At 60.6% G+C, this 53,374-nt stretch carries 47 protein-coding genes (1 of these 47 cut by a window edge); 23 read left to right on the forward strand and 24 right to left on the reverse strand.

The genetic code is table 11. The annotated features are described in order from the left end of the window. Positions 1 to 183 carry the 5' portion of a pyridoxal phosphate-dependent aminotransferase gene (locus O4H62_RS23490; protein ID WP_269391360.1) on the reverse strand. The gene continues 996 nt to the left of window position 1, outside the view, so only the first 183 of its 1,179 coding nucleotides appear in the window; its start codon is at positions 181 to 183; its stop codon lies beyond the left edge, outside the window. Between the two features lie 83 nt (positions 184 to 266). Here O4H62_RS23490 and O4H62_RS23495 point away from each other — a divergent pair, with 83 nt between their 5' ends. The 3 genes from O4H62_RS23495 to O4H62_RS23505 all read left to right on the forward strand — a co-directional run bounded on the left by O4H62_RS23495 (position 267) and on the right by O4H62_RS23505 (position 1,738). Further along, positions 267 to 947, forward strand: coding sequence for a GNAT family N-acetyltransferase (locus tag O4H62_RS23495; protein ID WP_269391310.1), 681 nt, complete (start codon positions 267 to 269; stop codon positions 945 to 947). Further along, positions 944 to 1,396, forward strand: a complete 453-nt coding sequence (locus O4H62_RS23500; RefSeq protein WP_269391312.1) for a GNAT family N-acetyltransferase — start codon at positions 944 to 946, stop codon at positions 1,394 to 1,396. Before O4H62_RS23495 ends, O4H62_RS23500 begins: the two co-directional genes overlap by 4 nt. 117 nt (positions 1,397 to 1,513) lie before the next feature. After that, positions 1,514 to 1,738, forward strand: coding sequence for a hypothetical protein (locus tag O4H62_RS23505; protein ID WP_269391313.1), 225 nt, complete (start codon positions 1,514 to 1,516; stop codon positions 1,736 to 1,738). A 24-nt stretch (positions 1,739 to 1,762) separates the two neighbouring features. Here the strand turns inward: O4H62_RS23505 and O4H62_RS23510 are convergent, their stop codons facing one another. The 3 genes from O4H62_RS23510 to O4H62_RS23520 form a co-directional block, all read right to left on the reverse strand. Further along, the gene (locus O4H62_RS23510; RefSeq protein WP_269391315.1) at positions 1,763 to 2,800 is read right to left on the reverse strand and encodes a nickel/cobalt transporter; all 1,038 of its coding nucleotides are present in this window, start codon (positions 2,798 to 2,800) and stop codon (positions 1,763 to 1,765) included. Then, positions 2,797 to 3,456 carry a DUF1007 family protein gene (locus tag O4H62_RS23515; RefSeq protein WP_430538509.1) on the reverse strand — a complete coding sequence of 220 codons (660 nt, stop codon included), beginning with the start codon at positions 3,454 to 3,456 and terminating at the stop codon, positions 2,797 to 2,799. The genes O4H62_RS23510 and O4H62_RS23515 overlap by 4 nt, the downstream gene beginning before the upstream one ends. A 116-nt stretch (positions 3,457 to 3,572) precedes the next feature. After that, positions 3,573 to 4,466: a LysR family transcriptional regulator gene (locus O4H62_RS23520; protein WP_269391316.1), complete on the reverse strand. Its 894-nt coding sequence runs from the start codon at positions 4,464 to 4,466 to the stop codon at positions 3,573 to 3,575. Between the two features lie 544 nt (positions 4,467 to 5,010). Between O4H62_RS23520 and odc2 the strand changes: the two genes are divergently transcribed. Beyond that, entirely contained in the window at positions 5,011 to 6,144 is a 1,134-nt protein-coding gene (odc2, locus tag O4H62_RS23525) for an ornithine/lysine decarboxylase (protein ID WP_269391317.1), read from the forward strand. Positions 6,145 to 6,244: 100 nt separating this feature from the next. Further along, positions 6,245 to 6,823 carry a GNAT family N-acetyltransferase gene (locus O4H62_RS23530; RefSeq protein WP_269391318.1) on the forward strand — a complete coding sequence of 193 codons (579 nt, stop codon included), beginning with the start codon at positions 6,245 to 6,247 and terminating at the stop codon, positions 6,821 to 6,823. A 12-nt stretch (positions 6,824 to 6,835) separates the two neighbouring features. Here the strand turns inward: O4H62_RS23530 and O4H62_RS23535 are convergent, their stop codons facing one another. The 3 genes from O4H62_RS23535 to O4H62_RS23545 all read right to left on the reverse strand — a co-directional run bounded on the left by O4H62_RS23535 (position 6,836) and on the right by O4H62_RS23545 (position 9,311). Further along, a complete protein-coding gene (locus O4H62_RS23535) occupies positions 6,836 to 7,078 on the reverse strand; it encodes a hypothetical protein (protein WP_269391319.1) in 243 nt (80 codons plus the stop codon). A 124-nt stretch (positions 7,079 to 7,202) separates the two neighbouring features. Then, positions 7,203 to 8,819, reverse strand: coding sequence for a GMC family oxidoreductase (locus O4H62_RS23540; RefSeq protein WP_269391320.1), 1,617 nt, complete (start codon positions 8,817 to 8,819; stop codon positions 7,203 to 7,205). A 48-nt stretch (positions 8,820 to 8,867) separates the two neighbouring features. Then, positions 8,868 to 9,311 carry a sugar dehydrogenase complex small subunit gene (locus O4H62_RS23545; RefSeq protein ID WP_269391321.1) on the reverse strand — a complete coding sequence of 148 codons (444 nt, stop codon included), beginning with the start codon at positions 9,309 to 9,311 and terminating at the stop codon, positions 8,868 to 8,870. Between the two features lie 297 nt (positions 9,312 to 9,608). Here O4H62_RS23545 and O4H62_RS23550 point away from each other — a divergent pair, with 297 nt between their 5' ends. Continuing rightward, on the forward strand, positions 9,609 to 10,055 hold the full coding sequence (locus tag O4H62_RS23550; RefSeq protein WP_269391322.1) for a glyoxalase superfamily protein: 447 nt from the start codon (positions 9,609 to 9,611) through the stop codon (positions 10,053 to 10,055). Positions 10,056 to 10,062: 7 nt separating this feature from the next. Here the strand turns inward: O4H62_RS23550 and O4H62_RS23555 are convergent, their stop codons facing one another. From O4H62_RS23555 to O4H62_RS23570, 4 genes are all read right to left on the reverse strand, one after another. After that, positions 10,063 to 11,052 (reverse strand): WD40 repeat domain-containing protein, encoded by a 990-nt coding sequence (locus tag O4H62_RS23555; protein WP_269391323.1) that lies wholly within the window; start codon positions 11,050 to 11,052, stop codon positions 10,063 to 10,065. A gap of 13 nt (positions 11,053 to 11,065) precedes the next feature. Further along, on the reverse strand, positions 11,066 to 12,154 hold the full coding sequence (locus O4H62_RS23560) for a CobW family GTP-binding protein (protein WP_269391324.1): 1,089 nt from the start codon (positions 12,152 to 12,154) through the stop codon (positions 11,066 to 11,068). Between the two features lie 63 nt (positions 12,155 to 12,217). Continuing rightward, complete coding sequence (locus O4H62_RS23565; RefSeq protein WP_269391325.1) at positions 12,218 to 13,183, reverse strand: NAD(P)/FAD-dependent oxidoreductase; 966 nt, start codon at positions 13,181 to 13,183, stop codon at positions 12,218 to 12,220. A 122-nt stretch (positions 13,184 to 13,305) separates the two neighbouring features. Beyond that, positions 13,306 to 14,076 carry a creatininase family protein gene (locus O4H62_RS23570; RefSeq protein WP_269391362.1) on the reverse strand — a complete coding sequence of 257 codons (771 nt, stop codon included), beginning with the start codon at positions 14,074 to 14,076 and terminating at the stop codon, positions 13,306 to 13,308. Between the two features lie 52 nt (positions 14,077 to 14,128). Between O4H62_RS23570 and O4H62_RS23575 the strand changes: the two genes are divergently transcribed. The 3 genes from O4H62_RS23575 to O4H62_RS23585 all read left to right on the forward strand — a co-directional run bounded on the left by O4H62_RS23575 (position 14,129) and on the right by O4H62_RS23585 (position 16,781). Next, entirely contained in the window at positions 14,129 to 14,701 is a 573-nt protein-coding gene (locus tag O4H62_RS23575; protein ID WP_269391326.1) for a MarR family winged helix-turn-helix transcriptional regulator, read from the forward strand. 80 nt (positions 14,702 to 14,781) lie between these two features. Continuing rightward, entirely contained in the window at positions 14,782 to 15,810 is a 1,029-nt protein-coding gene (locus O4H62_RS23580; RefSeq protein WP_269391327.1) for a LacI family DNA-binding transcriptional regulator, read from the forward strand. Beyond that, complete coding sequence (locus O4H62_RS23585; protein WP_269391328.1) at positions 15,807 to 16,781, forward strand: 2-hydroxyacid dehydrogenase; 975 nt, start codon at positions 15,807 to 15,809, stop codon at positions 16,779 to 16,781. The genes O4H62_RS23580 and O4H62_RS23585 overlap by 4 nt, the downstream gene beginning before the upstream one ends. Before the next feature lie 106 nt (positions 16,782 to 16,887). Here O4H62_RS23585 and O4H62_RS23590 read toward each other — a convergent pair whose 3' ends face one another. Beyond that, positions 16,888 to 17,652, reverse strand: coding sequence for a gamma-glutamyl-gamma-aminobutyrate hydrolase family protein (locus tag O4H62_RS23590; RefSeq protein ID WP_269391329.1), 765 nt, complete (start codon positions 17,650 to 17,652; stop codon positions 16,888 to 16,890). Between the two features lie 298 nt (positions 17,653 to 17,950). Here O4H62_RS23590 and O4H62_RS23595 point away from each other — a divergent pair, with 298 nt between their 5' ends. Next, a complete protein-coding gene (locus O4H62_RS23595; RefSeq protein ID WP_269391330.1) occupies positions 17,951 to 19,057 on the forward strand; it encodes a TRAP transporter substrate-binding protein in 1,107 nt (368 codons plus the stop codon). A gap of 429 nt (positions 19,058 to 19,486) precedes the next feature. Here O4H62_RS23595 and O4H62_RS23600 read toward each other — a convergent pair whose 3' ends face one another. Both O4H62_RS23600 and O4H62_RS23605 read right to left on the reverse strand, forming a co-directional pair. Further along, entirely contained in the window at positions 19,487 to 21,313 is a 1,827-nt protein-coding gene (locus O4H62_RS23600) for a TRAP transporter large permease (protein WP_269391331.1), read from the reverse strand. After that, entirely contained in the window at positions 21,306 to 21,890 is a 585-nt protein-coding gene (locus tag O4H62_RS23605; protein WP_269391332.1) for a TRAP transporter small permease subunit, read from the reverse strand. The genes O4H62_RS23600 and O4H62_RS23605 overlap by 8 nt, the downstream gene beginning before the upstream one ends. A 231-nt stretch (positions 21,891 to 22,121) precedes the next feature. Here O4H62_RS23605 and O4H62_RS23610 point away from each other — a divergent pair, with 231 nt between their 5' ends. The 8 genes from O4H62_RS23610 to O4H62_RS23645 all read left to right on the forward strand — a co-directional run bounded on the left by O4H62_RS23610 (position 22,122) and on the right by O4H62_RS23645 (position 33,461). Continuing rightward, the gene (locus tag O4H62_RS23610; RefSeq protein WP_331284484.1) at positions 22,122 to 22,892 is read left to right on the forward strand and encodes an SDR family NAD(P)-dependent oxidoreductase; all 771 of its coding nucleotides are present in this window, start codon (positions 22,122 to 22,124) and stop codon (positions 22,890 to 22,892) included. A 213-nt stretch (positions 22,893 to 23,105) separates the two neighbouring features. Then, positions 23,106 to 26,588, forward strand: a complete 3,483-nt coding sequence (locus O4H62_RS23615) for an indolepyruvate ferredoxin oxidoreductase family protein (protein WP_269391334.1) — start codon at positions 23,106 to 23,108, stop codon at positions 26,586 to 26,588. 158 nt (positions 26,589 to 26,746) lie between these two features. Further along, on the forward strand, positions 26,747 to 29,074 hold the full coding sequence (locus tag O4H62_RS23620; RefSeq protein WP_269391335.1) for a putative bifunctional diguanylate cyclase/phosphodiesterase: 2,328 nt from the start codon (positions 26,747 to 26,749) through the stop codon (positions 29,072 to 29,074). A 220-nt stretch (positions 29,075 to 29,294) separates the two neighbouring features. Further along, positions 29,295 to 30,029, forward strand: a complete 735-nt coding sequence (locus O4H62_RS23625) for an N-acyl amino acid synthase FeeM domain-containing protein (protein ID WP_269391336.1) — start codon at positions 29,295 to 29,297, stop codon at positions 30,027 to 30,029. Positions 30,030 to 30,176: 147 nt separating this feature from the next. Then, on the forward strand, positions 30,177 to 30,401 hold the full coding sequence (locus O4H62_RS23630; RefSeq protein WP_269391337.1) for an aa3-type cytochrome c oxidase subunit IV: 225 nt from the start codon (positions 30,177 to 30,179) through the stop codon (positions 30,399 to 30,401). Between the two features lie 81 nt (positions 30,402 to 30,482). Beyond that, positions 30,483 to 31,634, forward strand: coding sequence for a Re/Si-specific NAD(P)(+) transhydrogenase subunit alpha (locus O4H62_RS23635; protein WP_269391338.1), 1,152 nt, complete (start codon positions 30,483 to 30,485; stop codon positions 31,632 to 31,634). Then, a complete protein-coding gene (locus O4H62_RS23640) occupies positions 31,634 to 32,053 on the forward strand; it encodes an NAD(P) transhydrogenase subunit alpha (protein WP_007198918.1) in 420 nt (139 codons plus the stop codon). The genes O4H62_RS23635 and O4H62_RS23640 overlap by 1 nt, the downstream gene beginning before the upstream one ends. A 10-nt stretch (positions 32,054 to 32,063) precedes the next feature. Further along, positions 32,064 to 33,461, forward strand: a complete 1,398-nt coding sequence (locus O4H62_RS23645; protein ID WP_269391339.1) for an NAD(P)(+) transhydrogenase (Re/Si-specific) subunit beta — start codon at positions 32,064 to 32,066, stop codon at positions 33,459 to 33,461. A 72-nt stretch (positions 33,462 to 33,533) separates the two neighbouring features. On the opposite strand, the gene O4H62_RS23650 is transcribed toward O4H62_RS23645, so the two are convergent. The 3 genes from O4H62_RS23650 to rpsU all read right to left on the reverse strand — a co-directional run bounded on the left by O4H62_RS23650 (position 33,534) and on the right by rpsU (position 35,453). After that, complete coding sequence (locus O4H62_RS23650) at positions 33,534 to 34,034, reverse strand: DUF992 domain-containing protein (RefSeq protein WP_269391340.1); 501 nt, start codon at positions 34,032 to 34,034, stop codon at positions 33,534 to 33,536. A gap of 206 nt (positions 34,035 to 34,240) precedes the next feature. Next, a complete protein-coding gene (locus O4H62_RS23655; protein WP_269391341.1) occupies positions 34,241 to 35,095 on the reverse strand; it encodes a tetratricopeptide repeat protein in 855 nt (284 codons plus the stop codon). Between the two features lie 121 nt (positions 35,096 to 35,216). Beyond that, positions 35,217 to 35,453: a 30S ribosomal protein S21 gene (rpsU, locus tag O4H62_RS23660; protein ID WP_269391342.1), complete on the reverse strand. Its 237-nt coding sequence runs from the start codon at positions 35,451 to 35,453 to the stop codon at positions 35,217 to 35,219. Positions 35,454 to 35,789: 336 nt separating this feature from the next. Between rpsU and O4H62_RS23665 the strand changes: the two genes are divergently transcribed. The 5 genes from O4H62_RS23665 to O4H62_RS23685 are packed head-to-tail and all read left to right on the forward strand — an operon-like array spanning position 35,790 to position 41,288. Next, positions 35,790 to 37,043 carry a sarcosine oxidase subunit beta gene (locus O4H62_RS23665; protein ID WP_269391343.1) on the forward strand — a complete coding sequence of 418 codons (1,254 nt, stop codon included), beginning with the start codon at positions 35,790 to 35,792 and terminating at the stop codon, positions 37,041 to 37,043. A 10-nt stretch (positions 37,044 to 37,053) separates the two neighbouring features. Continuing rightward, on the forward strand, positions 37,054 to 37,410 hold the full coding sequence (locus tag O4H62_RS23670; RefSeq protein ID WP_269391344.1) for a cupin domain-containing protein: 357 nt from the start codon (positions 37,054 to 37,056) through the stop codon (positions 37,408 to 37,410). A gap of 14 nt (positions 37,411 to 37,424) precedes the next feature. Continuing rightward, positions 37,425 to 37,748, forward strand: a complete 324-nt coding sequence (locus O4H62_RS23675; RefSeq protein WP_269391345.1) for a sarcosine oxidase subunit delta — start codon at positions 37,425 to 37,427, stop codon at positions 37,746 to 37,748. After that, complete coding sequence (locus O4H62_RS23680; protein ID WP_269391346.1) at positions 37,745 to 40,741, forward strand: sarcosine oxidase subunit alpha; 2,997 nt, start codon at positions 37,745 to 37,747, stop codon at positions 40,739 to 40,741. Before O4H62_RS23675 ends, O4H62_RS23680 begins: the two co-directional genes overlap by 4 nt. Beyond that, the gene (locus O4H62_RS23685; protein ID WP_269391347.1) at positions 40,734 to 41,288 is read left to right on the forward strand and encodes a sarcosine oxidase subunit gamma; all 555 of its coding nucleotides are present in this window, start codon (positions 40,734 to 40,736) and stop codon (positions 41,286 to 41,288) included. Before O4H62_RS23680 ends, O4H62_RS23685 begins: the two co-directional genes overlap by 8 nt. 52 nt (positions 41,289 to 41,340) lie before the next feature. On the opposite strand, the gene O4H62_RS23690 is transcribed toward O4H62_RS23685, so the two are convergent. The 7 genes from O4H62_RS23690 to O4H62_RS23720 all read right to left on the reverse strand — a co-directional run bounded on the left by O4H62_RS23690 (position 41,341) and on the right by O4H62_RS23720 (position 52,964). Continuing rightward, the gene (locus tag O4H62_RS23690; RefSeq protein WP_430538512.1) at positions 41,341 to 41,814 is read right to left on the reverse strand and encodes a MaoC family dehydratase; all 474 of its coding nucleotides are present in this window, start codon (positions 41,812 to 41,814) and stop codon (positions 41,341 to 41,343) included. Positions 41,815 to 41,937: 123 nt separating this feature from the next. Further along, complete coding sequence (gene glgX / locus O4H62_RS23695) at positions 41,938 to 43,917, reverse strand: glycogen debranching protein GlgX (protein ID WP_269391349.1); 1,980 nt, start codon at positions 43,915 to 43,917, stop codon at positions 41,938 to 41,940. Further along, positions 43,917 to 45,545, reverse strand: coding sequence for an alpha-D-glucose phosphate-specific phosphoglucomutase (locus O4H62_RS23700; protein ID WP_269391350.1), 1,629 nt, complete (start codon positions 45,543 to 45,545; stop codon positions 43,917 to 43,919). Before O4H62_RS23700 ends, glgX begins: the two co-directional genes overlap by 1 nt. Continuing rightward, on the reverse strand, positions 45,542 to 46,990 hold the full coding sequence (glgA, locus tag O4H62_RS23705; protein WP_269391351.1) for a glycogen synthase GlgA: 1,449 nt from the start codon (positions 46,988 to 46,990) through the stop codon (positions 45,542 to 45,544). The genes O4H62_RS23700 and glgA overlap by 4 nt, the downstream gene beginning before the upstream one ends. Continuing rightward, complete coding sequence (gene glgC, locus O4H62_RS23710) at positions 46,987 to 48,258, reverse strand: glucose-1-phosphate adenylyltransferase (RefSeq protein ID WP_269391352.1); 1,272 nt, start codon at positions 48,256 to 48,258, stop codon at positions 46,987 to 46,989. Before glgC ends, glgA begins: the two co-directional genes overlap by 4 nt. A 30-nt stretch (positions 48,259 to 48,288) precedes the next feature. After that, positions 48,289 to 50,496 carry a 1,4-alpha-glucan branching protein GlgB gene (gene glgB, locus O4H62_RS23715; protein ID WP_269391353.1) on the reverse strand — a complete coding sequence of 736 codons (2,208 nt, stop codon included), beginning with the start codon at positions 50,494 to 50,496 and terminating at the stop codon, positions 48,289 to 48,291. Continuing rightward, entirely contained in the window at positions 50,493 to 52,964 is a 2,472-nt protein-coding gene (locus O4H62_RS23720) for a glycogen/starch/alpha-glucan phosphorylase (RefSeq protein WP_269391354.1), read from the reverse strand. Before O4H62_RS23720 ends, glgB begins: the two co-directional genes overlap by 4 nt. Positions 52,965 to 53,374: the final 410 nt, after the last annotated feature.

A 53,374-nucleotide genomic window follows, 5' to 3' on the forward strand; every position in this document is an offset into this window, starting at 1 on the left:
ATGGCCGTCGCGCAAGGCCTTGACCGCGGCCTCGACAATATGGGCCGGTGTCTTGAAGTCCGGCTGGCCGATGCCGAGATTGATGATGTCCCGTCCCTGGTTGGCAAGTTCGGTGGCGCGCGCGAGAACGGCGAAGGCATTCTCCTCGCCGATGCGGTCAAAGGCTGCAACTGGATGGATCATCGAGATTTTCCTGCCGAAGGTGGTTGTCTTGTCCAGTGAACTCATGTCCTATCCCGGCGCGAATTTCAATTCAGGTGACATCAATGCGTGATTTGAGCAAATGGACGGCGCGGCAGGCGCCGACGGGTTTTTCTTCGACCGGGCGGTACGTGATGATCGAGCCGTACCGGCGGGATGTGCATGAAACGGCCCTGTGGCAGGCCCTGGGCGGGGCCTCCGTCAGCGACCTGATCCGCTACTTTCCGAACGGGCCCTATGCGCATTCATCCGAACTTTGCGACTGGCTGGATCGTTCCGGGCGGGAATCGGGCTGGGTCACCTGCATCTTCCGCAGCCGCCGCACCGGAGATGTTGTCGGCATGGCATCGCTGATGCGGCCGGATCCGGCAAACGGTGTGGTGGAAGTCGGCTCGGTGGCGCATGGCGCCGCGATGGCGAGGACGCCGATGTCGACCGAGGCGCATTACCTGATGGCGCGGCACGTGTTCGAGGATCTCGACTACCGCCGCTACGAGTGGAAATGCCACAATGAGAACGGGCCTTCCAAGGTCACCGCCGTACGCTTCGGCTTCCAGTTCGAGGGGGTTTTCCGCCAGCACATCGTCTCGAAGGGTGGTAATCGCGACACGGCCTGGTTCTCGATGATCGATGGCGAGTGGCCGAGCCTCAAGCAGGCTTTCGAAGCGTGGCTTGATCCGTCCAACTTCGGGCCGGATGGCCGACAGAAAATGCGCCTTGAGGATATGAGAGAAGCGCAAGCATGATTGAGTTGCAGCGGGCCTCGGCATTCGACCGGCAGCGTATCGAGGAATTCCAGCGGGCTGCCTATGCACGAACAGAGGCCATAGTCGGTGCGCGGGCGATCCCGCTTGAATGGGACTATGGCCAGGTTCTGGAAGAATGCGAAGTGTGGCTGGATGAAAGCGGCGGTTCGCTCAGGGGCGTGCTCATTCTTCGCATTCGTCAGGACGATGTGTTTCTTGAGTCGATTGCCACCGCGCCAGAAGCGTCTGGTTCGGGACGTGCACGTCTGCTTATGGATGCAACCTTCGAGCGGGCGCGTGAACTCCGCTTGAATCGTGTCGGACTGATTACCAACAGCCTCAACCCGGCGCTTGCGTGGTACAAGCGGATGGGATTCATGGTTGACCTTGAAGAAGTGCAACCAAAGCGCAGTGTCATTCACATGTCGATGCCGGTTCCGGATGCCTGAAACAGGCTGTTGCAGAAAACTGACGGCGCTGGATTGTCACAGGTTGAGCGCAGGTGTTGCAGTGATTGCGAAAAAGCCTATCTGGGGAATGATCGCAGAATTTGGAGGTACAGGCCTGTGAGCGAACCAACGACATCGAACCGCTCTTCAGCCATCGCAGCGGCGGTGATTCTCCTGGGTACCGGGCTTGTTTTCTATTACATGCCGGCGATGATGATGTCGCTGTCGGAAATATCGCCGTGGCTGTCCTATGCGGTGGGGATTTTCTTCGTGCTGGCCTTCTTTGCTGTCTTCTGGCTGCGCGGCAGACGTCAGCGCAGGGATGAGAACAATCCCGATTAGGAAGTTCAGGCCCGAGTAGGACGTTCAGGCTTGCAGCGAAGCCGCAAGCAACAGCAATCCAAGCGCTAAGACGGTGGCCGCGCCAAGGATCTCGATGGTCGTGCCTACCGCACCTCCCATCGAGGCGCCAGCCAGACGCACCGCAGCACCCTTGGCCATGACCGCCAGAGTCGCCAGTGCCGAAACCGTGATCGCAGTGCCCAATGCCATGGCGAAGGCAGAGACAATGCCGGCTATCCAGAGGCCGTTCAGCATCGAGAAGGTGAGCACGATGAGAGCCCCGGAACAGGGTCTCAGCCCGACCGCCACCACCGCGCTCCAGGCTTCGCGCACGCTGAAATCACGGCCCGAAATCAGTTTCGGATCGGGCACGTGAGCATGGCCGCATGAGGCGCAGACTTCTCCGTGAGCGTGCTCATGGTGGTCGTGCCCGTGATGATCATGATGGTGATGATGATCGTGACCTGTTTCGTGGTGGTGCCCGCCATGAGTATGGACATGGGCGACGCTCAATGCGGGGCTGGTCCGCAAGGAGAGCAGCTTCCGGCTGAGAAGCCAGAGGCCGAAAGCGGCAATCAGCGCATAGCTGGCAATCTCCATGAAATGCGTGGCCTCGGTCATGGAAACGGAGAGACCGCGCAGCAGGTAGTAGGCGACGCCGACCACGGTTACGGCGGTGAGAGCCTGCAGCATGGACGACAGCAGCGCGAGCACCACACCGCGCTTCAGCGCCACTTCATTGGCGATCATGTAGGATGAGATCACCGCCTTGCCGTGGCCCGGTCCGGCCGCATGGAAGACGCCATAGAGAAAGGAGAGACTGACCAGCCCCCACATTTGCCAGGGATCCGAACGCATGGCCTTCAGCGCACCGGTCAGGGACCGGTAGAAAGCCTGCTGCTGCTGATTGACCCACTGCAGGATGGAACCGCCAAAACCGGTTGGCGTTATCGCCGGCTCGGCCGATCCGATGCCCAAGGAGGATTGGGCGTGCGCCGCGCCTGCCAGCAGGGCAAGCGCGATCGCCGTGGTCAGAACCAAACGCGCGGAACCTGATTTCATTTGCAATCGAGCTCCAGCCGTGTGGCAAGCAGTTTTGACAAATCGCTGCTCTGGGTGGTTTCAAAGAAGGCTTCGGTGAGCGAGGCCTGATTCTGGGCAATGATTTCGTCCGGATCAGGGCGCACAACCTTGCTGGCGCATTGGCCGGTCGACCCGCCTGTCACCATCATGTCCTCATCATTGATGAAATCCAGCGCCGCATACATGGTCGGATCGAACACGCCGACGGCAATCTTGCCGCTCAACTGCAGTTCCTTCGCGGGGACAACGGCGAAGAACATCAGCAACTGCCCGTCCTGGTAATCGACCTTGATTGCTTCGGGCAACGCGATGGCTGCATCCTTCCCGTCGACGGAGACATTGATATAGTAATCGAACTCGGCGAGGGACTGGGTGACCATGTCGCTGATGCTTGCGAGTTCGCCGGCGTCGAGCTTGAGATCGGCGTTTTCGTCAAAATCAAGAATCACGCTTGCGGAAAAGACCTCGTCGAACCGCCAGACGTTGCGCAGTTCGGTGACGCGGCCGTCAGCCGAAGTGTCAATTTCCAGGCGGGCTTCGGCGAACACATGGGGATGAGCCGATGCGGGGCCGGACAAAAACAAGCCTGCAACCGCCGCCATAGCCGGTAATCGCCACATCGTAAGACTGTTCATGGTTTCCCGACCTGTCCGTGGTTCTGTGGTGTTGGTTCAGTCCTCGTCGCATTGAATATGGTCGAAATTTCGGCACGCACCAGACCCCCGCGACAATTGGAATCACCGGGCTTAAATCACTGGGCGTTCTTGAACCACTGGGTCAGATAATCGACGAAGGCGCGAACCTTGGCCGGCAGATAGCGGCGATGTGGGTAGATGGCGTAGATTCCGCGGTCGTTCGATCGATAATCCTCGAGAATGGGCACCAGCGTGCCGCTTGGCTGGCGTTCCCGGAAAATGAAGTCCGGCAGGACAGCAACCCCGAGTCCGGCTTCGGCGGCGCGCATGGCCGTGAGCGGGCTGTTGACCTCAAGGCGTCCGTGAACGGTCACCGGGATGGTGGAGCCGTCAGGGGCGTCAAAACGCCAGTTGTTGAGGAACCTGCCATTGGTGTCGATGATACAGGGAATGCCGGAGAGCTGTGAGGGGTGGGTGATTGGGCCATATTTCTCGATAAACTCGGGCGACGCACACGGAATCAGCGAAAACGCCGACAGCTTGCGGGCGATCAGTCCCGAATCCTCGAGCTTGGTGATGCGGATCGCCACATCATAGCCTTCCTCGACAAGATCGACAAAACGGTCGTCGGAGATGACTTCGAGCGTGATGTCGGGGTGTGCCGCGGCAAAATCGATCAGCGACCGTCCAATAGCCGCGTCGGCGAAGGTACGCGGGGCCGAAACACGGATCCGGCCCTTGAGGTCGGTTGCACCTTCGCGCACCAGATCGGCGAGATTGTCGATTTCCTTGAGGATGTCGGAGGCGGTGCGATAGTAGGTGTGTCCGGCCTCGGTCAGCGAAAATTGCCGGGTTGTGCGGTTGAGCAGCAAAGCCCCCAGATCGTCTTCCAGTTCGCGGACATATTTCGACAATAGCGCCTTGGAGCGTCCGACCTTTCGCGCCGCGGCTGAAAATCCCTCCGCCTCGACCACATCGATGAAAGCGCGGATCCGTGTCAATGTGTCCATATGCTGCTGGTCCTTGCGGTTCGCGCCGGCCTGTTCACTAAAACCGTCATCATTGTTTGAACGATAGGGCATATTCGTTCAGCAAACATGTTTTTCAAGGGCAGCGTGAGAAAACACTTGATTGCGACAGTTGAAAACCATACATGCGTGTTGCCCAAAGTCGCACGTGCCTGTGGGTGTCCGCCGACCCTCGTTATGGTGAGGAATCGGTAAGGTACCTGGAACTAACCCCTCCAGTCGTTTCTCCGGCCATCCGGAAGAGCGAGGACATCTTGAAGCAACGACGGTGCGGGCCTTTCTGGTGTCTGCCGGCTTTCCAACAGCCGGGGTTACTGAAGAGGCACACCTTCATTGCCGGAAGTGCGGTCGGGTTCTCCCTCCAATCCAAGGCAGACAAGAGCGAACCAACGCCCTGACCGGCGTGGTTTACCGACGCATCAAGCGTACACTCAGTGCTCCGGTTCCTCCAAAGGCCGGGTCTGCAAGTGGCCGTACGATGCTCTGTCTAGATATGGCCCGAAAAGGGCCGGGAACGGAGCACCCGATGACGACTGCACGCATTCTCGATTTCATTCGCACCCGACGTCCTGACGGCCCCTGCCTGGTGGTCGACCTCGATGTGGTGCGCGACAATTTCCAGTCATTCCGCAAGGCATTGCCGGACAGCGCGATCTTCTATGCGGTGAAAGCCAACCCCGCGCCGGAAATCCTGCGCTTGCTTGCCAACCTGGGTTCTAACTTCGATTGCGCTTCCGTGGCCGAAATCGAAATGGCGCTCAAGGCCGGTGCAACCGCCAACCGGGTTTCCTATGGCAACACCATCAAGAAAGAACGCGACATTGCGCGTGCCCATGCACTTGGCGTTTCGATGTTTGCCGTCGACAGCCACGAGGAAGTCGAAAAGATCGCTCGCGCCGCCCCCGGCGCACGGGTGTTCTGCCGGGTCCTGACCGACGGAGAAGGCGCCGAGTGGCCGCTTTCGCGCAAGTTCGGCTGCGTTCCGCAGATGGCTGTCGATGTGCTCGTCTATGCCCACCAGCTCGGCCTGGTCTCCCACGGCGTCTCGTTCCATGTCGGCTCGCAGATGACCAAGCTCGATGCCTGGGATTCAGCGCTCGGCGACGCAAAGCGCGTGTTCGACAAGCTGGCGCAGCAGGGCATCTTCCTCAAGATGGTCAACATGGGCGGCGGCTTCCCGACCCGTTACCTCAAGGACATTCCGACCGCACAGGCCTACGGACAGTCGATCTTTGCCTCGCTGCGCAAGCATTTCGGCAACCAGCTGCCCGAAACCATCATCGAGCCGGGTCGCGGCATGGTCGGCAATGCCGGCGCCATCAAGGCGGAAGTGGTGCTGGTGTCGCGCAAGTCCGACGAGGATGACGTGCGCTGGGTGTTTCTCGACATCGGCAAGTTCGGCGGGCTGGCTGAAACGATGGATGAAGCCATCCGCTATTCGATCGTGACTGCGCGCGATGGCGACGCGATGGAGCCCTGCGTGCTCGCCGGCCCGACCTGCGATTCCGCCGACGTGCTCTACGAGAAGACCCCCTATCCGATGCCGGTTTCGCTGACCATCGGTGACGAGGTGTTGATCGAAGGCACCGGTGCGTACACCACGACCTATTCGGCGGTTGCCTTCAACGGCTTCGAACCTCTCCGATCCTACGTGATCTGAACGGATTTTTCCGTTCAGATCAGCCCTTCCGCGTGCATGCAGTGCTTGCGGAGGGGCAACTGTGTCCCGTTTTCATGGTGCCGTGGCCGAGGATCCGCCGATGACATCCGATCTCATGATTTTCAGTGAAACAAGCTTTGTCATCGAGGATGAAGCTGAAGGCGATGTTCTGGCGCGTGAAGCCCTGCTTGATCGCGCGATGGGTCCGGGCCGGCGGCGGAAGAGTTCCGAGAAACTCCGCCGCGGCAGGCTGCCTTCGGCCGAGCTCGCATTTGTCGCGCGCAACGGGCCCAGGCAGGTCATCGGCAGTGTGCGGCTTTGGGATGTTGCGGCAGGTGGCAAATCATTGCTCCTCCTCGGCCCGCTCGCTGTCGACGCCTCGATCGAGGGGAAGGGTGTCGGCTCCGCGCTGATGCGGCATGCCATCACCCGGGCGAAAGTACAGGGCCATGGCGCCATCATTCTGGTGGGCGATGCGCCTTACTACCGGCGGTTCGGATTTACAGCCGAAACGACCGGCGCGCTGATCATGCCGGGTCCGGTCGAACGAGATCGTTTTCTGGGCCTCGAACTCAAGTCGGGCTATCTCGACCTGCCGGCAGGTTTGCTCGAGGCTTCGGGCCAGCGACTTTCGCGCCGGGTCGCCCGGGACAAAGCCGCACAGCTGCAGGCTGCCTGACAGAACCGCGCGTCAGTATCCCTCGGGAGGCTTGTCACGGGCTATGGTGATATTGCCCTTGCGGCACTTGTAGACACGTTGCGGCGCATTGCTTTCTGTGCCGTAGCGCTCGAATGCCGTGGTGCAATCCGGCGCTTCAGCGTTCCCGCTATCCTTGAAATCGACCGCCGAGCTGGTTTGCTGAACAGCGCCCGGCAGGTCCTTGAAGTTGAGATCCTGGGCGGTGCCCTGGCTGCAAAGCGATCCAAGGAACAAGGCTGCCGATATCAATCGGAGATGGGCGATGGCCTCGCTCCCTTCAGCTGTTCTGTCGAAGCAGAATAGGGGAACCCCGCGAAAATGGCCACTCAGTCTCCGGTCCCGCCTGAACGCCCTCCTGCTACTTGGCCGAGGCGGCGATTGCGTTGACGGACCGCAGCGCCAGTGCGGCGATCGTCAGCGTCGGGTTCGCCGTCGCTGAGGTCGGAAAGGTGCCTGATCCAAGCAGGAACAGGTTCGGATGGTCGAAACTGCGCTGGTCGGAATCGACGACGGCACTCGAAGCGTCGGCGCCCATCCTGACTGTGCCGATGATATGGCCTGCCCCCTGGATGTCGGGAGAGTGCCGGACGTTCTTTGCGCCCAAGGCCTGGAAGACCTCGTCATGGGCTTTTTCGGCAGCCTCGAGACCCTTGCGGGTGTAGTCGTCGAAGTCGTAGTGGATCCGCGGCAGGGGAACGCCGTTGGCGTCTTTCTTTTCCGGGTCGAGAGTTACGCGGTTTTCGGCACTTGGCGACTGTTCCACCAGTGAGGCCAGCCGGATCTGCCGTGAGGCGGCGTCCTTGAGAGCCGCGTCCAGTTCCTCGCCGCGCAAACCCTGAGCGGCAAGATCCGCGGCGGTGCTGGTCGGTGCGCCTGTCGGCCAGCTGTGCCCGTCATTGCCGATCTCGATGCGGAATGCGCCGCGTTCCCTGCGGAAATCGCCATCGCGGAGATTTTCAATTCCCGAGGTCGAGAGCGGGCCACGATATGGAAACACGGGCTCGGCCGCTTCGGCCCAACTGAGCCGCGTGGGGTGATCCATGAGGTTGCGCCCAACCTGATCGGAGCTGTTGGCAACGCCGTTGGGGGCATTTTCCTGGGCCGAGTTCAGTAACAGCCGGGGCGTTTCAACAGCATGTGCGGCGACGATCACGATCTTGCCGGAAGCAGTTCCGGTGCTGCCATCGGCGCGCCGGAAATCGACGGATGCGATCTTTCCGTCATTGCCGACATTCAGCCGGGTAGCGGTGGTTTCCGAATGAATCTGGGCGCCGGCGTTTTCGGCCTGGGCGACATGAACCGTTGCGTCGTACTTGGCCTGGATCGGGCATATCGGGATGCAGGAATTGTTGCCGCAACATTCAGGCCGGTCCTCGCGGTAGACCGAGTTGCGCCCCTGGGGCGTGGACCGCACATGGTAGCGTGTCCCCTCCAGTGCGGAGGCAAAGTGCTTGTCGAGATAGGTCATTGGAATGTTCGGCATCGGGAAGTCGCCGGATCGAGGTGAGCCGAGGTCTTCATCTGAGTTGCCGGCCACGCCGATCTCGTTCTCTGCGGCCAGATAGAACGGCTCAAGATCGTCGTAACCGATCGGCCAGTCCACTGCATGACCGTAGAGCGTTTTCATCTTGAAGTCTGAAGGAAGGTTGCGCAGGGTCGTCCCCAGCCAATGCCAGGTGGTTCCGCCCACGACCTTGATATAGGTTGACTTGAACAGCTCGGGCCCTTGCTGCTGGTAGAAGTCCTCGATCCGGTGAGTGAGGGGGTGCGGGGCTTCCGGATCGTTCGGATAGGGCGATTCGGGAACCTTGATCTTCGCGTTCCAGAACTTCTCCACAGCATCGTAGCGCTCGATGCGCTTTCCGGACTCGAGGAAGGCTACGCTCAGGCCCTTGGCCGCGAGTTTTGCGCCAGCAATGGCTCCCGCCACGCCGGTTCCGATAATCAATACGTCTGCAGTGATGTCATTGGCCATAAAACTGGCTCCCGGTGGTCAAAATAACTTGCGGTGAAGATGTGTTGGTCAACCCGCCGGAGGTTCGGCCCAGTAACCCATCTCTCCGCCGCAGTAGCCCATCGGCTTGGTGAAACTCATCGCCTGCCACATCAGTGCATCCGTGTAGGTCAGGACTTCGCCGCTGTCGGGGTCGGGTGAGACACCGCTGTACCAGGCCGCCACTACCGCGTTGGCAAGCTCCTGATTGTCAGCTCCATCCGCAAGTGCGGAGAGCTCGTCCGCCTTGCCGGTTGCCTTGAAGGCTTCAAGCATGGCGGTTGCGATGTCACTGGAAAGGTCGTCGTGTCGTGTCAATTGTTTTGAGAGGGCAAGAAAATTCTCGGGATCGAGTTCCGCAGCGGAAGCGCTGCCGGGCCATTGCGCAAAGGCGGCCAGGGCGACGGCGGACCCACCGAGGAGAACATGGCGCCGGGTTGACGAAAACTGGCTGGGAATCGTGTCTCGGGGCATGTTTTCTCCTTGCGTTTTCAGTTTGCCAACGCACGGAGACCTGAATGGTTCCCAATCAGGCGGGAAGTCTCCGAAAGATTCTATTCGGGGCCTTGGGCCCCCGCTGTTTCGCTGTCGATTGACATTGTGCGCCGGGATCCCTATCTGGGCGTCTTCGGGTCTGGAGCCCCGGCCGTCCGCAGGCGTGAGCCATGGTGAAGTCTCCAGCTTTCGAGCAGTCACCTTTCTTGATGACATGCCAGACGGTGGAATGCGGACACCCCCAACTGTAAGGCATGTCATGACAGGAGAACTGCCATGCGTGATTCCACGCCACTGCCAAATCTTGGTACATTGAAGGATCAGGCGCGCCGCCTGAGAACACGCCTTGAAGCCAATGGAGACACCATTGGTCATTCCAAGGCACTGGAGCTGATCGCCGCACAATACGGGTTCAACGACTGGAACACGCTGCATGCGGCGCTGGGCAACCGCCCCGGGCCGGAAAGTCTTGTTCCGGGCGCCCGGGTCACCGGCGCCTATCTCGGGCAGCCATTTTCAGCGCGCGTGGTCGGCATTCAGGCGATCACCTCGGCTCCGGGAAATTTCCGGGTGTCGCTGGATCTGGATGAAGCCGTCGACGTGGTCACATTCGACAGCTTCTCGGCTTTCCGGAAGCGGGTCAACGGCGTCATCGGCAAGGATGGCGTCAGCCATGCCCGCACATCCAACGGCCGTCCGCAGCTGGAACTGTCCTGGTCCTGACCGGGGGTTAACCCGCAATGTCGACAACGCCACAATCGCCTGCTTGCGATCCAAACGCGAGCAGGCGGCCTGGCCGGTTCCAGGCCATGGCCGTGACCGGCCCCTTGCCGGGCCGACGCAGCAGGGCTTCCTTGCTGTCGGCAATGCGGACGGCAAGCACCATGCCGTCGCCGAACCCGATGGCGACAAGATCTTCCGCCGGGTGGCATGCAACGCATGTCACCATGGTGTCGGCGCGCTGGCCGAGTTCCAGCGGGGCCTTGCCCATCGGTCCGTCCTTGCCGGAGAAAGGCCAGACGATCGCCGAGGATGCTCCCGACGAGGCGAGCCATTTGCCCTTGTTCGACCAGGACAGGGACTTGATCTTGGCCGGATAGCCGGTCATGCGCATGTGACGCTGTTCACCGCCGGGCTTGCCGTCGAGTTTCCATCCATGCAGCGCGTTTTCCTGCATGGCGGTGACCAGAAACCGCCCGTCGGGGCTGAAAGTCACCTGGTTGTGGGCGCCCTTCCACTCGAAATCGAGAGCCGGGGCGCTGCCCTGGACGAAGACGAGCGAGACGCCGTTGTAGCGCGCCATTGCCAGGCGCAGCCCCTTGGGCGCAAAGGCAAGCCCCTCGATGGTGCGGGCTTCCTCGAAGCTCCGCTCAGTTCCGTCAGAAAGAAGCACCGTTGCCGTCCGCCCGTCGGCAAAGGCCACCGCGCCCTGTGGTCCCGCGGCCACGGCACTCACCCATTTGCGGGCCGGCGCGCGAAGTGTGGTCTCTGTTCCATCGGCATCGAGCCGCATAACCTTGCCGTCCTCGCCGCCGGTCACCAGGCTCTTGCCGTCCCAGCTGACCGCAGTGGCAAGCAGACCGTCGTGCAGGTCGTGGTGTTGGGTTCCATGGTCGAGACGGACCACCTGTCCTGAGGCCAGCGCAAAAACCGGAACATCGTCCAGAAACGCAGCGGCAAGGCAATGGTCGTCGAGATCTATCGGCGCGACAGTCGGCATGACAGGGCGTCCCTCAGGCTTGGCAGGCGAGGAAGGTTCGCTCGAGCTTCTCGCGATCAAGATCCCGGCCGATGAAGACGATGCGGCTTTCGCGCTTTTCGCCCTCCTTCCATGGCCGCTGATGGTCACCCTCGACAATCATGTGCACGCCCTGGATGACATAGCGGTCATCGTCTCCTTCGAACGCGATGATTCCCTTGAGCCTGAGAATGTTGGGGCCTTCCAGCTGGGTGATCTTTTCGATCCAGGGAAAAAACCGCTGCGGATTGACAGGTCCTGCGCGCAACGAAACCGACTGGATCGTCAGATCGTGGATGTCGGAGGGAGCCGCGTGGTCATGGTGATCATGGCCGTGACCGTGATGGTCATGGGCATGATCGTGATGATGATGGTCGTGATCGCAATCCGGGCCGCAGGCATGGTCGGGGTGGTCATGATCGAGGAAATGCGGATCGTTCTCAAGCGCGCGGCTGAGGTCGAACGCCCCCCGGTCAAGCACGGCGTCAAGCGCTACCGCGGCTCGTTCGGTGCGGTGAATCCGGGCCGATGGATTGATTGCCCGCACGGTGCGTTCCACCGCCTCGAGCTCTTCGGGGCTCACCAGATCGGTCTTGTTCAGGATCACAACGTCGGCAAAGGCGATCTGGTCCTCGGCTTCGCGGCTGTCCTTGAGTCTTGCCGGCAGATGCCTTGCGTCCACGAGCGCGACGACGGCATCGAGCCGGGTCTTGGCGCGGACATCATCATCCATGAAGAAAGTCTGGGCGACAGGCACCGGGTCGGCCAATCCGGTTGTCTCGACGATGATGGCGTCAAACCGGCCGGGGCGGCGCATCAGCCCTTCGACGACGCGGATCAGGTCGCCGCGCACGGTGCAGCAGACGCAGCCATTGTTCATCTCGTAGATTTCCTCGTCGGATTCGACGATCAGGTCATTGTCGATGCCGATTTCGCCGAATTCGTTGACGATCACCGCGTAGCGCTTGCCATGGGGTTCGGAAAGGATGCGGTTGAGCAGGGTGGTCTTTCCGGCACCGAGATAGCCGGTCAGGACGGTCACGGGGATGGGGGCCACGGGGCTGGATACTGGCGCTTCGCTCATCGGATCTCTCAGTCAGGAAGGAGTGTTGGACCCCATATAGGCGTTTCGCACGGCTTATGCCACTCACAAGGACATGATGTGCCGGGCCAGAGCCTCTCCGGATTGATGTGCCGCCTCGGCGCGGCCGTCGATGCACCAGTCTCCACAGGCAAACAAGGTGTTCTCGGGGTTGCCGAGAAAGGGCTGATCCAACGGCGTTTCCACCAGGGCATAGAGCCAGCGATGAACCGCGAAGTGCGCCGGATCGGGCAGGCTTCCGCCAAGTCTGGTCTGCTCGCGCATGGCGTTGATCATTGCGGACTTAACTGCTTCGTGTTCGCCTTCCACATGTTCACGGCTCCATTGCGGTGCTGCATGAAGGATAAAGGTTTCGCCGGTTCTTGCGGGTTTTGAGCTGTTGCGCGCAATCAGCGACAGCACGTCGGCTTGCTGGCCGCGGATCAGGTCCGGAATTCCCGCCAGACGGGTGTCGAATGCCAGCATGGCGGACCAGCAAGGGGCCATGGCGACCTTTTTCAATCGCACGAAAGCGGGATCAAGCGGAGTGAGCAGTTCCAGGGCCTGCGGCGCGGGGATCGCCGCGACAAGTCTCGACGTCAAATAGTCCGGCCCGGGTTCCGAGCGGTAATCGGTGTGGACCAGGAACTTTTGGCCCTGCTTCACAATCCCGGTCACCCTGGTGTCGTATTGAATGCCGAGATCACGGGCCATGGCCTGGCCAATTTCGGACATTCCTGGCTTGCCTACCCACCAGGGCCGGGCGCTGTCCTTCCCATCCGGGTTCCAGGGAGCCAGTTTTCCGTTTTGCGAAAGATCGTTGAGCAATGCCGTGAATCCAGCGGTGCGGCTGGTCAGGTACTGAGCCCCGTGATCGAAACCGCCGAAATCGCTGCGGCGGGTTGAGAGGCGGCCGCCCGGAGACTTGGATTTTTCGAGGAGCAGGACCTTGTTGCCCAGGGTGGAAAGCTCCCGTGCCAGCGTCAGTCCCGCCAAGCCGGCGCCAATCACAAGGATGTCGGTTTCGATCATGCTCAATGCTCCGTACTTTCCGAGCCGTAAAGCGGCGTTATCCGGCAACCAGAGAGCGCCTGCGCAATTCAAACCATGGGCGAGGCCGTCTCGGCAATCGAACAGCCTGCACCTCAGCAGCCTTAGTTGAACTCGTCAACGTCGAACGCGGCCATGTCGGCGAGCAATTCCGCCAGCCCGTTCACTGCATGCGCAAGCAATGCCTCACCTTTCTGCGCGGTTGCCCTGCTGGCCTTGCCTGCCGCGCCTTGCGGATTGAGATCGGACATCTTCCACCCGAACGCGTGCGGGCCATAGGCGCGCAAATGCTTGAAACGTCTGGCGTAGTCCGCCTGACGGGATGGGAAATCCTGAACAGCGTCGAGGCGCACGATATCAGGGCGGATGGCCAGCATCACCGAGGTCTCGATGTCGCCGGCATGGATGTCGTAGGCCTTGTCTTCGGGGGCGACGATGTGGGCCGGAATGCCAAACCGGGTCCAGCTTGTCGCGACCACCAGCATGTTGAACCGGACCCGCGCCTCGGTGGCGACAATGGTCAGCAGCGGGGAGTTGCCGCCATGCGCATTGAGCAGCATCAGCCGCCGAACGCCGCGCGCAGCGCAGTCCCCGGCAATACCGGTCCAGCGGTTGACCGCTTCATCAAAGCCAAGCGTTCGCGTACCTGACACATCCATGTGCTCGATAGAATAGCCGATTGATTCGACCGGCAGGAGTTCGGGCTTGATTGCGGCGGGGGCTGCGTCGCAAAGCCGCTCGGCCACCTGTTGAGCAATCATTGAATCGGTCTCGAACGGCAGGTGCGGACCATGCTGCTCATGAGCACCCAGAGGGAGTATCGCAATCGGTACGGGTTGTGGGGGCATAGGGTGGTTATTCCGATCAGGCATCATTAGTGTCTGAACCGTAGGGTGATGGAAACAAGGCCGCAAGAAGGAGCTGTCCATGTCCGCCAAAAAGAAGAACAGGAGCCAGAAGCCGAAAAAGGGCGACCACGCCGAAGCGCTGTCGATGATCACCCAGGTGGCGCGCAATGCACGGACCGCGCTATCCCGTCACCTGCTGGATCTGGGGCTCTATGCCGGACAGGATGGCGTCATGCTGGCGCTCGATGCCAGGGACGGCCAGACTCCAGGCGCCATCGCCGTTTCGCTCGGAGTGAAGGCGCCGACAATCACCAAGACCATAGGCCGCCTTGCCGCTCAGGGCTTTCTGCGGCGTGAAGGCTCGCCCGACGACGGCCGGATGATGCTGGTGTTTCTGACCGAAGCGGGGTGGGATCAGATCAAGTCAATTAGGAAATCCCAGCGAAAGACCGAGAAGGCGGCCTTCGCCGGCCTCAAGAAGAAGGAAGTTGCGGAACTTCTCAGGCTTCTTACGGCTGTGGATGCGAATATCTCGGATACGCTGCGACCGGCCGCCGTTTCGGCTTCCGACTCCGCCGAGGCCGCCGATGCAGAGGTGCCATTGACCGAAGAGCCGTCGGCTGACGGAAATGCAGGAGAGGACGCTGCCTGATTGCCAGTCCGGTTTAAACCTTTTAGATTTGTTTAATTGTTTGAATCGGAGCGGTGTGCTCCGTCAAGGGGAACCGGAATTTGGCGCAGAAGATCAAGCTTTCAACGATTGCAGAGGCCCTTGGGCTTTCGACCGCGACCGTTTCTCTCGCATTGCGCGACAGTCCACTGGTTGCGGATGTGACGCGAGACCGCATCAAGGAAAAGGCCATCGAGCTCGGTTATATCTACAACCGGCGCGCGGCCTCGCTCAGAACGTCGCGGTCGGGCATCATCGGGGTGGTCGTGCATGACATCATGAACCCGTTCTATGCCGAAATTCTCAAGGCCATCGAGACGGAACTCGATAGAAGCCGGCAGACCTTCATTCTCTCCAACCACTATGATTCGGTCGACAAGCAGCGCAACTTCATCGAGACGCTGCTGCAGCTGGGCGGGGACGGCGTGATCATGTCGCCGGCGATCGGTACGCCAGCGTCCGATATCAGGCTGGCCGAGGACAACGGCATGCCGGCGATCCTGATTGCCCGCTCGGTGCCGGAAATTGATGTGCCCACCTTCCGCGGCGACGATGCTTACGGAACCGCGCTTGCGACCAATCATCTGATCAGCCTCGGGCACACCCGCATCGCCATGATCGGCGGTACGGATCACACCTCGACTGGCCGTGACCGCTATGCGGGATACGCCAATGCGTTGAAAAAGGCCGGCATCGAGGTGGATTCGCAACTGCGGATACCCGGGCCGCGAACCAAGCAGAGCGGCTTTGAAGCGGCGGTGAATTTTCTCGCCAATCCCTTGAAGCCGACTGCAGCGGTCTGCTGGAACGATCTGGTCGCCATCGGGTTGATGAACGGCATTGCACGTGCGGGGCTTGTGCCCGGAAAGGATATCTCTGTGACTGGTTATGACGATCTCGAGGAAGCGGCCATCGCCACGCCGGCGCTGACCACTGTCTGGAATGGACAATCGGAAGTGGGCCGTTTTGCTGCGCGGGCTCTGCTCGACAAGCTCAACGGGTCAAGCGAGGCCGACGGACTTCACCTGATAAAACCGGAAATGCGGATCCGGCAATCCACCTCGCCACTCAATCCAGGAGCAGGCCGATGAACACTTCACGTCCAACCGTTCTTCTTGCCGGCAAGGTCCATCCCCGGGTCAGGCAGCGGGTCGAGGCCGAATTCGAAGCCATTTCGATCGACGCCGCGAACCCTGCGCTTCTGGACGAGGATGCCCGCGCACGGATCCGCGGCCTGGCGGCCGCAACGGCGATTTCAGCGGATTTCATCGATTCATTGCCGAACCTGGAAGTGATTGCAAATTTTGGTGTGGGCTACGACGCCGTTGACGCGGCTCATGCAGCAACACGCCAGGTGATGGTGACGAACACACCCGATGTGCTTTCGGAGGAAGTCGCGGATACCACCGTCGGATTGCTGCTCAACACAGTGCGCGAACTTCCGAAAGCCGAGGCTTACCTTCGTGCCGGCAAATGGGAAAGCAACGGAGCTTACCCGCTGACATCCCTGAGCCTGAGGGGCCGGACTGTGGGTATCTTCGGGCTGGGACGGATCGGTCTTGCGATCGCACGGCGGCTGGAAGCATTCGGTTTGCCGATCCACTATCACACGCGGAACAAGCGGCAGGATGTGGCCTATCCCTGGCACCCGCGCCTTATCGATCTGGCATCCGCGGTCGACACGCTGGTCGTGATTGTCCCGGGCGGTGCGGCGACCGAAGGAGTGGTGAACGCCGAGGTTCTGGATGCGCTCGGCCCGCAGGGCGTGCTGATCAGCGTCGGGCGCGGTTCCACGATTGACGAACCGGCGCTGATCGCGGCGCTAACGGACCGCAGGATCGCCGCGGCCGGGCTTGATGTGTTTGCCCATGAGCCGCATGTACCGCAGGCGCTGATGGACCTGCCGAACGCCTGCCTGCTGCCGCATGTGGCATCGGCCTCCGTGTCCACGCGCAACGCGATGGCGGATCTGGTCGTGGACAACCTGGAAGCCTGGCTGGCTGGCCGGCCGGCGCTTACTGCGGTTCCCGAATGCGCTGGTTTTGACCGGGACGCGTCCTGACGGGCCGGTTGCAGGCGCTCGGGTATGAATTGACCATAGAGGCTTGTCGTTACTTCATCCGGCTTCCACTTCAGAAATGTTGTGGAAGCCGGTGAAGCATCTTGCCTCACTCGGCGGCTGCCGCCGGAAGAGCGTGGCGGGCACGGACCGCATCGCCGAAGGCCGCGAAAATCTTGTCGGAGATCTCGTCGCTGCCGACCCAGTATTCAGGGTGCCACTGCACGCCAATGGCAAAGCCGGGTGCGCCGATAACGCTGACAGCCTCGATGGTTCCGTCTTCGGCCACCGCTTCCACCGCCAGCCGGGGCGCCAGTTCCGAAATGGCCTGGCGGTGAAGCGAATTCACTTTCACCTCACCATGCCCGACGATGGATGCGAGACAACTTCCTTCCCTGACCTGGATTGTATGGCGGATGGCAAACGCCACGTCCCTGTCTTCGGTTTGGGGCTTGCGATGGTCCATCCGCCCCGGAAGCTCCTGGATCTCGGTTGCAAGCGAGCCGCCGAGCGCGACGTTGAGCTCCTGGATACCGCGGCAGATGGCCAACAACGGGATGCCGCGTTCAATGGCCCGGCGGATGAGCGGCAGGCTGAGCTGGTCACGAGCGGGATCAAAAGGGCCGTGATGTTCGGTCTCCTCTTCTCCATAGTTGGATGGATGGACATTTGACCGTGACCCGCTGATCAGCACACCGTCGACGCGGTCCAGCACCATGTCGACATCCGTTCCTTCCGTCAGTGCGGGCACAACAAGCGGCAGGACATTCGATCCTTTCACCGCAGCCATGATGTACTGGTCAGGGGCTGCGTGCCAAGTGTATCCTTCGAATTCGCGGATATCTGCCGGTATTGCGACTAGTCCACTGTGCATCGCCCAATTCCCTTGATTTTCCCAGCCGCATTCCCGCGACGCCAAGTCAGCGGTTTTTGCGGTTCGCGGCATTTTTGTCAATTCCGCCGACTTCCGATTGAGGCATGAAAATTATGATTATTTTTACTCGAATTTGCTGGGTCTGCAACTGGCAAGAAAAATTGACCATTGTGGCTGAAATCGCCCTCTTTCGCTTGAAAGGCCTGCCGCAACATGGTTAGGTCAGATGCATGTCGCTGGGGTGCAAATGGTAAACTAATCCCTTGCCTCGCGGCGTTACTTCAACTGGGAGGTTTTTATGGATCGTCGTTCCTTTATCAAAAAGGCTGGGGTAGCCGGCGCAGGCGCTGCAGCCGCAACAACCCTGGCCGCTCCGGCCATTGCACAGACAATGCCGAAAGTCACATGGCGTTGCTCTTCGGGTTTCCCGAAGGCGCTCGACACCATCTATGGCGCCGCCGAAGTGTTCGCGCAGGCCGTTTCCGAGGCCACTGACGGCAATTTCGAAATCCAGGTCTACGGCGCTGGCGAAATCGTTGGCGCACTTGAAGGCGCTGACGCGGTTCGCGACGGAACCATCGAAGTGGCTCACACCGCCTCGTACTACTTCTTCGGCAAGGACCCGACCTGGGCATTCGGAACCGGCGTTCCGTTCGGCCTCAACCAGCGCATGACCAATGGCTGGCTCTATGAAGGCGGCGGGCTTGAACTGCTCAACGAATTCTATGCCGGCAACAACATGATTGCATTCCCGGCCGGCAACACCGGCGCCCAGATGGGCGGTTGGTTCCGCAAGGAAATCAACACCGTGGCCGACATGCAGGGTCTGAAGTTTCGCATCGGCGGCTTCGGCGGCCGGATCATCCAGGAAGTTGGCGTCGTGCCGCAGAACATTCCTGGCGGCGACATCTATGCCGCGCTTGAAAAGGGCACCATTGATGCGGCCGAGTTTGTCGGTCCTTACGATGACTCCAAGCTGGGCTTCAACAAGGTTGCTCCTTACTACTACTATCCCGGCTGGTGGGAAGGCGGCGTGACGCTGATGAACCTGATCAACCTGGACAAGTGGAACGAACTGCCGAGCGCCTACAAGGGCGTTGTCAAGTCGGCTTCCGCTCTCGCCAACAGCGTGATGATGGCGCGTTACGACACGCTCAATCCCCCGGCTCTGAAGAAGCTTGTGTCGGAAGGCACCAAGCTGCGCCCCTACAGCCTCGAGATCCTGGAAGCCTGCTTTGCCGCAGCCAACAAGGTCTATGCCGAGATCGGCGCCGAGAACGCCATGTTCAAGAAGATCCATGACAGCTACATGGGATATCGCGGCGACGGCTACCTCTGGTTCCAGCTGTCCGAGTACAACATGGACACCTTCATGATGATCCAGCAGCGCGGCGGCAAGCTCTAAGCGACCCCGTTCCACGCAAAGCCTTCAAGGCCCCGGAACTGAAAGGTTCCGGGGCTTTTTTGCGGGCGGACGTTTCCGGTCGGTGCGGACGTCTACGGAGGAGCGTCTTACCTAAGCTTCGGAAACCTCAATCCGAATCCAATCGGTTTGCCGAAAATGCGGCATTGCCTGGGACATGCCTGGTAAGCGTTGGCGCCGGACCAGACCATGCCATCCGGAATACGCGATCGGTGAGACAGCGGGAGGGAGGCTTCACTCGCCGCCAAATACGATGGCTTTACCATCCGGTGGCGTCGGTCACGGCCCATGAAAAAACCCGGCGGAAGGGCCGCCGGGTCTGGTGTTACAGGAAAGGGTTCAGGACGGGCTCAAACCGCCCTACAGCGCCGCGCATCCAATTGAGCGCGACACGCCCCTAGCACCTGTCACTTAATCGAACTTGGGGAGCCCGGATGCACCGCCCGGAGCAGGCAAGCCGGTCGGAGCGGGCAGGGCACTGCCTTCGGTCGGTTCCGCAGGGGCTCCGAAGCTCGGCATGGCCGGCATGCCATTGCCGGGTTCTCCAAGACCCGGTGCGCCAGGAAGGGTGAGGCCGCCATCGAGGCTCAGGCCCGAGCCGGGCAGACCAAATCCGCCGCCGCCGATGTTGTTGATCTCCTGGTTGATGTCGCCCTGATCCATGATCACCGGATCGGTCTTGTAGTGCGTTACAAGACCCGGGAAGGCGATCAGAATACCGAGCATGACGATCTGGATGATGATAAAGGGCAGAGTTCCGGTGTAGATCGATTTGGTCGAAATTGGCTCGATCATGCGATCCGTCGTTTCATCATGCCAGGCTTTGATCGGCGCTACCGATCGCAGGTAAAACAGGGCAAATCCAAAGGGCGGGGTCAGGAAGCTGGCCTGCAGGTTGAATCCGAGCAGCACGCCAAACCAGATCAAATCGATACCCAGCTTCTCGGCAACCGGCGCCAGCAACGGCACCATGATGAAGGCGATCTCGAAGAAATCGAGGAAGCAGCCCAGGATGAAGACGACGACCGAGACGGTGATCAGGAACCCGGTCTCTCCGCCGGGCAGGGCCAGCAGAAGCTCTTCCACCCAGCGGTCACCGGAGATGCCGTAGAACGTGAGCGCGAAAACGCGCGCGCCGATCAGGATGAACATCACGAAGGTCGCAAGCTTGGCAGTGGAATCGAGTGCCTGGAGAAGCGTCTTCCTGTCGAGCCGGCCTTTCATGATCGACATGATCAGTGCGCCGGTGGCTCCCATCGCGCCGCCTTCGGTCGGTGTCGCGATGCCGAGGAAGATCGTTCCGAGAACCAGAAAGATCAGCGCAAGCGGCGGGATCAGAACGATCACGACCTGCTCGGCCATCTTGGATAGGTATCCCAGATTCCTAGCGCGATTGAGCAGGGCAAAGGCATAGGGGATGATCGTGGCAACCAAGGCGGACCAGACCACCCGCGTTTCATAGCGCAACTCATCAAAGACAAAGAGATCGCAGATGAAGAACAGCGCGATTGCCAGGCCGATGATGATGTAGAGCGAGGCGCCGCCATTGCCGAGCGGACGCGCCTCGGGCGGCAGGGCAGGCACCCATTGCGGCTTGATCAGGGTAATGGCGAAAATGTAGGCGCAATACATGCCGACGATGATCATCGCTGGGAAAAAGGCGCCGACATACATGTCGCCAACCGACCGGCCAAGCTGGTCGGCCATGACGATGAGGACGAGAGAGGGCGGAATGATCTGCGCCAGCGTACCAGATGCCGCTATCGTGCCTGCCGCGAGGCCCGGATGGTAATTGTAGCGCATCATGATCGGCAGCGAGATCAGGCCCATGGCGATGACGGAGGCCGCCACGACACCCGTGGTGGCCGCAAGCAGTGCGCCTACGATGACAACGGCAAAGGCAAGGCCGCCGCGGAGGGTTCCGAAGAGCTGGCCAATGGTGTCAAGCAGGTCTTCGGCCATGCGCGAGCGTTCCAGGATCAGCCCCATGAAGGTGAAGAACGGAATCGCCAGTAGCGTGTCGTTGCGCATGACGTCGAAGACGCGGTTCATGTTCGCCTGTGCCAGGGGCCAGAACAGCCGGATTTCCGGAGAGATATGGCTGAGTTCAACGCCAACGACAAAGAAGTACATGCCGCCGGCGGCAAGGGTGAAGGCAACCGGGTAGCCGATCAGCAGCATCGCCATGACGGTGATGAACATGATCGGTGCAAGATTGTGGGCAATGAGATCAAGCATTGTTGCCACCCTTCATTTCAGCGGCAGCCTCGACCTGCGGTGGCATGGAATGATCATGGCCGGCCTCTTCTTCAAGCAGACCCCGGATAATGGCGATGCGCTTGATGATTTCGGAGACAGCCTGCGCTGTCAGCAGGATGAAGCCGAGAAGGATGCTTGCCTTGGCCGGCCAGATGATAAGTCCACCGGCGTTGCTCGACATTTCGCCGGACTGGAACGAGCGCCAGAAGAACGGCCAGGCCAGATAGGTCATCATCAGGCAGAACGGAAGCAGGAACAGGAAGTGGCCAAACAGGTCGATCCAGTCACGCGTTCGCTTGGAAAGATTGCCGGCCAGCACGTCAATGCGGACATGTTCGTTCTTGCGCAGCGTGTAGCCTGCGGCGAGCATGAAAACCGCGCCGAACAGGTACCACTGGACCTCCAGCCAGGCATTCGACGACATGTCGAACACTTTGCGGATTGTGGCATTTCCGGCGCTGATCAGCACGGCAGCCAGCACCAGCCAGGACACATTGCGTCCGACAAACTCATTGACCCGGTCGATAAACCGGCTCAATGCCAAAAGACTACCCATATTGCCCTCCTGGCCATTTCACCTCCGTTTCCAAGGAGTGTGATCAACCGTCGTTCCCGTTTTGCACCATCCATATCATTTGCATGATGTTGCGCCAGCCCATATCAGGAAAAAGGCATCTAGCGCAACGAGTGGTGCATTTTTTTTACCAGTCAGCCGACTTGCTGATGGTGGCGTTAGCCCGTGACTGCGGCTATACCCCTTGTTCCACATAGTAAAAAGAGGTCGATGGTGCGGGCAAACGAGCTGTTTGATGTTTCGAACGAAATTGTGCTGGTTACCGGCGGCGGGACCGGAATGGGGCTCGCCATGGCCAAGTCCCTCGCTGCCAACGGCGCGAAACTGGTCCTCGCAGGCAATGATCCAGACAGCCTGCAAGCAGGCGTGAACACGATTGCGGCATTGGGCGGTCAAGCCATTTCCGTGGCGATGGACGTGCGTCAGGACGACATGATCCGCACGGCTTTTGACAGCATCGAGGCCACGCTCGGGCCGGTCAGCGTACTGATAAACAATGCGGGCATCGCGCATCGCGACAAAGCGACCCACCTGACGCGCGAGACGTTTCGCAATGTCATGGCCGTCAACGTGGAAGGCGCGTTCATGGTGGCGCAGGAGGTCGCCCGGCGCATGGTTCGCGATGGACGCGGCGGATCGATCATCAACATCTCAAGCGTTTTGTCTGAAATGGCGCAGCGCCAGGTGTCAGCCTATGGCGCATCCAAGGCTGCGGTCAGCCAGATGACGCGTTGTCTGGCACTCGAATGGGCCAAGCATGGAATCAGGGTCAATGAAATCCGGCCAGGCTGGTTTCAAACCGATCTGACGGCACCCTTTCTCAAGGGGGCGGGAGCCGGTGTCATGGCCGGCCAGAATCCGACAGGGCGCCTTGGCGACATGCATGATCTGGATGGTATCGTGCTGCTGCTTGCGTCCAAGGCGAGCGCTTACATGACCGGCAGCTCGATCACGGTTGATGGCGGCCATTCGATCGGACGCTGAATCGGTCGTGCTGCGCCTTGCCGGCGACAGATAGTTACGTTTCATGCTGGTTACCAACCATCTGATTGCGCAGTCAGGTATGAGATATGAAATCTATTGACCGGCGCTCCGACTGGCCCAAGTATCATGGCAAGGACCACGGATTGGGAGAGCGTCCGTGGTCGATTCCGGATCAGTTCCGATCCGGACCGGGATGGTTTGAGGAGACCGCAAATGACAGCGCATGATGTTTCGCTCGACGACAAATTTGACCTGTCCAAGGACCGGATTTTCGTCACCGGATCACAAGCTGTCGTTCGTTTGCTGATGATGCAACAGGAGCGGGACCGTCTGGCCGGCCTCAACACCGCGGGTTTTGTGTCCGGCTATCGAGGGTCGCCACTGGGTGGTCTCGACCAGCAGATCATGCGCGCTCAAAGGCCTCTGTCGAAACACAACATCGTTTTTCAGCCGGGGCTGAATGAAGAACTGGCTGCAACCGCCTGCTGGGGCACGCAGCAATCGGGCCTGGACGGAACCGGCAAATATGATGGCGTGTTTGCGCTCTGGTATGGCAAGGGACCGGGCGTGGACCGTTCGGGCGACGTTTTCCGTCACGCCAATCTGGCTGGATCGTCCCGTCACGGTGGCGTGCTGGCGCTGATGGGGGACGACCACACGGCGGAAAGCTCGACCAACGCCCATCAGACCGAGTTCAACTTCATCGACACGATGATCCCGATTCTCAATCCGGCGGGCGTGCAGGAAATGATTGATTACGGGCTGCATGGGTTTGCCTTGTCACGTTTCGCGGGAACGTGGGCGGCCCTCAAATGCGTCAAGGACAATGTCGAGTCCACCGCGTCGGTCGAGGCGGGGCTCGGTCGCCTCAAGATCATCCTGCCGGAGTTCACGATGCCGCCAGGCGGGCTCAATATCCGGGCCAATGACCTTGATTTCCTCGGCCAGGAAATGCGGCTGCACGAATTCAAGCGCGATGCCGCAAGTGCCTATATCCGGGCAAACGGACTTAACCGGATCATTTACTCGGGTGGCGCCAACGCCAGGATCGGCATTCTGACGGTCGGCAAGAACTATCTGGATGTGCGCCAGGCTCTCGATGATCTTGGAATCGATGAAACACGCGCCAACCAGATCGGCGTCCGGCTTTACAAGGTTGCCTGTCCCTGGCCCTTCGACCTGGCTGACATGACCGAATTTGTCGATGGCCTCGATATGGTCATCGTGGTCGAGGAAAAGCGGTCGCTGCTGGAAAGCCAGTTGCGGGAGGCACTTTACGGAACCGCGCGCCAGCCGGTGGTGGTTGGAAAACGCGATGAACGCGGCGATTGGCTGTTCCCGGTCAAGGGCGCTCTCGATCCCAACGACATCGCGGTTGCGGTCGGAGAGCGTATCCTCAAGGTCGTCGGCTACGCGGAGGACATTGATGCCAGGGTCAAACGCATCCGCCAGTTCCAGAGTATGCTGGCAAGCGTGTCGGACGTCGCATCGCGGACGCCGTATTTCTGTTCCGGTTGTCCGCACAATACATCGACCAAGGTTCCGGAAGGATCGGTTGCGGCGGCAGGTATCGGCTGCCATTTCATGTCGTTGTGGATGGACCGGGACACGACCGGTTTTACCCAGATGGGTGGCGAGGGTGCGCAGTGGGTGGGGCAGGCGCCCTTCACGACGCGCAATCACATCTTCCAGAACCTGGGGGACGGGACCTACAACCATTCCGGTGTGCTGGCTTTGCGCTTCGCTATCGCCTCGGGCGCCAACATCACCTACAAGATCCTCTACAACGATGCCGTGGCAATGACTGGCGGACAGACCCATGAAGGCGGACTGACAGCCGATGCCATCGCCCGGCAGGTCCGGGCCGAAGGGGTCGATCGGATTGCGCTCGTCAGCGACGATCCGGACCGGTATCCCGCCGATATTCAATGGCCTTCGTCCATGAGCATTCATCACCGTTCGGAGATGGATGCGGTGCAGCGCGAGTTGCGGGAGGTGCCGGGTGTGACGGTTCTGATCTATGATCAGACCTGTGCGGCCGAAAAGCGCCGCCGCCGGAAGCGCGGCACCTATCCGGATCCGGACAAGCGCGTCTTCATCAACGAACTGGTTTGCGAAGGCTGCGGCGATTGCGGCATCAAATCGAACTGCGTGTCGATCCAGCCCGTCGAAACCGAGTTCGGACGCAAGCGCAAGATCGACCAGTCCGGCTGCAACAAGGATTTCTCGTGCATTGAAGGGTTCTGCCCGTCCTTCGTCACCGTTCATGGCGGGCGGATTCGCAAGGCGGACTCCACGGTGCTCAAATCGGCACCCGATCCGCTGGAAGGCCTGCCGGATCCGGTGGTTGCCCCGCTGGGCCAGGGATGGGCCTCGATCATTGATGGTGTCGGTGGAACCGGCGTGGTTACGATCGGCGCCATTCTTGGCATGGCGGCGCATCTTGAGGGCAAGGGTTGCGGGATGATCGACATGGCGGGCCTTGCGCAAAAGGGCGGCGCCGTGTTTTCGCATGTCCGCATTGCCAAAAAGCCCGAGGACATCCACGCAATCCGGATTTCGGCCGGCAAGGCCGATCTGGTGCTCGGGTGTGATCTGGTGGTTTCGGGTTCGCGCAAGGTCCTGACCTCGGTGCGTGAAGGTGAAACGGCGTTTCTGGTCAACACCAGCGAAGTCATGCCGGGCGATTTCACCCGCAATGCGGATTTCTCGCTGCCGACCGAACGGTTGAAGCGGGCGATCGTCAAGGCGGCCGGGGCTGAGCAGACCAGTTTCTTCAATGCCACGCTTGCTGCAACCCGCCTGTTCGGCAATGCGATTGCGGCCAACATGTTCATGCTGGGAATGGCATCGCAAAAGGGCGCATTGCCACTGACGCCTGGATCAGTCGAGGAAGCCATCCGGCTCAATGGCCAGTCGGTAGCCATGAACATCGCCGCGTTCCGGTGGGGCAGAAAGGCGGCACACGATCCTCAGTCGGTGCAGTCGCTTGTTTCAGATCAGCTCGTCGAGTCGGACGCAGCCGTCGAGGAAACGGTTGCCGAGATCATCGACCGGCGCGCTGAATTTCTGCAGGGGTACCAGAACAAGGCTTGGGCAACCAAATACCGCGAAACCTTGCAGCCGCTTGTTGAAGCCGAAGAACTGACGTCTGGCGCAGCCGGTACTGTATCTGCGGCGGCTGCCCGATCGCTGTTCAAATTGATGGCCATCAAGGACGAGTATGAAGTGGCGCGGCTCTACAGCGATGGCAGCTTCAAGCGGCAACTCGGCAAGCAGTTTGAAAGCTATGACAGGCTGGAATACCATATGGCGCCGCCGGTACTGGGCCGGAAAGACAGCAAGGGACATCCTGTAAAGTCTTCATTCGGCCGCGGAATGGCGGCGCTGTTTCCTGTGCTTTCGGCGCTCAAGGTTCTGCGCGGCACGCCACTTGACGTGTTCGGTTACAGTGCCGAACGGCGCTGGGAGCGTGAGATCTTGTCAGGTTTCATCGGGGAATTGCGGCAAATGACCGATGTTTTGCGTAAAGACAACGTTGATCAGATTGCGGATTTTCTGTCTTACCCCATGAAAATCAAAGGTTACGGTCATGTAAAAAAGCGCAAGTATGAAGTTGTTTTTTCTGAGAAAGAGAATATTAAGAATTCAATTCTTGCTGGATCTCCAGATTTTGCCGCAATTGCCGCGGAATAAGGATTGCTCGCAATTCACTTATATCTAATTTTTAACTTGTTAAGCTAAAACAGGGAATCGGCAATTCGTTGAGATTGTTGCTCAAAATCGACGCGGGATAAATGTGTTCTTAATCTCCCCCTGATAGGTTGCTGTCTCAGATTCACGGATTTGTGTTCATGCAGCCGGCAGACAACACATCATTTGCAGACGAAGTGCGTCTGTCGTTTGTCGCCTCGCTTTATCAGAAGCGAGGTACGCTGGCTGCTGGCATGGTGGCGCATCTTGTTACGACCATGACAATCTATCTGCGCATTGACGATCCGTTCTATCTCTATGCCGCTCTGGCCCTTTTCATTACCTGGTTCGCGCGTACGCTCGATATGCTGAGCTTCGACCGGCAGGACAAGTCCACTTTCAAGCTGGCCGATACCCTGCGGTGGGAGAAGCGCTATGTGGCAGGTTCACTGGTTGCCGCCTTCATTCTGGGAACCGTCTGCGGCCATGCGCTGGTTGTCGCCCAGGATCCTTTTGCGGAACTTGCTGCGATCTCTGTCACGATTGCCACCATGATCTCCGTGGTCGGGCGCAATTTCGGCTCGAAACTGAATGTCGACATGATCATTCTCGCGGCCTGCCTGCCGATGATGGCCGGCTTTTTCATGGCCCGCGATCCGTTCATGATTGTTCTCGCGGTGCTGCTTCTGCCGTTGTTCCTGACGACGCGTTCGATGGCAAATGGTGTTCGCGACTTCCTGTTCAACTCTGTCACCGCGGAGCGAAAGACCGCTGAAATTGCCGAAAGGTTCGATACTGCGCTCAACAACATGTCGCATGGGCTTTTCATGCTGGATGGTGAAGGGCGGATCGAGGTTGCCAACCGGAAGGCGCGGGAATTTTTCAGCATCGACAAGAACACCGATCTGACCGGCCGCGCCTTGAAGGCGGCTTTGCGGCTTGGAACGCGAAACGGCGTGATCGCCAAGGAAAACCTTGGGCAGATCAGCCAGCATCTCGATAGCCTGGTCAGCGGACGCGATGATCGCGCGCTTGTGCGTTTTGACAAGAACACCTGGCTCGAGTTCAGCGCCCGATATCGCGGTGAAAAAGGCGTGGTGCTGATATTTGAAGATGTGTCTGAGCGTATCCAGTCCGAGAAACGCATCCTGCACATGGCGCGTTTTGACAACCTGACCAACTTGCCCAACAGGTCGTGGTTCAAGGAAGTCGTGGGCATCAAGATCGCCAGCGCCAAGCCCGATCAGCAACTGGCACTTGCCGTTCTCGACATCGATGACTTCAAGCATGTCAATGACTCGATGGGCCACGTGAATGGCGACAAGCTGCTGAATGCGATTGCCAACAGGCTGCGTTCGCTGTCGCGACAGAAATTCGTTGTCTCGCGCTTCGGCGGTGATGAATTCGTTCTGTTCTTGCCGGAAGTAAACGGCCTTGATGATCTTCACGCAACCATGGACCACGTGATCGACACGTTGCGCGGCACCTATATCATTGATGGCCATAAACTGTTCATCAGCCTGTCGGGCGGGGTCGTGATGGCGCCGGTTGCCGGTGTTCAGGTAGAGGAAATGCACATCCAGGCAGATCTTGCCCTTTACGAAGCCAAACGCCGCGACAAGAACCGCTGGACCCTGTTTGAAGATTCGATGGATCAGCGCTACTCCGCACGGCAAGGTATGAAGGCTGCCCTCCGTGAGGCGATCAGGACCGGGGCGATGGACCTGTTCTACCAGCCGATGTTCAATCCTCAAGGCACCCGGATTGTCGGCGCTGAAGCCCTGTCGCGCTGGATCCATCCGGAATTGGGTCCGGTATCGCCGGCGGTCTATATTCCTCTTGCCGAGGAGATGGGGATCATCAGCGAGCTGACGCGATGCGTCATTGATCGCGCGGTCCAGGACTCGGTCAACTGGCCAGGCAACCTGCAGGTCTCGGTCAACCTTTCGGCCCACGACCTCAATGATCGTGGAATTATCTCGGTTATCGCCGACGCGCTCGACCGCGCCAACCTGGCGCCCGGCCGATTGCAGCTGGAGATAACCGAAAGCGGTCTCATGAACGATCTGAAGACCGCCCGGGAGATCCTGACGGAACTCCGCTCGATGGGCATGTCGATCGCTATCGACGACTTCGGCACAGGTTATTCCAGCCTGAGCTATCTCGACATGCTGCCGCTGAACAAGGTCAAGATCGACCGATCCTTTGTCCGGGACCTGACCAAGGATCCGAAGAAGCTGAAGCTGCTGCGCGGTGTTGTCCATCTGGCACGGGAGCTTGGGCTTGAAGTGGTTGTCGAGGGGGTCGAGACCGAAGACCAGCTGAAGATGATCAGCGAGAACAATTGCGCCGATATCATCCAGGGTTACATTTTTGGCACGCCCATGCCCCACGGCTCGTTCATCGAGCTGGCAAACAAGCTGTCGAGCAACCCGCGGAAGCTGACCGTGGTGGGCCAATCCGACCCGAAGCGCCAGTTGGGCAACTGATCCGCGGCGGATTCCGTCGGCTGGCTTGTCCAAACAATCCCGAAACCTGGTCGTCAATTCTTCCCGGCACTTTCTTATAGAGCCATTGTTTTTCTGTCTGAATTTCGGAGTTTGTTAACCTTAATAGATGGTTAACCGGTCTTTGGGGCCGGGGTGAGATTGATTAAGACAATTTTAACGATAAGCTTTCCTCGTACATCACGATGGAGACTTGTCAGCAATGGTCAGCGCCGCTCAGGGCAAAATCACAGGATTCAGCGCCAGCGTCATGCGCTTCCTTGAGAGCATCGAGTATCGCCGTGTCGACAACGCGGACGATCTCGAGGATGTTGCCCGCATCCGCTACAAGGCTTTCACCATGGTCGGGCTGGCGCCGCAGAACGGCGAGTTGCTGATTGACGATCTTGATTTCAAACCCAATGCGCATGTGATGGGCATCTTCTTCGATGAACAATTGGTGTCGACCATTCGCGTTCATCACGTGACAGCTACCCAACGCGACAGCGTGGCGGTGTCGCATTTTCCGGATGTGATGAACCCGTTGCTGGATGCCGGGCAGACATTCATCGACCCGGTCAGATTTGCGGCAGATCCGGATATCATGCGCGAGTATCCCGCGCTGCCCTACCTGACGCTCCGGGTCGCAACGATGGCGACAGACTACTTCCACACGGATTATTGCCTCTCGGTGATCAAGCCAAATCACCGGGCTTTCTACAAGCGCATCTTCAATTCACATCCGCTTGTCGAACCCCGATACTTCGCGAAATATGACAGCAATATCGAGCTGCACGCGTCCAATGCGCATGTCGAGCTGCAGAAGATCTATGACCGTTTTCCGTTCTTCAATTCCCAGCTGTGCGAGCGCCGGTTGATGTTTGCACCCCGGCAGGAATTGTACATGCCGCCGCTCACAATCCGGCCGACGGCGCGGTACGCACTCCAGCAAGCTTGAGGCGGGCAGCGGTTTGTCGGACGGGTTTGGGCTCGTCGCGGCGGCTCCGCCGATCGGTTTGCCACCGCCCTGTGACCTGATGTCCATTGCACAATGGCCGGGGTTTGTGTAATCCGTCCATGAATTGCCAAATTGGGGAGCTACAGTATGGCTGAACAGATGAACGGTCCTGTCGAAACCGGTGCTGCCATGGATTATTCCGAGCACGATAAAACCTACTCGATGTTTCTCGCCGGGGCGAAATACGGAACGATCGTGATCGTGGCCCTGCTGATCGCCATGGCAGTGTACTTCTTTACCGGCGCAGGCGCGATTGCCAGTATCCTGGCCTTTGTCGTTCTGAGCATTGGCGGCAGCATCCTCGCCCGTTGAACCGTTCGTAGCGTGTTGGTTACGGACTTTTCCTGATCCGTTTCGGCTCGTCTCATCCTGTTTCCCAGAGGAGGGGCTCTCGTGGGCGCCGTCGTTTTTATTGCCAAAGAATCCGATTCGCTTGAATCCCGCGTCGCTGCATCGCCGGAGACCGTGAAGAAAATGACCGCGCTCGGTCTGGAGGTCGTCGTCCAGAAAGGCGCCGGGGAGAAATCCCGGATTGCCGATGCGGATTTTGTCGCGGCGGGGGCGAAAGCCGGAACCGCGGCGGATGCGAAGAAGGCCGATGTCGTGCTTCGCGTGCGGCGGCCATCCGAAGCAGAAATCAAGTCCCTCAAGTCGGGAGCCATCGTGCTTGCGCAGATGGATCCGTACGGTAATGAAAAGGCGCTGGCAGCGCTCGCCAAGGCCGGTGTGACCGCCTTCGCCATGGAATTGATGCCGCGCATCACGCGCGCCCAATCAATGGACGTCCTGTCCTCGCAGGCGAACCTTGCCGGATACCAAGCCGTGATCGAAGCCTCACACAGCTTCGACCGTGCCATGCCGATGATGATGACCGCTGCAGGCACCGTGCCGGCTGCCAAGGTGTTCGTGATGGGAGCCGGTGTTGCCGGCTTGCAAGCGATCGCGACAGCCCGTCGTCTCGGCGCGGCCGTCTCGGCCACCGATGTGCGCCCGGCTGCCAAGGAGCAGGTTGCCTCGCTCGGGGCCAAGTTCATTGCCGTGGAAGACGATGAGTTCAAGGCCGCCGAAACGGCTGGTGGCTATGCCAAGGAAATGTCTAAGGAATACCAGGCCAAGCAGGCAGCGCTGGTCGCTGATCACATTGCCAAGCAGGACATCGTGATCACAACCGCGCTTATTCCCGGACGCCCGGCGCCGAAGCTGATTTCCCGCGACATGCTCAAGAGCATGCGTCTGGGGTCGGTGGCGGTTGATCTTGCGGTCGAGCGCGGCGGCAATATCGAGGGCTCCAAGCCGGGTGAAACGGTCACCGTCGATGGCGTCACGGTGATCGGCATTCTCAACATGCCGGGCCAGATTGCGGCGAGCGCCTCGCTTCTCTACGCCAAGAACCTGCTGACCTTCCTCGACACCATGATCGACAAGGAAACCAAAACGGTTTCGGTCAATCTTGAGGATGAACTGGTCAAGGCAACGGCGCTGACCCATGGCGGTGCAGTCATTCATCCCGCCTTCGGCGGCGAAGCAAGCAAGGGAGCAGCGTGATGGCAGGGTCCGTACTCGATACCGCTCTTGAAAATCTCGAGCAGGCAGTCAGCGCGGTCCGCGCGGCTGCGGAAAATGCCGGCCCGGCTGGCGATGGCGTGGCTGCGGCGGTGCATGCCGCCAGCGGCGGGGCGATCGACCCGTTCGTCTTCCGGCTGGCGATCTTCGTGCTGGCAATCTTCGTCGGCTATTACGTGGTCTGGTCGGTGACGCCGGCACTGCACACGCCGCTGATGGCGGTCACCAACGCGATTTCTTCGGTCATCGTCGTCGGCGCGCTGCTCGCCGTTGGTGCGTCGCTTTCGGGCTGGGCGACCGGGTTCGGGTTCGTCGCGCTGGTGCTTGCATCGGTCAATATCTTCGGCGGATTCCTCGTCACCCAGCGGATGCTGGCCATGTACAAGAAAAAAGAGAAGTGAGGGCCGGCTGATGTCAGAGAATTTTGCCGCATTCGCCTACCTCGTTTCGGGCGTTCTGTTCATCATGGCTCTGAGGGGCCTGTCACACCCGACCACAAGCCGGCAGGGCAATGCTTACGGCATGGCCGGCATGGCCATCGCCATCGTGACGACGCTGCTGCTGGCCAAGCCTTCGGCAGGCGGACTTGCGATGATCCTGGCCGGGCTTGTCATCGGCGGCGGTGCGGGCGCTTATATCGCGCGCAAGATCGCAATGACCTCAATGCCGCAGCTGGTTGCCGGGTTCCACAGCCTGGTTGGCCTCGCTGCTGTTCTCGTGGCGGCCGCAGCTCTTTACTCGCCGCACGCATTCGGAATCGGCGAAGTCGGCGAGATCCATGCGCAGGCGCTGATCGAAATGTCGCTGGGCGTCGCCATTGGCGCGATTACCTTCACCGGTTCGATCATCGCGTTCCTGAAGCTTGACGGCCGGATGTCGGGCAAACCGATCATGCTGCCGATGCGCCATGTCATCAATGCCGCCTTGCTGATCGGCATTGTCGTCCTGATCGGCGTGCTGGTTGCCACGGAAAGCTACACGGTGTTCTGGCTGATCGTCGTCCTGTCGCTGGTGCTGGGGGTTCTGCTGATCGTTCCGATCGGCGGCGCCGACATGCCGGTCGTGGTGTCGATGCTCAATTCCTATTCGGGTTGGGCGGCAGCCGGCATCGGCTTCACGCTTGGCAACCTCGCGCTGATCATCACCGGCGCACTGGTCGGCTCGTCGGGTGCCATTCTGTCCTACATCATGTGCAAGGGCATGAACCGCTCTTTCATCTCGGTCATCCTGGGCGGCTTTGGCGGTGAAACCGCGGCCGCGGGCGGTGACGATATCGACCGCAGCGTCAAGCTCGGTTCGGCCGATGATGCGGCCTTCCTGATGTCGAATGCCTCCAAGGTCATCATCGTGCCCGGTTACGGCATGGCCGTGGCCCAGGCACAGCACGCCGTGCGCGAACTCGCCGACAAGCTCAAGGAACAGGGTGTCGAGGTCAAATACGCCATTCACCCGGTGGCCGGCCGCATGCCTGGTCACATGAACGTCCTGCTGGCAGAAGCCAATGTGCCTTATGACGAGGTCTTCGAACTCGAGGACATCAACTCGGAATTTGCGCAGGCCGATGTGGCCTATGTCATCGGCGCCAATGATGTGACCAACCCTTCGGCCCGTGATGACAAGTCCTCGCCGATCTACGGAATGCCGATCCTCGATGTCGACAAGGCCCGCACCTGCCTGTTCGTGAAACGCTCGCTCGGATCGGGTTACGCCGGTATCGACAACACGCTTTTCTACAAGGACAGCACGATGATGCTGCTCGGCGATGCGAAGAAGATGACGGACGATATCGTCAAGGCCATGGAGCATTGATCTGATCGTCTCAGATTATGCAAAAAGGCCCGGGCGATACCCGGGCCTTTTTTGTCTCCTATGAAGTGACCGTCAGTCGGCGGTAGAGCGCAGCTGAAGTTCGGCAATGCCGACGGCGACGTTAACACCTTCCTGAGCCTGGACACTGACAGGCTGAAGCGAAATGGTGTCGTTGGACCCGCCAACCAGAATGTTGACACCTGCACCAGCCGCCGCCGTCGCCTCAGCGGAGACGCCGCGATAGTCGCCGGCGAGCGATCCGGCCTGATACTCATAATCCGTGGTCGGGGCGAGGACGACCCATTCGATCACCGTTGTGCCGGTCACGCCAATGTCGACGCCGAACTTGTTGATGACGCCAAAGTAGGCTTCCTTGGCGGCACTGTCGTTTGCAGGAGTGTATTCGCACGACAGATCCTTGGAGGAGCCGAAGATGAAGCCGCTGCCGCCTTCGACAACACATTCAAGCAGGCCCAGTTCGACGCTGTCGGCCTTTACGGGGACGGTTGCGGCGCTGAGCGCGACCGTTGCGACGAGTGCTGCAGCAGCAGTGATCTTGGTTTTGCCGATCATGTCTAACTCACTTTCATTTTCGTTGGTTCGGCATGACAACGTGGCGGACACTGAATCGTTCCGCGACTGCTGGGAAAGTGGAGATTTGGACCGTTCGCGCTTGGTGATGACTTATCGCGGGGCGTGAACCGGCATGCGCAACTGCAAGCAGGAAGCATCTGTCGAAGGGGGAATTCTGACGCGGGCGGGAAGCCCGCGGGCCCGGTTCAGCGGACGCGGGCCAGACCGTCGATTGCGGGACGATATTTCGGATCAAGCTGAGCGGCCCGCGCATAGGACTTGGCGGCACGCGCCTTGTCGCCGCGGCGCTCATAGATCAGCGCCTGGTTGGCCCAGGATTCCGCGATCCGCTGGTTGAGTTCAATGGCGCGGTTGAAATCGGCGAAAGCGTTGTCGTCGTCATTCAGCGCCACGTAGGAAATGCCCCGGCCATTATAGGGCTCGGGTGAATTCGGAGCCAGCGAAATGGCGGCCGAGAAATCCTCGATTGCCTGCGGATGCTGGTTCTGCAACTGCTTGATCAGCCCGCGGTTATGGTAGGCGCGCGGATCGGTTGTCTGAAGGCTGATGGCGCGATTGAAATCGGTCATCGCCTCGTTTGTCCTGCCGGCCTGGCGGTAAAGATTGCCTCGGCCGATGTAGGCCACGTCGTAGCGCGGATTGATCTTCAGCGCGCGATTGTAGTCATTTGCGGCTTCGACCAGATTGCCCATCGACCGGTGGATCAGGGCACGGTTGGCGTAGGCCTGATAGAAGGACGGGTTGAGCTGGATGGCGCGGTTGAAATCATCCAGGGCATCGCGGTACTTGCCGGACCTGCCATAGGCCGATCCGCGCACATTGTAGCCTTCCGGGTCACTGGGATTGCGCCGGATGACATCGGTCAGCGAGGCAATGTTTTCCTCGGTGCCCTGGGTGCGGTCGATGGAGATCGTGTCAACTGGTGTGGTGGTGTTGCAGCCGGCCAGCGAAATGCTCAAAGCCGATACCGCAGCCAGCAACAAGAAACGCGCACCTTTTGTGTGCCGCTCGTTTGTCTCAATAGCTGCAATCAACCGCATCGCTTGTGCCCCACCTGCTTTTCCGGGAGTATCCCGGTCCACCACACTGAAAAAGGCGGAGACGAATATTCGTCTCCGCCTCTCATTCATGCAACCCTAAAAGGGCGAAAAAACGGCTGGATCAGCGAGCAGGAGCCGCCGGGCGGCCACCACCGATAAGACCTTCGCGCTGGGCCCGCTTGCGGGCCAGCTTGCGGACGCGGCGAACGGCTTCGGCCTTCTCGCGAGCCCGCTTCTGCGACGGCTTCTCGTAAAAATCACGCATCTTCATTTCGCGGAAAATGCCTTCACGCTGCATTTTCTTCTTGAGAGCGCGGAGCGCCTGATCGACATTGTTATCGCGGACAAGTACCTGCACGTTGATCCCGTTCCTTCGAGTTTTCGGTTGGCTGAAGCAACCCTGGCAAACAAAAATTCCGTTCGTTCGGCCGAGGGCGTTACGATTGAGGTGGCAAATAACAGTTTCGAAGCCTCAAGTCCAGTCCCCGGCAACTTGACAATGCGCGTGCCGGCGTATTTTTCCTGCGCCTTGCAGATCATGCCGATTTCCGGGGTCTGGCCCGCATATCCAAGTGCGACAAAACGCACTGCGACATCAAGGGCCATCCGGAAGTCGCAAAAGAGCCGATGCGGAGCAGTTGAATTTGCTCTTGCTGGGATGAAGCATATCGAACCCGTTTGGAGCCAGACAGCTATGCGCAAGTATTCCGCTTTTGCCGTTGCCCGCGAGGCAATGCGTGGCCACAAGGGCTGGCCTGCGCAATGGACATCGCCCGAGCCGCGAAAAGACTATGACGTGATCATCGTCGGCGCCGGCGGACATGGTCTGGGGACAGCTTATTATCTGGCCAAGGAACACGGCATCACCAACATCGCCGTGATCGAAAAGGGCTGGCTTGGCGGCGGAAACACCGGACGCAACACCACCATCATCCGTTCCAACTATCTCTATGACGAGAGCGCCGGGCTTTACGACCATGCGCTCAAGCTGTGGGACGGGCTGTCGCAGGACCTCAATTACAACGTGATGTATTCGGCGCGCGGCGTGATGATGCTGGCGCACAATGTTCACGACACGCAGGTGTTCAAGCGGCATATCCACGCCAACCGGCTCAATGGCATCGACAATGAATGGCTCACGCCGGAAGAAGCCAAGGAATATTGCCCGCCGCTCAATATCAACCAGTCGGCACGCTATCCGGTGGTCGGCGCGGCGTTGCAGCGGCGGGGCGGCACCGCCCGCCACGATGCCGTGGCCTGGGGCTATGCGCGGGCTGCGGCCGACATGGGCGTTCACATCATCCAGAACTGCGAAGTGACCGGCGTCCGCCGCGCTGCCGACGGGTCTGTCTCCGGCGTCGATACCAGCCGCGGCTTCATAGGTGCGAGGAAAGTCGGTGTCGTTGCCGCGGGCCACACGTCGGTGATCATGGAAATGGCGGGCGTGCGCATGCCGCTCGAAAGCTACCCGCTGCAGGCGCTGGTGTCCGAGCCGGTCAAACCGGTCTTTCCCTGCGTGGTGATGTCCAACACGGTGCATGCCTATATCTCGCAGTCGGACAAGGGCGAGTTGGTGATCGGGGCCGGGACCGACCAGTACACATCCTATTCACAGACCGGCGGGCTGCACATTCTCAGCCACACGCTCGATGCCATCTGTGAGATGTTCCCGATGTTCACCCGGATGAAAATGCTGCGCTCCTGGGGCGGCATCGTCGATGTGACGCCGGACCGGTCGCCGATTCTCTCGAAAACCCCGGTGAAGGGGCTTTACGTGAATTGCGGCTGGGGCACCGGCGGCTTCAAGGCGACGCCGGGCTCGGCCAATGTCTTCGCGCATACGATCGCGCGCGATGAGCCGCACAAGATCAATGCCCCGTTTAATCTGGAGCGTTTCCGGACCGGGCGCCTGATCGACGAGGCTGCGGCCGCTGCCGTGGCGCATTGAGGCACGGACGATGAGCGAAAAACCCATCAATCTGGCCGAGAAGCTGTCGACCTTCAGCGACCTGTGGTCACCCAAGATCGTCGCCGGGTTCAATGGCCATGACGTGATGGTGGTCAAGGTGAATGGCGAGTTCAACTGGCACTCTCATCCCGACACCGACGATTTCTTCCTGGTGCTGTCCGGGCGGCTGACCATCCAGATGCGGGATGGCGATGTCATTCTGGAACCGGGCGAGATGTATGTGGTGCCGAAAGGTGTCGAGCATTGCCCGCGCGCCGACGAGGAGACCCATCTCGTCATCATAGAACCTGCCGGCACTCCCAACACCGGCGACCCTGAAACCGCCGTGATCAAAACCAAGATCTGACCAAGGACCAAGCGATGCTTCTGATCCATTGTCCCTACTGCCAGGAAGAAAGGCCCGAGCTCGAATTCCGCAACACGGGCGAGGCGCATATCGAACGGCCGAAAGACATCGCCGGGATTAGCGACGAGGAGTTCGAGAAATTCTTCTTCATTCGCGCCAATCCCAAGGGCGTTACCTATGAACGCTGGCGGCACATCCACGGCTGCGCCCGCTTCTTCAACGCGGTGCGCGATACGGTGAGCGACCGGTTTGTAACGACCTACAAGGCCGGAGAGCCCCGGGTTGAGGTGGAGCGCGGAGACGACGGTGTCCTGACCGTCAAGGGAGCGGCACAATGAGCGGCGCGAACCGGATCAAGGGCAAGGGCAGGCTGACGCCGGCGAAGACCTTGCGTTTCAAATTCGACAACAAGATCCTGACGGCTGTGCAAGGCGACACGCTGGCGTCGGCCTTGCTCGCCAATGGCATCCACCTGACCGGGAGGTCGTTCAAGTACCACCGGCCGCGCGGCATGCTTTCAGCCGGGCCGGAAGAGCCCAATGCGCTGATGGATGTCGGCCGCGATGCGGTGCGGCGGACACCGAACATCCGGGCAACCGTGCAGGAAGTCTATGACGGCATGCAGACCCGGTCGCAGAACCGCTGGCCGTCGCTCGCCTTCGATGTCGGCGGGCTCAACAACCTTGCCTCGCCGTTCTTCGCAGCCGGGTTCTACTACAAGACATTCATGTGGCCGAAAGCTGCCTGGAAGAAGATCTATGAACCGGTGATCAGGGCCGCAGCCGGCCTTGGCGTCTCGCCGACCGAACCGGACCCGGATCATTACTCCAACCATTTCGCCCATTGCGACGTGCTGGTGATCGGTGGCGGCGCTACTGGTCTGTCGGCAGCTCTTGCCGCGGCCCATGCCGGAGCAGAGGTGATCCTGTGCGACGAGCAGCCGGAGACCGGCGGCGCGTTTCATCACGAAACCGATGCGACAGTCGGCGGCCAGTCGGGGTGGGACTGGGCACAGAAGGTGACGGCCGAGCTTCGCGCCATGGACAATGTCCGGGTGCTGACACGAACCACGGCATTCGGATATCAGGCGCAAAACCATGTCGGCCTGGTCGAGCGTGTAACCGAGCATCTTGCCAATCCCGATCCGTCGCTGCCGCGCGAGCGGCTGTGGCAGGTCCGGGCCAGGCAGGTGGTCATCGCCACTGGCGCGATCGAGCGGCACATGGTGTTTGCCAACAACGACCGGCCCGGTATCATGCTGGCCTCGGCGGCGCGGACCTATCTCAATCATTTTGGAGTTACCGTCGGCGCCAAGGTCGGCGTCTACACCGCCTGCGATTCGGCCTGGTCGGCAGCTTTCGATCTCAAGCAGGCGGGTGTATCGATCCCGGCCATCGTCGATGTGCGCCCCGATCCCGATCCGGCGCTGGTGGCGCGGGCCAAGGAACTCGGCATCGAGGTTCTGGCTGGTCAGGCCGTGCTCGACACCTCGGGTAAACTCCGCGTCAAGTCGATGAAGGTCGGCAGGACTTCCGGCGGCTCGACGCGGGACATTCCGGTCGATGCGCTGATCATGTCCGCCGGCTGGACGCCCTCGGTGCACATGTATTCGCAATCGCGCGGCAAGGTGGTCTGGGACGAGGAAAGCCAGCGCTTCCTGCCGGGCCGCAATGTCCAGGATTGCGTCAGCGTCGGCGCCTGCAACGGAGATGACGATCTGGGCGACGCTATCGCCGCTGCTGCAAAGGCCGGTCATGAGGCCGCAATCGCTTCGGGATCGCAGGCCGGTGAAGCCTGGACCGCGCCGGACGCGGAAACCCAGACGTCCTGGGCCGGAAGCATGATGGGCTCGGCCGCCGGTGCCGGCGCCGACACGACGGTCAAGGCCTTCGTCGATTTCCAGAACGACGTGACCGCCAAGGACATCCGGCTTGCCGTGCGCGAAGGCATGCATTCGATCGAGCATGTCAAACGCTTCACCACCAACGGGATGGCCACCGATCAGGGCAAGACATCCAACATTCACGGCCTGGCAATCGCCGCCGAGATGCTCGACAAGCCCTTGCCCCAGGTGGGACTGACCACGTTCCGTTCTCCCTATACGCCGGTGACGTTCGGTGCGATCGTCAATCATTCGCGCGGAGACCTGTTCGATCCGACCCGCCGGACGCCGATGCATGGCTGGGAAGAAGCCCATGGCGCGGTGTTCGAGGATGTCGGCCAATGGAAGCGTGCCTGGTATTATCCGCGCGCGGGCGAGGACATGCATCAGGCGGTCAACCGCGAATGCCGGACCGTGCGCGACGTCGCCGGCATGTTCGACGCCACCACGCTCGGCAAGATCGAAGTGGTTGGTCCCGATGCGGCCCAGTTCCTCAATCTGATGTACACCAACAGCTGGGACAAGCTCGAGCCGGGACGCTGCAAATACGGCATCATGCTGCGCGAGGACGGCTTCATCTATGATGACGGCGTTGTCGGGCGGATGGCCGAGGACCGGTTCCATGTGACCACGACGACCGGCGGCGCGCCGCGGGTCATGCATCACATGGAAGACTATCTCCAGACCGAGTTCCCGCATCTCAAGGTGTGGCTCACATCGACGACCGAGCAATGGGCGGTGATTGCCGTGCAAGGACCGAAAGCTCGCGAGATCGTCGCACCGCTGGTGGAGGACATCGATATGTCCAACGAAGCGATGCCGCATATGAGCGTGCGCGTGGGCAAGATCTGCGGTGTGCCAACTCGGCTTTTCCGCATGTCGTTTACCGGTGAAGCCGGATACGAGGTCAACGTGCCGGCCGACTACGGCGAGGCTGTCTGGAAAGCGTTGTGGCAGCGGGCGGAAGCGCTTGGCGCCTGCGCCTACGGCACCGAGACCATGCACGTGCTTCGCGCCGAAAAGGGCTACATCATCGTCGGTCAGGACACCGATGGAACGGTGACGCCCGATGACGCCGGCTTGAACTGGGCTGTGGCGAAGAAGAAGCCGGACTTTGTCGGCATCCGCGGCATGAAGCGGCCGGATCTGGTCGCCAGCGGGCGCAAGCAGCTTGTCGGCCTGGCGACGAAGGATCCGGGCATCGTCCTGGAAGAGGGCGCGCAGATCGTTGCCGATCCGAACCAGACAGTGCCGATGACGATGATCGGGCATGTGACTTCGTCCTACTGGTCTGAAAACTGCGGCCGGTCTATCGCCATGGGCGTGGTCGTCGACGGGCGTGCGCTCATGGGCAAAACGCTCTACGTGCCAATGCCTGACAAGACGATCGAAGTTGAAGTCACCGATACCGTTTTCATCGACAAAGAGGGAGTGCGCCTGAATGGCTGATATCGCTCACGCCACCCGTACCGAACCGCTTGCCGGACGCATCGGCGGCGCGGCCGGCGTCGCCCTGACGCCAGCGGCCCCCGCAAACCGCGTTTCGCTTCGCGCGGACCCGGCTGATGCAAAGGCCTTGTCGAAAGCTCTCGGCCTTGAATTGCCGGTGACGCCGAAGGCATCCGCGCGCAATGATCACGGTCGCCTGGTCGCCTGGCTTGGTCCCGATGAGTGGTTGATCATTGATGAAAATGGCAATCCGCTGGCGGATCTCGAAAAGGTGACCGCGCTCCATTCCGCGGTCGACATATCCCATCGCAACACGGCCATCCTGGTCAGCGGCAAGGGTGCCCGGGCCACAGTGCAAAGCGGCTGTCCGCAGAACCTGAGCGACAAGGTATTTCCGGTCGGCTCGGCGACCCGAACCGTGATGGGAAAAATCGAGGTGGTGATCCTTCGCACCGCGGAAAACGAATTCCGGGTCGAATGCTGGCGCTCGTTTTCGGACTATGCTTTCGGCATGCTGTCGGAAGCCGCTAAGGATTGCCTGGCGTAACAGGGGATATCTGGCTGGTCTGCAGGTAAGGAGCACGCCTGCAGACACTCTCTCATGTCTGCGGCCAGACTTCTGGATCGAACTGAATGATGGTCAACCACGTGGCCGTCATGGCGGGCTTCTTCACGCCGTCGATCTCGATCGTCACCTCATAAGTCGTCATCATCCTGCCAGGACCGCGAAGCCTTGCCTCCTTGAGGAAGAACCGGCCGCGGATCCGGCCGTTGACGGGCACGGGCGCCATGAAGCGGATCTTGTTGAAACCGTAATTGATGCCGAAATTGGTTTCCTTCAGTTTGGGCACCGCATCAGAATGCATGGCCGACAGCATTGAAAGCGTCAGAAAGCCGTGGGCAATGGTTCCGCCGAAGGGGGATTCCGCCGCACGGACCGGATCAACGTGAATGAACTGGTGGTCGTCGGTGGCGTCGGCGAAAATGTCGATGCGCGATTGCGGTACGTCCATCCATTCGGACACACCGAGTTCGGTTCCGACGAGATCCTTGACCTCCGTTATTGAAATCATTCGCTGCACGTAAATCTCCCAGGTTCAGACGTGTGCCGGTTTTGCACTCAAAAGAGTGATACATCAATCGATGCATCAGCTTAATGAAATCAGAATTCACTGGAAATCATAGGCCTTTGGTCGTCAGCCGGGCATTTCCCGCCAGCAAACCACCGAACGGGGCGGGATCGCCTTCTCGATCGAGGCATGCGGGCTTGCGGGGAACCACAGGCCCGGCGAGCCGGGAAACACGCACCGGATTTCCCGGTGGCTGCGGTTGAATACCATCGTCAAGCGCCCACCCTCGGGGCCGAGCACCATCATGAACCCATCCCGGTTCGGGTCTTCCCAGTCCGCGGGTTTCATCGGATGCCCATCGGTGGTCAGCCACGACACCTGGTCGGGGACCGTCGATCCGTCACTGTCCTTCATGAATTGCAGCCGCATCAACAGCGGCGATTGGGCTCTCAGTTCGGCCCAGGCTTGCGTGAATTCCAGCCTGGCCTGATTGAGCTCATTCCAGTTGCGCCATGTAATCGCATTGTCCTGGGCGTAGGCATTGTTGTTGCCGCGCTGGCTGTGGCCGAATTCATCACCGGCGGTCAGGAGGATCGTGCCGCGGCTGGCAAACAGGGTGGCGATCAGGGCCCTGGCATCGGCTTCGCGCGAGGCAAGGATCGTCGGATCATCGGTTGGGCCTTCCGTGCCGTTGTTCCAGGAATGATTGGCGTCATGCCCATCGCGGTTGTCCTCGCCGTTTGCCTCGTTGTGCTTTTCCTCAAAGGACACAAGGTCGCCGAGCGGGAAACCATCATGCGCGGCAACGAAGTTGACGCTGCGGGTCCATGTGCCGCCACCTTTGGCGAAGATATCGGAGGAACCGGAAAGCCGCGTCGCCAGGGCGCCGGTCATGGCGCTGTCGCCACGCCAGAAGCGGCGGATGTCATCGCGTGCATGATCGTTCCACTCGAGCCACGGCGGTCCGAAATTGCCAAGCTGATAGCCACCCGGACCGATGTCCCAGGGTTCGGCAATCAGCACCCGGTCATGCAGGACGGCATCATCGACGATGAGGTGCAGCAGTGTGGCTTCGGAGGAAAAGCCATTCGCGTCGCGGCCGAGGATCGGGGCCAGATCAAAGCGGAACCCGTCGATACCGGCCTGTGTCACGAAATGCCGCATCGCGGTGAGGACCAGTTCCTGGACCTCCGGCCGGTCACAGGCCAGCGTGTTGCCGCAGCCGGTGTCATTGACAAGCGTACCCGGAGTATGACGGTCGTGGCGGTAATAGGTGGCGTTGCCCAGCCCGCGCAACGACAGGGTCGGGCCATGAACATCGCTTTCGCCGGTGTGGTTGAAAACCACATCAAGAATGACACCGATACCGGCTGCATGCAGGGCCTCGACGGCGTGGCGCAGGTCGGCAATGCCGCCTGGAGCGAGACGCGGATCGAGCGCAAGCATGGTCACCGGATTGTAGCCCCAGGCATTGGTCAACCCGAGCGGCGGCAGGTGCCGCTCGTCGATCCATGCGGTGATGGGCATCAGTTCGACGGCGCTGACATGAAGCTTGCTGAGATGATTGATAATCGAAGGATGCGCCAGTGCCCGGATGGTTCCCCTGTCCTCTTCGGGCACGTCGGGGTGAAGCATCGTGAAGGCGCGAACCGGTATCTCGTAGATCAGTCCGCCGGATCGAAACAGCGGACGGTCCGGATTGAGCGGTGGCTGCGGTGCCTCCAGAACGGCTTTCGGAACGATACTTCGGGTATCGTCGCCGAATTCCGCCAGACGGGGGGCATAGGAGAAGGGCCGGTCAATCCTCGTGGCGTAGGGATCGACGAGCAGCTTGGCGGGATCGAAGCGGTGGCCGGCTTCGGGCTGCCAGGGACCGTCGGCGCGAAGGCCGTAGCGGGCGCCGGCCTGAAGCCCCTCGACAAAAGTGGTGAATGTTCCGCCATCGTCCGGGGCCATGTCGTGACGGGCGATCTCGCGATCCGACCGGTCAAACAGGCAGAGCGTGACCGAAGACGCCCTGGGTGCCCGCACGACAAAATGTGCGCCGTTGGCCGTCAGTTCAGCGCCGGGTTTGCCGGGCAGTCCGGAATCGGGAAGCCTGATCATCAGGTGATGACGGTCGGAGCGTCCCGCCCGGTTCGCCTGGTTATTTCGGCGAGCTCCTGCGCCGCGGCGATCAGGGGCGCCAGGGCAGCCTGCGTGTCCTGGTCGTGGCGGGCGGGATCGGGCTCATAGCGCTCCATATAGATCCGCAATGTCGCGCCGGAGGTGCCGGTTCCCGAAAGCCTGAAGACCAGCCGCGATCCGCCCTGGAAGAAGATGCGGATCCCCTGATTGCGGCTGACCGAGCCGTCGACCGGGTCGTGATAGGTGAAGCTGTCGGCCTTTTCGATCGTCAGCGATCCGGTCTGAACGCCTGCGAGGCGATCGAGTTTTCCTTCAAGCCCTGCCATCAGCTGGTTGGCGCTGTCGGTGTCGATGGCCTCGTAGTCGTGCCGCGAATAATAGGTCCGGCCATATTCGGCCCAATGGTCCTGAACGATTTCCATCATGCTCTGGCCGCGTACAGCGAGTATGTTGAGCCACAGCAGCACCGCCCAGAGACCATCCTTTTCGCGGACATGGTCGGAGCCGGTGCCGGCGCTTTCCTCGCCGCAGATGGTGCAGCGTCCGGCATCGAGAAGATTGCCGAAGAACTTCCACCCCGTTGGTGTCTCGTGCATCTCGACGCCGAGCTTTGCGGCGACCCGGTCGGCGGCGGCGCTGGTCGGCATGGAGCGGGCGATGCCCTTGAGGCCTGCCTTGTAGCCCGGCGCGAGGTGAGCGTTGGCAGCCAACATCGCAAGCGAATCCGACGGGGTGACGAATATGCCCTTGCCGATGATCAGGTTGCGGTCGCCGTCGCCGTCCGAAGCGGCGCCGAAATCGGGCGCATCGGGTCCCATCATAAGGTCGTAGAGTGCCTTGGCGTGAACCAGGTTCGGGTCGGGGTGATGGCCGCCAAAATCCTCTAGTGGCGTTGCGTTGAAGACCAGGGCTGGATCCACGCCCAGGCGCCGCACCAGGATCTCGCTTGCATAAGGGCCGGTCACCGCGTGCATGGCGTCGAAGGCTACGCTGAATCCGCCCGAGACGAGCGTGCGGATGGCGTCGAAATCGAACAGGGTCTCCATCAGTTCCGCGTAATCGGCGACGGGGTCGACGACCTCGATTGTCATGCCGCCCGCTTCGAAGGCTCCGATCCGGTCGAGATCCACATCGGCGAAATCGGCGATCTTGTAGTGATCGATCACCTGGGACCGGGCATAGATCGCCTCGGTGATTTTCTCGGGCGCGGGACCGCCGTTGGAAATGTTGTACTTGATGCCGAAATCCTCGGTCGGGCCGCCGGGATTGTGGCTTGCTGACAGGATCAGACCGCCAAAGGCCTGACGCTTGCGGATCAGGTGCGATGCCGCCGGTGTCGACAGGATCCCTCCCTGGCCAACCAGAACGCGGCCGAAGCCGTTGGCCGCCGCCATGCGAATGGCTGTCTGGATGACCTCGCGATTGTAGAACCGGCCGTCGCCGCCGATGACCAGCGACTTGCCCTCAAACCCGTCGAGGCTGTCGAAGATCGACTGGATGAAGGCTTCCGAATATCCGGGCTGCCGGAACACCGGAACCTTCTTGCGGAGCCCGGATGTGCCGGGTTTCTGGTCGGGGAAGGGGCTGACGGATACTGTCCGGTTCATGTGTCGCTCTTTGCATTGAGAAGTTCGGTATAAAGGCTCGCGTAGCGCTGGGCGCTGCGCTCCCAGGAGACGTCCGCTTTCATGCCCTGGGTCTGCATTTGAGCCCATACCTTGGGTTCGGCAAAGGCCCGGATGGCGCGGCGCAGGGCTTCACGCAAGGCATCGTGCGTGACCGGCGAGAACTGGAAGCCGGTCGCCACCCCGGCGGCGCTGGCGGCCTCGTTGGCGTCGATGATCGTGTCGGCAAGGCCGCCGGTGCGGGCAACCACCGGGACGTTGCCATAGCGCAGCCCGTAGAGCTGGGTCAGTCCGCAGGGTTCGAACCGTGACGGGACGAGGATCACATCACCGCCGGCCTGCATAAGGTGGGACAGAGGTTCATTGTAGCCGATGACCAGACCTATGTCGCCGGGATGCCGTTCTGCGGCTGACTGCAGGGCAGATTCCAGAATCTTGTCGCCGGATCCGAGCACCGCCAGCCGCCCGCCCATGGCGACAATTTCGTCGGCCACGTCGGTGAGCACGTCGATGCCCTTCTGCCAGGTCAGCCGGCTGACGACGGTGAAGACCGGCTTGCCGGTGTCCCCGAATCCGAAATAGTCGGCAAGAGCCTTCCTGTTGACCTGACGTTTCTTCGGTTTGGCGAGACTGTAGTTTGCGGCGATCATCTTGTCCGTCGCCGGATCCCACACTTCGGTATCAATGCCGTTGACGATGCCGTGCAGGCTGTCGGCGCGGGCGTTGATCAGGCCGTCCAGGCCCATGCCGAATTCGGGCGTGCGGATTTCCTGCGCATAGGTCGGGCTGACGGTGGTGATGGCTGTCGCCATCTGCAACCCGCCCTTGAGAAAGCTGACATCGCCATAATACTCGACACCATCGACCGAGAATACGGTCTGCGGGAGGCCGAGCTCGGGGAAAATGTCGGGTCCGAACTGCCCTTGAAAGGCGATGTTGTGAATGGTCATCACCGTCGGCGTGTGTGCGGCCTTGCCCTGCTTTATGTAGACAGGCGTCAGGCCTGCCTGCCAGTCATGGGCATGGACAATGTCGGGCGTCCAGTCGTCAATGGCGCCTTCGGCGATGTTGGCTGCGGCGCGGCTCAGTGCCGCGAACCGGAGCCAGTTGTCGGGATGGTCGGCATTGGCGGCATCGGTGTAGGGCCCACCCGCGCGGTCGAACAGGTCGGGCGCGTCAAGAACCAGATAATCCACGCCGTCAATCGTGCTCGCAAGGATCGTGGCGCTGATGCCAAGAAGGTCGTCAAACCTGACCAGGGGTGCGGGATTGCGAAGCTTTGCCATGACCTGCTGGTAGCCTGGAAGCAGCACCCGCATGTCGACGCCATGCGTCGACAGGGCCGCGGGCAGGGCGCCGGCGACATCAGCCAGCCCGCCGGTCTTGATCAGCGGATACACCTCCGAGGCGACAGAAAGAACCCTCATTCGTAGATCAACCCCGCGCGGTCGAGCATGTCCTGTGTGATCAGGCAGATGCCTGACGCGGTCCGGCGGAAGCGGCTTGCATCCAGTTCCGGGTCTTCACCAACAACCAGGCCGGCAGGGATCTTGACGCCCCGGTCAATCACCACCTTGGACAGGCTGGCATGGCGTCCGATCACGCATTCTGGCAGGACAACGGCTTCGTTCAGCTTGGAGTAGGACCGGCACAGAACGCCGGAAAACAGCAGGGAGCGGTGCAGTTCAGAACCGGAGATGATGCAGTCTCCCGACACCAGCGAGGACAATGCCATGCCGCGCCGGCCCTCTTCATTGTGGACGAACTTTGCAGGCGGCCGGATCTCTGCATAGGTCCAGATCGGCCATGAACGGTCATAGAGGTCAAGTTCGGGCAGAATGTCGGTGAGATCGATGTTTGCCTGCCAGTAGGCATCGACGGTGCCGACATCGCGCCAGTAGGCTTCCTTCTCGGGCGTTTCGCGAACACAAGATTCTGCAAACCTGTGCGCCACTGCTTTGCCGTTTGCTACGATGTAGGGAATGATGTCCTTGCCGAAATCGCGGCTCGAACCGGGCGCCTGCGCGTCCCGGCGCAATTCGTCCATCAGGAAGTCGGTGTTGAAAACGTAGATCCCCATCGATGCGAGCGACATCTCGGGCTTGTCCGGCATGCCCGGAGGATCGGCGGGCTTTTCAACGAAGTCGATGATCTGGTCCATGTCGTTGATATGCATGACCCCGAAACCGGTCGCCTCCATGCGCGGCACCTCGAGGCAGCCAACGGTGACATCGGCGCCTGAATTGACGTGCTGCTGCAACATCAATTCATAGTCCATCTTGTAGATGTGGTCGCCTGCCAGGATGACCATGAACTTCGGTCCATAATCCTCGATGATGTCGATGTTCTGAAACACCGCATCGGCGGTGCCGGCATACCATTGGGTTTCCGACACGCGCTGGCTGGCCGGAAGGATGTCGAAACTCTCGTTCCGTTCCGGTCGCAGAAAGTTCCAGCCGCGCTGCAGGTGCCTGATCAGCGAATGCGCCTTGTACTGGGTGGCGACGCCGATGCGGCGGATGCCGGAGTTGAGCGCGTTGGAAAGCGCAAAGTCGATGATGCGGGTCTTGCCGCCGAAATAGACCGCAGGCTTGGCACGGCGGTCGGTGAGTTCCATCAGGCGGCTTCCACGGCCGCCTGCCAGGACATAGGCCATGGCGTCACGCGCCAGCGGCTGAACCCGTTTCTGCTCCATTCTAACCTCCCCTTTTAGCCTTGGCCCGGCTCATGCGGGCGTGAACATCATTGTCGCCAAAGGCGGCAACGTCAGTTCCGCGATGACACGATCACCCTCCACCCGTGTCATCACCTCACCGAGGTTGCCCTTGCCGGACCCACCGTAAACAGTGGAATCCGAATTGAAAATCTCAAGCCAGACACCGTCTTGCGGCATGGGAACCCGGTAGCCGGTCAGCACATTGGGCGTGAAGTTCGACACCAAGATGACCGGCTTGTCTCCGGGCGAACGGCGGACCCAGGCAAAGACCGAGTTCGCCGAGTCATCTGCGACAAGCCACTCGAAGCCTTCCGGCTCGCAATCGCGCGCATGGAGCGCGGGTGTCTTGGCGTAAAGCCGGTTGAGGTCGCGCACCAGGTCCTGCATGCCGTGATGGCGCGGGTCGTCGAGATGATCCCAGTCGAGCGAACGCGCCTCGCTCCATTCGCCGCGCTGGGCGAATTCCTGGCCCATGAACAGCAGCTTCTTGCCCGGATAGCCCCACATGAATCCGTAATAGGCTCTGAGGCTGGCAAATTTCTGCCACTCGTCACCAGCCATCTTGTTGAGCATCGAGCCCTTGCCGTGCACCACTTCATCGTGGGAAATCGGCAGCACGAAGTTCTCCGAGAAGGCGTAGAGCAGGCCGAAGGTCATGTCGGCATGGTGGTGCTTGCGGTATATCGGGTCGCGCTGCATGTAGGACAGCGTGTCATGCATGAAGCCCATGTTCCACTTGAAGCCGAAGCCGAGGCCTCCCTCGTAAACCGGAGCGGAAACCTTGGGCCAGGATGTCGACTCCTCGGCGATGGTGACGATGCCGGGATGGTTTCCGTAAACCGCCTTGTTCATGCGCTTGAGAAACTCGACCGCGTCGAGGTTTTCCCGTCCGCCATCCTTGTTGGGGATCCACTCACCTTCCTTGCGCGAATAATCGAGGTAGAGCATCGAGGCGACCGCATCCACCCTGAGGCCGTCGACATGATAGGTCTCGGCCCAGAACAGCGCGTTGTTGACGAGGAACGACGACACTTCCCGGCGGCCGAAATTGTAGATCGCCGTGTTCCAGTCGGGGTGAAATCCCTGGCGCGGATCGGCATGCTCGTACAATGCGGTGCCATCGAACCGCGCGAGCCCGTGCTCGTCGGTCGGAAAATGCGCAGGCACCCAGTCGAGGATGACGCCAAGGCCCACCTGGTGAGCGCCATCGACAAAGCGTGCAAAGCCCTCGGGTTCGCCGAACCTTGCTGAGGGGGCATAGAGCCCGGTGGTCTGGTACCCCCAGGAGGGGTCATAGGGGTGCTCGGAGACCGGCAGGAACTCGATGTGGGTGAAGCCCATTTCGACGCAGTAGGGGATCAGTTCGTCGGCCAGTTGGTCCCATGACAGGAAAGAGCCGTCGGACTGCCTGCGCCAGGATCCTGGGTGCACCTCGTAGATCGACATGGGCTGGCGGCGCGCATCGACCTTGCTCCAATGCGCGCGGTGGGCGCTGTCGCCCCAGTCATGATCGAGGTTGGACGCCACGATCGAAGCTGTCGCCGGGCGCAGCTCGGCGCGGCGGGCATAAGGATCGGCCTTGAGCGGCAGTCGCTCGCCATTCGGACCGATGATCTCATACTTGTAGGCGGCGCCGGGCTTCACGCCGGGGGCGAAGATTTCCCAGATCCCGACGTCGGCGCGCAGGCGCATGACATGGCGGCGGCCATCCCAATCGTTGAAATCGCCAACCACCGACACCCGGCGGGCATTCGGCGCCCAGACGGCAAAATGCACGCCGTCCGTGCCTTCGTGCCGGATGGGAAGAGCCCCCATCTTGTCGAACAGGCGCAGATGCGAGCCTTCGGCGATGAAATAGTCATCCATCGGGCCAAGAACCGGCCCGTAGGAATAGGGATCGTCGATTTCCCAGGCACCGACGGAATTGGTCGCGGCGTAGCGCAATGGCTGACGCTCCCGGATGGCGAGACGTCCCTCGAACAGGCCAGCCACCGCGCCGGGCTGGAGCTGGCCCACCGGCCGGCCATCAAGGGTCAATGCCTGGACATCGTCGGCGCCTGGAACAAATGCGCGGGCGAGGAATCCCCCTTGGAATTCCTGGACTCCGAGAACAGAAAAAGGGTTTCCATGCGCTCCGGAAGCGATCGCTTCTGCTTCTTCTGCCGGGAGGCGGGGCACCTTTGTTCCGGCACCTGGCACGGTTCCCTTTTGGGTCATGGGCCGGCTTTCCAAATTTCCTTTGCATACTGGCGGATGGTGCGGTCCGAGGAGAACCATCCCACACGCGCGGTATTGAGGATAGTACGGCCATACCAAGCCTCTTCGTCAACCCACAAACTGTCAACCTGGCGCTGCGCTCTGGCATAGGCATCGAAATCGGCCGCCACCATGAACCAGTCATGATCATAAAGTCCGGCAATCAGATCGCTGTAGCGGCCGCGGTCATCCGGGCTGAATACACCCGAGGCGATGGCGGTCAGCGCCTGCGACAGTTCCGGCGAGGCTTCGATGATGCCGCGTGGATTGTGGCCCGTGGCGCGCCGATCGGCCACTTCCGCGGCGGTCAGGCCGAAAATGACGATGTTGTCGTCGCCGACGCACTCCTTGATCTCGACATTGGCGCCATCGAGCGTGCCGATGGTCAGCGCGCCGTTGAGCGCGAATTTCATGTTGCCGGTTCCTGACGCTTCCATCCCCGCAGTCGAAATCTGCTCGGACAGGTCGGCGGCCGGCACCATGATTTCGGCCAGCGAGACATTGTAGTTGGGAACGAATGCGATCTTCAGCAGGCCGCGCACGGATGGATCATTGTTGATCACCCGGGCGACGTCATTGGCAAGCTTGATGATCAGCTTGGCGTTGTGGTAGCTCGGCGCCGCCTTGCCGGCGAAGAACTTCACCCTGGGCGTCCAGTCGCGTTCGGGGTGCGAGCGCATCTGGTCATAGAGAGCCACGGCCTCGATGATGTTGAGCAATTGCCGCTTGTATTCGTGGATCCGCTTGATCTGGATATCGAACATCGCAGAGGGATCGACCCTGATGCCCATGCGGCGGGCAACCAGATTGGACAGCCGTCCCTTGTTGGCGCGTTTGACCGCAGCAAAGCGGGCGCGGAAGCTGGCATCGCCGGCAAACGCGTCCAATGCCGAGAGCGCTTCCGCGTCATCCATGAATTCGTCGCCGATCGCTTCCCGGATCAGCGAAAACAGTTCCGGATTGCACTGCATCAGCCAGCGGCGCGGCGTGATGCCGTTGGTCTTGTTGTTGATGCGGTCCGGGTAGAGGCCATGCAGATCGGAAAACACGGTCTGCTTCATCAGGTCGGTATGAAGGGCGGAGACACCATTGATCGAGTGGGAGCCGATGAAGGCGAGGTTGCCCATTCGCACGCGGCGCTCGCCACCTTCGTCGATCAGGGAGACCGAACGGATCTGGTCCTCGTCATAGCCGCGGTCCTTCCGCGCCTGGCGCAGAACCTTGGCATTGATGGCATAGATCAGCTGCATGTGCCGCGGCAGCAACCGCTCGAACAACGGCACCGGCCAGCTTTCCAGCGCTTCGGGGAGCAGCGTGTGGTTGGTGTAGCTGAAGGTCTTGCGGGTTATGTCCCAGGCGGGATCGAATTCCATGCGATGGACGTCGATCAGCAGCCGCATCAGTTCGGCCACGGACACGGCTGGATGGGTGTCGTTGAGCTGGATCGCCACCTTGTCGGGCAGGGTGCGCAGATCGCCATACTGCTGCAGGTGGCGGCGCAGGATGTCCTGCAGCGAGGCGGAGGAGAAGAAATACTCCTGGCGCAAGCGCAATTCCTGGCCGGCAGGGGTCTGGTCGGCGGGGTAGAGTACACGGGCGAGAGCCTCGGCCTTGTTGCTCTCGCGCAACGCGCCGATGTGGTCGCCGGCGTTGAAGGCGTCGAGCAGGATCGGGTCGATCGGCTGAGCGGTCCATAGCCGGAGCGTGTTGACCCGCTTGGCGCGCCATCCGACCACCGGCGTGTCGTAGGCGACGGCCATCATCCGCTCCTGCGGCTTCCAGATGCAGCGCTGGGTCTCGTCCGAGCCGTTGCCGATGGTGTCGACCGATCCGCCAAAGCCGATTTCATAGGCGGCTTCGTGGCGGGGGAACTCCCAGGGGTTGCCGCGGCTGAGCCAGGTTTCGGGCAGTTCGACCTGCCAGCCGTCGCTCATCTGCTGCTTGAACAGGCCGTGGACATAGCGGATGCCGTAGCCATAGGCGGGTATGTCGACGGTCGCCATCGATTCCATGAAACAGGCTGCGAGGCGGCCAAGCCCGCCATTGCCCAGTGCCGCGTCAGGCTCCAGCGCCGCAACCGCGTCGAAATCGACACCGAGCGACTGCAGAGCCTCGTGCACTTCCTCAAGCATCTCGAGATTGGACACGGCGTCGCGCGTCAGCCGCCCGATCAGGAATTCGAGCGACAGGTAGTAGACCCGCTTGGAGCCGTCTTCGTAGGTCTTGCGGGTGGATGCCATCCAGCGGTCGATGACCCGGTCGCGGATCACCAGAATGGTTGCGGTCATCCAGTCATGCGGCTTGGCGACCTTGGCGTCCTTGCCGATCGAATAGGTCAGCCGCGCGATGATGTCGGCAGCGAGGGTGGCGGAATCACCGGGGCGCGGTGCGGGAGCAGGAAGATCGGCAATGGCGGATTTGGATATCATCGGATGTCCCATTCAGCTTGGGCGTTGGACGCCGCATGATTCCTCCCACAGAGGGGCATCATGAGGGTACTTGGCGCTGCAAGCAATGAATGATTTTTTCGCGAATATCCAGAATTTAAATCCATTAGATTGACAGTTTCGGGCGGATGCCGCCAATCTAGGACCCGTGTGCCCGGCGTTCCTGCCAGCTGATCCCGTGTCAGGCAGGCATGGCCGGCAGAACGCCACCGGGCGCTCCTTCCGTCTGGTCGACAGACAGGTGTCCTGGGGCTATGCGCTTTAAAAATGCCGGCCTGAACGGCGCGGTCGGCGTAGAAATGCAGACGGCCTGCCGTTTCAGAAGCCTGCGCCGGGGGCGATGCTTGCCATGTTCTTGAGCGATGCGGTGAGGTTCTGCTTGCCGCCCTTGT

Source organism: Parahoeflea alexandrii (assembly GCF_027214025.1).
In the GTDB taxonomy this organism is placed as follows: domain Bacteria; phylum Pseudomonadota; class Alphaproteobacteria; order Rhizobiales; family Rhizobiaceae; genus Hoeflea; species Hoeflea alexandrii_A.

Coding starts and splice junctions, on each gene's coding strand:
- O4H62_RS23495 (WP_269391310.1), top strand. CDS start 267: ATGCGTGATTTGAGCAAATGGACGGCGCGGCAGGCGCCGACGGGTTTT.
- O4H62_RS23500 (WP_269391312.1), top strand. CDS start 944: ATGATTGAGTTGCAGCGGGCCTCGGCATTCGACCGGCAGCGTATCGAG.
- O4H62_RS23510 (WP_269391315.1), bottom strand. CDS start 2,800: ATGAAATCAGGTTCCGCGCGTTTGGTTCTGACCACGGCGATCGCGCTT.
- O4H62_RS23515 (WP_430538509.1), bottom strand. CDS start 3,456: ATGAACAGTCTTACGATGTGGCGATTACCGGCTATGGCGGCGGTTGCA.
- O4H62_RS23520 (WP_269391316.1), bottom strand. CDS start 4,466: ATGGACACATTGACACGGATCCGCGCTTTCATCGATGTGGTCGAGGCG.
- odc2 (WP_269391317.1), top strand. CDS start 5,011: ATGACGACTGCACGCATTCTCGATTTCATTCGCACCCGACGTCCTGAC.
- O4H62_RS23530 (WP_269391318.1), top strand. CDS start 6,245: ATGACATCCGATCTCATGATTTTCAGTGAAACAAGCTTTGTCATCGAG.
- O4H62_RS23540 (WP_269391320.1), bottom strand. CDS start 8,819: ATGGCCAATGACATCACTGCAGACGTATTGATTATCGGAACCGGCGTG.
- O4H62_RS23545 (WP_269391321.1), bottom strand. CDS start 9,311: ATGCCCCGAGACACGATTCCCAGCCAGTTTTCGTCAACCCGGCGCCAT.
- O4H62_RS23550 (WP_269391322.1), top strand. CDS start 9,609: ATGCGTGATTCCACGCCACTGCCAAATCTTGGTACATTGAAGGATCAG.
- O4H62_RS23555 (WP_269391323.1), bottom strand. CDS start 11,052: ATGCCGACTGTCGCGCCGATAGATCTCGACGACCATTGCCTTGCCGCT.
- O4H62_RS23560 (WP_269391324.1), bottom strand. CDS start 12,154: ATGAGCGAAGCGCCAGTATCCAGCCCCGTGGCCCCCATCCCCGTGACC.
- O4H62_RS23565 (WP_269391325.1), bottom strand. CDS start 13,183: ATGATCGAAACCGACATCCTTGTGATTGGCGCCGGCTTGGCGGGACTG.
- O4H62_RS23570 (WP_269391362.1), bottom strand. CDS start 14,076: ATGATGCCTGATCGGAATAACCACCCTATGCCCCCACAACCCGTACCG.
- O4H62_RS23575 (WP_269391326.1), top strand. CDS start 14,129: ATGTCCGCCAAAAAGAAGAACAGGAGCCAGAAGCCGAAAAAGGGCGAC.
- O4H62_RS23585 (WP_269391328.1), top strand. CDS start 15,807: ATGAACACTTCACGTCCAACCGTTCTTCTTGCCGGCAAGGTCCATCCC.
- O4H62_RS23590 (WP_269391329.1), bottom strand. CDS start 17,652: ATGCACAGTGGACTAGTCGCAATACCGGCAGATATCCGCGAATTCGAA.
- O4H62_RS23595 (WP_269391330.1), top strand. CDS start 17,951: ATGGATCGTCGTTCCTTTATCAAAAAGGCTGGGGTAGCCGGCGCAGGC.
- O4H62_RS23600 (WP_269391331.1), bottom strand. CDS start 21,313: ATGCTTGATCTCATTGCCCACAATCTTGCACCGATCATGTTCATCACC.
- O4H62_RS23605 (WP_269391332.1), bottom strand. CDS start 21,890: ATGGGTAGTCTTTTGGCATTGAGCCGGTTTATCGACCGGGTCAATGAG.
- O4H62_RS23615 (WP_269391334.1), top strand. CDS start 23,106: ATGACAGCGCATGATGTTTCGCTCGACGACAAATTTGACCTGTCCAAG.
- O4H62_RS23620 (WP_269391335.1), top strand. CDS start 26,747: ATGCAGCCGGCAGACAACACATCATTTGCAGACGAAGTGCGTCTGTCG.
- O4H62_RS23625 (WP_269391336.1), top strand. CDS start 29,295: ATGGTCAGCGCCGCTCAGGGCAAAATCACAGGATTCAGCGCCAGCGTC.
- O4H62_RS23630 (WP_269391337.1), top strand. CDS start 30,177: ATGGCTGAACAGATGAACGGTCCTGTCGAAACCGGTGCTGCCATGGAT.
- O4H62_RS23640 (WP_007198918.1), top strand. CDS start 31,634: ATGGCAGGGTCCGTACTCGATACCGCTCTTGAAAATCTCGAGCAGGCA.
- O4H62_RS23645 (WP_269391339.1), top strand. CDS start 32,064: ATGTCAGAGAATTTTGCCGCATTCGCCTACCTCGTTTCGGGCGTTCTG.
- O4H62_RS23650 (WP_269391340.1), bottom strand. CDS start 34,034: ATGATCGGCAAAACCAAGATCACTGCTGCTGCAGCACTCGTCGCAACG.
- O4H62_RS23655 (WP_269391341.1), bottom strand. CDS start 35,095: ATGCGGTTGATTGCAGCTATTGAGACAAACGAGCGGCACACAAAAGGT.
- O4H62_RS23665 (WP_269391343.1), top strand. CDS start 35,790: ATGCGCAAGTATTCCGCTTTTGCCGTTGCCCGCGAGGCAATGCGTGGC.
- O4H62_RS23670 (WP_269391344.1), top strand. CDS start 37,054: ATGAGCGAAAAACCCATCAATCTGGCCGAGAAGCTGTCGACCTTCAGC.
- O4H62_RS23675 (WP_269391345.1), top strand. CDS start 37,425: ATGCTTCTGATCCATTGTCCCTACTGCCAGGAAGAAAGGCCCGAGCTC.
- O4H62_RS23680 (WP_269391346.1), top strand. CDS start 37,745: ATGAGCGGCGCGAACCGGATCAAGGGCAAGGGCAGGCTGACGCCGGCG.
- O4H62_RS23685 (WP_269391347.1), top strand. CDS start 40,734: ATGGCTGATATCGCTCACGCCACCCGTACCGAACCGCTTGCCGGACGC.
- O4H62_RS23690 (WP_430538512.1), bottom strand. CDS start 41,814: ATGATTTCAATAACGGAGGTCAAGGATCTCGTCGGAACCGAACTCGGT.
- glgX (WP_269391349.1), bottom strand. CDS start 43,917: ATGATCAGGCTTCCCGATTCCGGACTGCCCGGCAAACCCGGCGCTGAA.
- O4H62_RS23700 (WP_269391350.1), bottom strand. CDS start 45,545: ATGAACCGGACAGTATCCGTCAGCCCCTTCCCCGACCAGAAACCCGGC.
- glgA (WP_269391351.1), bottom strand. CDS start 46,990: ATGAGGGTTCTTTCTGTCGCCTCGGAGGTGTATCCGCTGATCAAGACC.
- glgC (WP_269391352.1), bottom strand. CDS start 48,258: ATGGAGCAGAAACGGGTTCAGCCGCTGGCGCGTGACGCCATGGCCTAT.
- glgB (WP_269391353.1), bottom strand. CDS start 50,496: ATGACCCAAAAGGGAACCGTGCCAGGTGCCGGAACAAAGGTGCCCCGC.
- O4H62_RS23720 (WP_269391354.1), bottom strand. CDS start 52,964: ATGATATCCAAATCCGCCATTGCCGATCTTCCTGCTCCCGCACCGCGC.